The 57,671-nt window shown below is 55.5% G+C and carries 47 protein-coding genes, 2 pseudogenes and 1 riboswitch (1 of these 50 running past the window's edge); of the genes and pseudogenes, 31 read left to right on the forward strand and 18 right to left on the reverse strand.

From position 1 onward, the window contains the following. The 4 genes from J7380_RS12255 to pedF form a co-directional block, all read right to left on the reverse strand. Positions 1–158 (reverse strand): 2Fe-2S iron-sulfur cluster-binding protein (locus J7380_RS12255; protein WP_209196386.1); only part of this gene is annotated, 158 nt, incomplete at its 3' end. A gap of 24 nt (positions 159–182) precedes the next feature. After that, a complete protein-coding gene (locus tag J7380_RS12260) occupies positions 183–761 on the reverse strand; it encodes a carbon monoxide dehydrogenase subunit G (protein WP_209196090.1) in 579 nt (192 codons plus the stop codon). 71 nt (positions 762–832) lie between these two features. Next, positions 833–1,738 (reverse strand): transporter substrate-binding domain-containing protein, encoded by a 906-nt coding sequence (locus J7380_RS12265; protein ID WP_209196091.1) that lies wholly within the window; start codon positions 1,736–1,738, stop codon positions 833–835. Positions 1,739–1,747: 9 nt separating this feature from the next. Beyond that, the gene (gene pedF / locus J7380_RS12270; RefSeq protein WP_209196092.1) at positions 1,748–2,428 is read right to left on the reverse strand and encodes a cytochrome c-550 PedF; all 681 of its coding nucleotides are present in this window, start codon (positions 2,426–2,428) and stop codon (positions 1,748–1,750) included. A 158-nt stretch (positions 2,429–2,586) separates the two neighbouring features. Here pedF and J7380_RS12275 point away from each other — a divergent pair, with 158 nt between their 5' ends. The 11 genes from J7380_RS12275 (at position 2,587) to J7380_RS12325 (ending at position 14,031) form a co-directional block, all read left to right on the forward strand. Further along, positions 2,587–3,753 (forward strand): ABC transporter substrate-binding protein, encoded by a 1,167-nt coding sequence (locus J7380_RS12275; RefSeq protein ID WP_209196093.1) that lies wholly within the window; start codon positions 2,587–2,589, stop codon positions 3,751–3,753. Positions 3,754–3,758: 5 nt separating this feature from the next. Next, positions 3,759–4,721, forward strand: a complete 963-nt coding sequence (locus J7380_RS12280) for a YVTN family beta-propeller repeat protein (protein ID WP_209196094.1) — start codon at positions 3,759–3,761, stop codon at positions 4,719–4,721. Between the two features lie 15 nt (positions 4,722–4,736). Then, positions 4,737–5,180, forward strand: coding sequence for a hypothetical protein (locus tag J7380_RS12285; protein WP_209196095.1), 444 nt, complete (start codon positions 4,737–4,739; stop codon positions 5,178–5,180). Next, positions 5,177–5,896: an ABC transporter ATP-binding protein gene (locus J7380_RS12290; protein WP_209196096.1), complete on the forward strand. Its 720-nt coding sequence runs from the start codon at positions 5,177–5,179 to the stop codon at positions 5,894–5,896. The genes J7380_RS12285 and J7380_RS12290 overlap by 4 nt, the downstream gene beginning before the upstream one ends. Continuing rightward, entirely contained in the window at positions 5,893–6,678 is a 786-nt protein-coding gene (locus tag J7380_RS12295; RefSeq protein ID WP_170356217.1) for an ABC transporter permease, read from the forward strand. Before J7380_RS12290 ends, J7380_RS12295 begins: the two co-directional genes overlap by 4 nt. A gap of 73 nt (positions 6,679–6,751) precedes the next feature. Beyond that, entirely contained in the window at positions 6,752–7,291 is a 540-nt protein-coding gene (locus J7380_RS12300) for a sel1 repeat family protein (RefSeq protein ID WP_247742541.1), read from the forward strand. Between the two features lie 120 nt (positions 7,292–7,411). Beyond that, positions 7,412–7,804 carry a c-type cytochrome gene (locus J7380_RS12305; protein WP_209196097.1) on the forward strand — a complete coding sequence of 131 codons (393 nt, stop codon included), beginning with the start codon at positions 7,412–7,414 and terminating at the stop codon, positions 7,802–7,804. 201 nt (positions 7,805–8,005) lie between these two features. Beyond that, complete coding sequence (locus J7380_RS12310; protein ID WP_170356219.1) at positions 8,006–9,772, forward strand: PQQ-dependent methanol/ethanol family dehydrogenase; 1,767 nt, start codon at positions 8,006–8,008, stop codon at positions 9,770–9,772. A gap of 139 nt (positions 9,773–9,911) precedes the next feature. After that, a complete protein-coding gene (locus tag J7380_RS12315; protein WP_247742542.1) occupies positions 9,912–10,595 on the forward strand; it encodes a response regulator transcription factor in 684 nt (227 codons plus the stop codon). A 45-nt stretch (positions 10,596–10,640) separates the two neighbouring features. Continuing rightward, positions 10,641–11,819: an FIST N-terminal domain-containing protein gene (locus J7380_RS12320; protein WP_209196099.1), complete on the forward strand. Its 1,179-nt coding sequence runs from the start codon at positions 10,641–10,643 to the stop codon at positions 11,817–11,819. Next, the gene (locus J7380_RS12325; protein WP_209196100.1) at positions 11,812–14,031 is read left to right on the forward strand and encodes a PAS-domain containing protein; all 2,220 of its coding nucleotides are present in this window, start codon (positions 11,812–11,814) and stop codon (positions 14,029–14,031) included. Before J7380_RS12320 ends, J7380_RS12325 begins: the two co-directional genes overlap by 8 nt. Before the next feature lie 56 nt (positions 14,032–14,087). Here the strand turns inward: J7380_RS12325 and J7380_RS12330 are convergent, their stop codons facing one another. From J7380_RS12330 to dctP, 3 genes are all read right to left on the reverse strand, one after another. Beyond that, complete coding sequence (locus J7380_RS12330) at positions 14,088–15,431, reverse strand: TRAP transporter large permease subunit (protein ID WP_247742543.1); 1,344 nt, start codon at positions 15,429–15,431, stop codon at positions 14,088–14,090. Positions 15,432–15,446: 15 nt separating this feature from the next. Then, positions 15,447–16,778: a TRAP transporter small permease subunit gene (locus tag J7380_RS12335; protein WP_209196102.1), complete on the reverse strand. Its 1,332-nt coding sequence runs from the start codon at positions 16,776–16,778 to the stop codon at positions 15,447–15,449. 74 nt (positions 16,779–16,852) lie between these two features. Then, positions 16,853–17,953, reverse strand: coding sequence for a TRAP transporter substrate-binding protein DctP (gene dctP / locus J7380_RS12340; RefSeq protein ID WP_209196103.1), 1,101 nt, complete (start codon positions 17,951–17,953; stop codon positions 16,853–16,855). A gap of 320 nt (positions 17,954–18,273) precedes the next feature. On the opposite strand from dctP, the gene queC reads away from it, so the two are divergent. The 4 genes from queC to queF are packed head-to-tail and all read left to right on the forward strand — an operon-like array spanning position 18,274 to position 20,517. Beyond that, on the forward strand, positions 18,274–18,975 hold the full coding sequence (gene queC, locus J7380_RS12345; protein ID WP_209196104.1) for a 7-cyano-7-deazaguanine synthase QueC: 702 nt from the start codon (positions 18,274–18,276) through the stop codon (positions 18,973–18,975). Next, complete coding sequence (queD, locus tag J7380_RS12350; protein WP_209196105.1) at positions 18,975–19,328, forward strand: 6-carboxytetrahydropterin synthase QueD; 354 nt, start codon at positions 18,975–18,977, stop codon at positions 19,326–19,328. The genes queC and queD overlap by 1 nt, the downstream gene beginning before the upstream one ends. Then, entirely contained in the window at positions 19,325–20,035 is a 711-nt protein-coding gene (gene queE, locus J7380_RS12355; protein ID WP_209196106.1) for a 7-carboxy-7-deazaguanine synthase QueE, read from the forward strand. Before queD ends, queE begins: the two co-directional genes overlap by 4 nt. A gap of 20 nt (positions 20,036–20,055) precedes the next feature. Further along, a complete protein-coding gene (gene queF / locus J7380_RS12360; RefSeq protein ID WP_170756028.1) occupies positions 20,056–20,517 on the forward strand; it encodes a preQ(1) synthase in 462 nt (153 codons plus the stop codon). A gap of 59 nt (positions 20,518–20,576) precedes the next feature. Here the strand turns inward: queF and J7380_RS12365 are convergent, their stop codons facing one another. Further along, positions 20,577–21,458, reverse strand: coding sequence for a LysR family transcriptional regulator (locus J7380_RS12365; RefSeq protein ID WP_209196107.1), 882 nt, complete (start codon positions 21,456–21,458; stop codon positions 20,577–20,579). A gap of 486 nt (positions 21,459–21,944) precedes the next feature. Between J7380_RS12365 and J7380_RS12370 the strand changes: the two genes are divergently transcribed. The 5 genes from J7380_RS12370 (at position 21,945) to J7380_RS12390 (ending at position 34,926) form a co-directional block, all read left to right on the forward strand. Continuing rightward, positions 21,945–22,499, forward strand: a complete 555-nt coding sequence (locus tag J7380_RS12370) for a toxin-activating lysine-acyltransferase (protein ID WP_209196108.1) — start codon at positions 21,945–21,947, stop codon at positions 22,497–22,499. 78 nt (positions 22,500–22,577) lie between these two features. Further along, the gene (locus J7380_RS12375; protein ID WP_209196109.1) at positions 22,578–31,460 is read left to right on the forward strand and encodes a hypothetical protein; all 8,883 of its coding nucleotides are present in this window, start codon (positions 22,578–22,580) and stop codon (positions 31,458–31,460) included. A gap of 66 nt (positions 31,461–31,526) precedes the next feature. Beyond that, the gene (locus J7380_RS12380; RefSeq protein ID WP_209196110.1) at positions 31,527–31,775 is read left to right on the forward strand and encodes a hypothetical protein; all 249 of its coding nucleotides are present in this window, start codon (positions 31,527–31,529) and stop codon (positions 31,773–31,775) included. 95 nt (positions 31,776–31,870) lie between these two features. Further along, complete coding sequence (locus J7380_RS12385) at positions 31,871–33,613, forward strand: type I secretion system permease/ATPase (RefSeq protein ID WP_209196111.1); 1,743 nt, start codon at positions 31,871–31,873, stop codon at positions 33,611–33,613. Beyond that, a complete protein-coding gene (locus J7380_RS12390; protein WP_209196112.1) occupies positions 33,610–34,926 on the forward strand; it encodes an HlyD family type I secretion periplasmic adaptor subunit in 1,317 nt (438 codons plus the stop codon). Before J7380_RS12385 ends, J7380_RS12390 begins: the two co-directional genes overlap by 4 nt. Here J7380_RS12390 and J7380_RS12395 read toward each other — a convergent pair. The 5 genes from J7380_RS12395 to J7380_RS12415 all read right to left on the reverse strand — a co-directional run bounded on the left by J7380_RS12395 (position 34,889) and on the right by J7380_RS12415 (position 41,485). After that, a complete protein-coding gene (locus J7380_RS12395) occupies positions 34,889–35,680 on the reverse strand; it encodes an Asp/Glu racemase (RefSeq protein ID WP_209196113.1) in 792 nt (263 codons plus the stop codon). The genes J7380_RS12390 and J7380_RS12395 overlap by 38 nt on opposite strands. After that, on the reverse strand, positions 35,677–36,759 hold the full coding sequence (locus J7380_RS12400; RefSeq protein WP_209196114.1) for a histidinol-phosphate transaminase: 1,083 nt from the start codon (positions 36,757–36,759) through the stop codon (positions 35,677–35,679). The genes J7380_RS12395 and J7380_RS12400 overlap by 4 nt, the downstream gene beginning before the upstream one ends. After that, positions 36,756–38,405 carry a hydantoinase B/oxoprolinase family protein gene (locus J7380_RS12405; RefSeq protein ID WP_209196115.1) on the reverse strand — a complete coding sequence of 550 codons (1,650 nt, stop codon included), beginning with the start codon at positions 38,403–38,405 and terminating at the stop codon, positions 36,756–36,758. The genes J7380_RS12400 and J7380_RS12405 overlap by 4 nt, the downstream gene beginning before the upstream one ends. Next, the gene (locus J7380_RS12410; protein ID WP_209196116.1) at positions 38,405–40,501 is read right to left on the reverse strand and encodes a hydantoinase/oxoprolinase family protein; all 2,097 of its coding nucleotides are present in this window, start codon (positions 40,499–40,501) and stop codon (positions 38,405–38,407) included. Before J7380_RS12410 ends, J7380_RS12405 begins: the two co-directional genes overlap by 1 nt. A 246-nt stretch (positions 40,502–40,747) precedes the next feature. Continuing rightward, entirely contained in the window at positions 40,748–41,485 is a 738-nt protein-coding gene (locus J7380_RS12415; protein WP_247742544.1) for a DUF3299 domain-containing protein, read from the reverse strand. Positions 41,486–41,816: 331 nt separating this feature from the next. After that, positions 41,817–41,923, forward strand: a riboswitch (guanidine-I (ykkC/yxkD leader). A 95-nt stretch (positions 41,924–42,018) separates the two neighbouring features. On the opposite strand from J7380_RS12415, the gene J7380_RS12420 reads away from it, so the two are divergent. The 7 genes from J7380_RS12420 to aspT all read left to right on the forward strand — a co-directional run bounded on the left by J7380_RS12420 (position 42,019) and on the right by aspT (position 48,512). Continuing rightward, positions 42,019–43,077: a putative urea ABC transporter substrate-binding protein gene (locus tag J7380_RS12420; protein ID WP_209196117.1), complete on the forward strand. Its 1,059-nt coding sequence runs from the start codon at positions 42,019–42,021 to the stop codon at positions 43,075–43,077. Between the two features lie 63 nt (positions 43,078–43,140). Beyond that, complete coding sequence (locus tag J7380_RS12425; protein WP_209196118.1) at positions 43,141–43,953, forward strand: ABC transporter permease; 813 nt, start codon at positions 43,141–43,143, stop codon at positions 43,951–43,953. Next, complete coding sequence (locus tag J7380_RS12430; protein ID WP_209196119.1) at positions 43,950–44,717, forward strand: ATP-binding cassette domain-containing protein; 768 nt, start codon at positions 43,950–43,952, stop codon at positions 44,715–44,717. The genes J7380_RS12425 and J7380_RS12430 overlap by 4 nt, the downstream gene beginning before the upstream one ends. A 97-nt stretch (positions 44,718–44,814) precedes the next feature. Continuing rightward, entirely contained in the window at positions 44,815–46,068 is a 1,254-nt protein-coding gene (locus J7380_RS12435; RefSeq protein ID WP_209196120.1) for an agmatinase family protein, read from the forward strand. Then, a complete protein-coding gene (locus J7380_RS12440) occupies positions 46,058–46,513 on the forward strand; it encodes a hypothetical protein (RefSeq protein ID WP_209196121.1) in 456 nt (151 codons plus the stop codon). The genes J7380_RS12435 and J7380_RS12440 overlap by 11 nt, the downstream gene beginning before the upstream one ends. Further along, the gene (locus tag J7380_RS12445) at positions 46,510–46,665 is read left to right on the forward strand and encodes a hypothetical protein (RefSeq protein ID WP_209196122.1); all 156 of its coding nucleotides are present in this window, start codon (positions 46,510–46,512) and stop codon (positions 46,663–46,665) included. The genes J7380_RS12440 and J7380_RS12445 overlap by 4 nt, the downstream gene beginning before the upstream one ends. A 146-nt stretch (positions 46,666–46,811) precedes the next feature. After that, positions 46,812–48,512, forward strand: a complete 1,701-nt coding sequence (gene aspT / locus J7380_RS12450) for an aspartate-alanine antiporter (protein WP_209196123.1) — start codon at positions 46,812–46,814, stop codon at positions 48,510–48,512. Positions 48,513–48,534: 22 nt separating this feature from the next. On the opposite strand, the gene J7380_RS12455 is transcribed toward aspT, so the two are convergent. Continuing rightward, positions 48,535–50,166 (reverse strand): bifunctional aspartate transaminase/aspartate 4-decarboxylase, encoded by a 1,632-nt coding sequence (locus J7380_RS12455; protein ID WP_209196124.1) that lies wholly within the window; start codon positions 50,164–50,166, stop codon positions 48,535–48,537. Between the two features lie 227 nt (positions 50,167–50,393). On the opposite strand from J7380_RS12455, the gene J7380_RS12460 reads away from it, so the two are divergent. After that, positions 50,394–52,649, forward strand: coding sequence for a hypothetical protein (locus J7380_RS12460; protein ID WP_209196125.1), 2,256 nt, complete (start codon positions 50,394–50,396; stop codon positions 52,647–52,649). A 139-nt stretch (positions 52,650–52,788) separates the two neighbouring features. Here the strand turns inward: J7380_RS12460 and J7380_RS12465 are convergent, their stop codons facing one another. Beyond that, positions 52,789–53,424 carry a glutathione S-transferase gene (locus J7380_RS12465; protein ID WP_209196126.1) on the reverse strand — a complete coding sequence of 212 codons (636 nt, stop codon included), beginning with the start codon at positions 53,422–53,424 and terminating at the stop codon, positions 52,789–52,791. A gap of 313 nt (positions 53,425–53,737) precedes the next feature. Between J7380_RS12465 and J7380_RS12470 the strand changes: the two genes are divergently transcribed. Continuing rightward, positions 53,738–55,096 (forward strand): DUF3179 domain-containing (seleno)protein, encoded by a 1,359-nt coding sequence (locus J7380_RS12470; RefSeq protein ID WP_247742545.1) that lies wholly within the window; start codon positions 53,738–53,740, stop codon positions 55,094–55,096. A 210-nt stretch (positions 55,097–55,306) separates the two neighbouring features. Here J7380_RS12470 and J7380_RS12475 read toward each other — a convergent pair whose 3' ends face one another. Further along, positions 55,307–55,573, reverse strand: coding sequence for a hypothetical protein (locus J7380_RS12475; protein ID WP_209196127.1), 267 nt, complete (start codon positions 55,571–55,573; stop codon positions 55,307–55,309). A gap of 23 nt (positions 55,574–55,596) precedes the next feature. Here J7380_RS12475 and J7380_RS12480 point away from each other — a divergent pair. Then, positions 55,597–56,314: pseudogene (locus J7380_RS12480) on the forward strand (IS5 family transposase). 288 nt (positions 56,315–56,602) lie between these two features. Here J7380_RS12480 and J7380_RS20505 read toward each other — a convergent pair. Further along, positions 56,603–56,779, reverse strand: coding sequence for a tyrosine-type recombinase/integrase (locus J7380_RS20505; protein ID WP_348539099.1), 177 nt, complete (start codon positions 56,777–56,779; stop codon positions 56,603–56,605). A gap of 154 nt (positions 56,780–56,933) precedes the next feature. Here J7380_RS20505 and J7380_RS12490 point away from each other — a divergent pair. Then, positions 56,934–57,155: pseudogene (locus J7380_RS12490) on the forward strand (IS5/IS1182 family transposase); the annotation flags it as partial. 471 nt (positions 57,156–57,626) lie between these two features. Here the strand turns inward: J7380_RS12490 and J7380_RS12495 are convergent. Beyond that, on the reverse strand, positions 57,627–57,671 hold the end of the coding sequence (locus J7380_RS12495; protein WP_209196128.1) for an alkaline phosphatase family protein. The gene runs 1,626 nt beyond the window's last position; only the last 45 of its 1,671 coding nucleotides appear in the window; its start codon lies off the right edge, out of view; it ends in the stop codon at positions 57,627–57,629.

Here is a 57,671-nt window from a genome sequence, read left to right on the forward strand (position 1 = left end):
TCCACATGCACAACACACGCACCACATTGCGCCGTGTCACACCCAACATGCGTCCCGGTCATCCCCAAATGTTCACGCAAAAATCCAGACAATAACGTCCGACCCTCAACTTCACCGCTCACAGCTACGCCGTTCACAGTCATCGAAATCTTCATCAGATTTTCCTCCCTGAAATTCTTGGATCAACCGCCGAATACGCGCTTGAACCATCCCTTTTTCTCTTCCGGTTGTGCCGCGTCCGGTGCCGTTCCGGCACTTGTTTCCGCTGCCATCGGTGCGTTTGAATCTTCGGTCGCAGGTTCTGCTGCATCCGAATGGGGTTTCTCCTCAACGGTGTTTTGAAAGTTCTCAAAGAACTGATCGGCCATCTTTTTGGCGACACCATCAATCACCCGACCGCCGAGCTGAGCGAGCTTTCCGCCGACACGCGCATCAACATTATAGGCCAGCAACGTCCCCTCGGGAACATCCGACAATGTGACATCGGCAGCCCCTTTGGCAAAACCTGCAGCGCCGCCTTTGCCTTCGCCTGAAAGTTTGACGCTTTCCTGATCGACCATGTCCGACAAGGTTACTTCACCCTTGAAGGTTGCTTTAACCGGTCCGACTTTTTGTACCACGGTGGCCGCAAAGCCTTCTTCCGAGGTTCCGGACATCTCTTTGCAGCCGGGCACGCATTCTTTTAAAACGTCCGCCGACAACAATGCCTCCCAGACCTTGGAACGTGGGGCCGCGATGACGCGACTGTCATGTAGTTCCATGTCACTCCCTCCAGTATTTTTAGTTAAGCTAAGCGGTGATCTATCCGTTGCCTATAAGACCTTGGGTGTAGTCACCGCAGTTTCGGGGGCGAATGTGTCAGGCCATATTCCGCAAAGATATTAGCAATACGCCCGTCCTGAAGCGCTGCAAAAATGGCGTCATCCACGGCGTAGCTGAGGCCGCGATACGCAAAGTGAACGGCGACACCATTCGTCCAGGTGCTGACAGCAAACCCAGGAAGCGGTGGCGTATGGACGCCTAATTCGGGCGTCAATCCGGCTTCAAGCTGGCCCCGAGGTCCCATAGCAGCCATGGTTTCGCCTGCCGCCAACGCCTCCATCGCTTTTTCGGCTGTATTGTACCTACGGATGTTGCGCGAAAGTTGCCCCCCCGGAAAGGCGGATAGGTAGAAATCCGCGATCGAGTCATTTTCGACCGCTACCGAATCGAAACGGAAATAAGCCGGGACCGGAGGATCCTCGGGGTAGGCATCCCGACGATAGGCAATTGCGATTTCTTCGTCGTGGTACTGCCCAGTAAAAACAACTTGCTCGACCCGGCACGCGAACTCGCTGTCGTAGGGGATATGCAACATCACATTTGCAACTCGGCCGTTAATCAGCGGGCCTTTCCAGATCCAATTGCGCAAGTCGGCTTCTAGGTTCTCTCCGGCAGCGACCAGATTGAACCGGGCTTCGACCCCCAGATCACTGGCGATGAGTTTTCCAATCTCAATATCGACACCTTGGATAGTACCGTCTCTCTCAAACGACCAAGGGGGAAAGTCTTCGTAGGCTGCGAATTCAATATAACCGCGGTCGATTATGGTATCGAGATCGGCACCTACAATATCTCGGCTTGCGTTCTGAGGTTTGGGCTGGGGCACATGATCTTCGCACCTGGCCAAAACCGGTCCTGAAAACAGGGTGGTGGCCAACAGGGAGAAAACGAAAACGTACTTGATCATGCGCCCCATTCTGCCGCGCTACTGCGCGGCGGACAATCCAATGGTCAGTTGTTCAGCGGCTTCGGCGAAATTGGGTGCATTCCCAGATATCAATACCGCCGCACGCAGAGCCACGCTGTCGGCCACGGGCGCACCGGATCCGGTTTCTATAGTTTCGGCGATCTGGGTCAATTCCGATTGAAGCGCTGCCGTGTCCCCCTCTGCGCCGCCGGCCATTGCTGCCAGAAGATCCCTGATTTCCTTCAGGCGGTCCGAGTGATCGTCCAGCGCGCCGTCATCAGGACGCGTTTCGATATAGGTTCGAATGGCCCACGCTGCCTTTTGTCCTAACAATTCGCCAAAGGCGGGCATCTTAGTAATGCCGTTTTGAGTATACCCTTCGCGGAACCGCTCTACATACCATTCGTCGCCATATTCCTCGGCTTCAAGATACCGCAAATCAGGGGCTAACCCGCCCGATACGACACCAAGACCATGGCAGCGGGCACAATTCTGGTTATAGCCGGAATCGCCTATTTCGATTGCAGCCTGCCACACCTCTTCGCCCTGGTCGCGATAGGGGTTTTCAATCAGCCACTCTTCTCCAACATCGGGAAGGATGTCTGTGTTGACTGGTTGTGGGGCGACATCGCCATGGGCCAGCGCCATCCCTCCGGCAACAAGGCCGCCCAGCAATGTGCTGTGAAATCCAAGACGCATCTTCTCCTCCTTTACGATGCTTTCCACGGTCATACCGCAGCAGGACTAGGCGTGAAATTCGACCTTGGTTGCACATCCGTGCAGGTTTGCGACTAAGGTCTTATGGTGGGTTGCATTTTGGTCGTTTTTACTAAGGCGGCGCAGGAGGAGGCGCGAAAATGATCAAGATGTTCTGTGCGGTAGCGGCGCTGATAGTTCTGCCTGCCACTGCGTTGGCAGAGATTGGTATTTCAGTAACTTACCTACAACAGCAGGTCGAGCGTCCACCCGTTTTATCTAACCTTGATCCGATTCCAGATGATCTGGGTTCGGCGGGTGCCAAACTGGCGCTGGAAGACAATCTGACGACCGCTAAGTTTCTGGGACACGTCTACACGCTCACAGTCACCACCGTTTCTGAGGATGAGGATTGGATTACAGCAGCGCGTAAGGCATTGTCGGACAGTCCGTTTCTAATTCTTGATGCGCCTGCCTCTGCTCAGTTGCAGGTCGCGGACTTGGCCGAGGCAGTTGGCGCGGTGCTTTTCAATGCATCTTCCCCTGAACTTTCCATGCGCGAGCAGGACTGTCGGCCGAACCTGCTGCACACTTTGCCGTCGGGGCTAATGCGCACGGATGCATTGGCTCAGTTTCTGGTCAAACGCCGCTGGCAGGATCTGGTTCTGATCTCTGGAAACCACCCAGAAGATCAAGCTTTTGCCGACGCGCTGAAGCGGTCATTGCAGAAATTTCGTCTTGATCTGAGGGCAGAAAAGACCTGGGTTTTTGATGCTGACCTGCGTCGCAACGCAGCGCAAGAAGTTCCGTTGTTCACGCAGGAATTCGGCGACTATGACGTCCTGTTATTGGCCGATGAATTAGACGATTTCGGCCGCTACGTCGAATTCAACACCTGGAAGGCGCGCCCTGTTGCTGGTTCCGATGGTCTTAAGCCCGTCACATGGTCGCGCGTGGTCGAACAATGGGGTGCGGCCCAGATGCAGAATCGGTTCTTTGAGCAGTCGGGCCGAACCATGATGTCCAAAGACTACGCCGCATGGGCGGCGTATCGGACGCTGGGCGAAGCCGTGACACGTACCCAGTCCGACGATCCTGGTGTCTTGCGTGATTATATTTTGTCGGATGAATTCGAACTTGCCGGGTTCAAGGGCAGGGCGATGAACTTCAGGTTATGGAATGGGCAATTGCGGCAACCAATCCCTTTGGTCACAGACCGCGCGGTGGTCGCCATGGCTCCGCTGGAAGGATTTCTACATCAGCGTACAGAACTGGATACGCTTGGAATTGACGAGGCGGAAAGCCAGTGCCAGGCATTCAAGGAGTAATGGGCATGAGACTAGCGACACTATTGGCCTCTGCTGCATTGTGCGTTCCCGCAGCAGCGGATGAGATGTGGATCAGCAACGAAAAAGACGACACGCTCAGCGTGATCGACATCGAGACGCTTGAAGTCATCCGCACAATCGAAACTGGTGAGCGGCCAAGGGGAATTACGTTTTCGAAAGATTTCTCGGTGCTGTACATCTGCGCCTCTGACAGCGACTCGGTTCAGGTCATGGATCCCGAAACCGGAGAGATACTGCACGACTTGCCATCCGGCGAAGACCCTGAGCAGTTCGTTCTACATCCCAATGATCGTCATCTTTACATCGCCAACGAGGATGACGCGATCACCACTGTGGTCGATACTGAAACGCGAACGGTTATCGCGCAGATCGACGTCGGGATCGAACCCGAGGGCATGGCGGTGTCGCCGGATGGAAAGATCGCAATCACGACTTCTGAAACCACCAATATGGCTCATTGGATCGACACGGAAACGCAGGAGCTTTTCGCCAATACTCTGGTCGATTCCCGCCCACGCCACGCCGAATTCCTTAAGGATGGAACTGAGCTTTGGGTGAGTTCCGAGATTGGTGGTACGATCACTGTCTTTGATGTGGAAACCCAGACCGAAAAAGCCAAGATTGAATTCGAAGTCGAAGGTGTGCATCCTGATCGGGTTCAGCCCGTAGGGTTTGAACTGTCCAACGAAGACAAAACTGCCTTTGTTGCGCTTGGACCTTCGAACCACGTCGCAGCGGTCAATCCCGACACCTATGAGGTTGAGGATTACATCCTCGTCGGTCGTCGGGTCTGGCATATGGATTTCAACGCGGACAAATCACTCTTGTTCACCACAAATGGTGTGTCCGGCGATGTGACCGTCATCGATGTCGCAAAACGTGAACCAATCAAAACCATCAAGGTCGGGCGGTTCCCATGGGGCGCAGCGTTTCGTCCAACAAACTGATCAGGGAGAATTCAAATGAAGCGTTTATCCACGCTGGCAATTGCTGCCGCGATGACCTTACCCAGCGTAGTTAATGCCGACGATGACTCGGGGTTCGGCCTGGCCGGGTTGTTGTCCGCCAAAAACAAAGAAGACCTACCGCCCATCATCCTTTCAGCGGGAGAACCCCTGACCGATGCTCCATGGGAACTAAAATCCGGCACTTATTACGAGTTCGAAATTCAAGGTGACGGGAGTCAGGAGCTTGCCATCATTGGCCCTGAGTTCTTTCGTGCCATCTGGGTCGATGAGATTGTGGTAGAAGGTTTAGAGATCCGGCCGCTGGGTGTGGATTCGATCGAATTCGACGAGGCCGGTGAAATGGAAATAGGCTTTGTCGCGATTAAGCCGGGCAGCTACTATCTGAAAGTGCCGGGAAGCACCGGTGAGACACAGCGGCTGGAGATTACCATTAAGTGACAGGGCTAACGGTCCGAAACGTCAGCTATGCCTATGGCGAGAAACGCGCTCTTGATGATGTGAGTTTTCACGTCCCGCAGGGCGCGTTTTGTGCGTTGCTGGGCCCGAACGGGGCAGGTAAGTCGACGCTGTTTTCCCTGCTGACACGATTGTTCACCACAAGGCAGGGTGAGATTGAAATTGCTGGAATTGACATCGCGAAACACCCGCGGAAAGCCTTGGCTAAGATAGGGGTCGTTTTTCAACAGCCTACGCTTGATCTGGACCTGACGGTTCATCGAAACCTCAGTTATTTTGCCGCTTTGCACGGTCTGTCCGGCCGCCAAGCTGAGGGCCGCATCACGGCCGTACTAGAGCGTCTGGATATGGCTGAACGTGCTACTGAACGTGCGCGTGATCTGAATGGAGGTCATCGCAGACGGTTGGAAATAGCACGATGCCTGATACATGTGCCTTCGGTCCTTTTGCTGGACGAGCCAACCGTTGGGCTTGATGCTGCGTCGCGTCATGCCATCACCGAACATGTGCATGACCTGTCTTCGCAAGACGGTTTGACGGTGTTGTGGGCTACCCACTTGACCGACGAGATCGGGCCAGACGACCAAGTGGCGATCCTTCATCGTGGTAAGCTGCTGGATCAGGGTATTTGCCGAGACATCACTGGCGGCGCTCCGATGCAGGATACCTTTTTGTCGATGACCAGAGCGGCTTCATGATCGATGCAATGATCGCTTTGCGCGCAATCCTGATCCGAGAAGCCTTGCGGTTCGTGCGGCAACGCAGCCGGTTTGTTGCGGCGCTTGTACGTCCTCTGGTTTGGCTAGTGGTCTTCGCTGCTGGTTTTCGCGCAGCATTGGGTTTGTCTATTACTCCGCCGTATCAGACTTATATCACCTATGAGATCTACATCGTCCCCGGCCTGTGCGGCATGATCATGTTGTTCAATGGTATGCAAAGCTCTCTCAGCCTGGTTTACGACCGTGAAATGGGGTCGATGCGGCTACTGCTCACCAGCCCTTTGCCGCGGTGGTGGTTGCTGTTTTGTCGCTTGTTGGCAAGCACGACGATATCGATCCTGCAGGTTTATACTTTTCTGGCGGTCGCTGCGGTTTACGGTATCGACATGCCCTGGATCGGATACGCCTACGTGTTTCCAGCGCTAATCGTCGCTGGATTGATGCTGGGCGCGTTGGGCTTGGCTTTGTCCTCGGCGATCAGGCAGCTTGAGAATTTTGCGGGCGTCATGAACTTTGTGATCTTTCCGATGTTTTTTCTGTCTTCAGCACTTTATCCACTTTGGAAGATGGCAGAAAGTTCGGCCTTATTAAGAGATATCTGCGCGCTTAACCCTTTTACGCACGCGGTCGAGCTAATCCGTTTCGCGCTCTATGGGCAGTTTAATGCTGTGGCATTGGGGTGGACAATTTTGGCGGGTATAATTTTTCTTGGGTTTGCTTTTTGGGGCTACGATCCTGCGCGTGGCATGAAGCGCGGCTAAGCATCTACGACCAATACCACGGTGAAATCGTGGGCCGACTACTGTAAACTGTCGAAAACCGGAGGGTACTGCCATGATCCGCATTGCTGCGTTTTTTTTGCTTTTGGCGTCTGCAGTCACGGCGCAGACCGTTGAGGACGAGTACGGAACGCTTAACCCGCAGGACACGGGCTGGGGCAAAGTCCTCAGCAACATCGACAATGGCGTAACCGATATGACCACCTGCGCTTCGGGTTACTACATGACAAAGTCAGGCCGCCACGATCTGGCGCGACGCTTGTTTCGCACCTGTGCCGAAGCAGGGTACACCGGTGCAATGACCTGGATGGGTCAGCTGGATAACAATGGGCTGGCCGGACCCTATGACCCTGATGCAGCGGCGGCATGGGACAAGCGCGCCGCCGATCTGGGCGATCCGGTGGGCAAGTTCAACTATGGTCTCAACCTTTTGCGTGGTCACGGTGTGACAAGGAACGAGGAACTGGGTCGGGCCTATGTTGACGAGGCCGCACAGGACGGCGTCAGGATCGCCAAACGCCTAAGGGATTCAGGCTATGATCCTAGCGAAGTCACGCCCGACGCTGACGAGTGGAAATACGCACCTCTATTCTGAATCCAGCCTTTTCTGACAACTACGACTAAAGGATGATGATCTTCCTCGGTTTTCTTGACCCACGTCAAGCCGGTATCGATGGCCGCGGATTTACAGTTCGGCCAACGTTAGGAGGACCACATGAAACATCTTACCCTGCTACTCGGCCTCGCCTTCAGTTCCGTTACGACAGCGCCAACACTTGCTCAATCCACGTTCGACCGAGTCAAGATTGAGGCGGGCGAGACGCTCTTTTTCTCTGAATGCCGACGCTGTCACGCACCAGATGCAACTGGTCCAAGTTATGGTCCGCAACTTGACGGTGTCGTTGGGCGCAAAGCGGGGACTGTAGAAGGTTATCAGTATTCGGATGCTCTGGCCGGTTCCGGTATCGTTTGGACACCGGCCGCTCTGCGGGCATGGATGGAAGACAACGACGGCTTTATGCCGGGCACCAAGATGCGGCATGTCGGCATCGATGATCGCACGGTTCAAGACTTTATTCTGGCATATCTAAGCAGCATCTCAGACTAGAACCGAGCGTTGGCCGAAGCTGGTCAGGAAAACTGGTTTATCCAGAATAATTGACGATCGCGCTTGAAAGCCATGATTTCCGCCCTACGACCATTGTGCAATTTCACCACGAGTTCTGCCCGCCAATAATACTCTCGCCTGCAATCCCGATGCGTCGGAGATTCGGCGCGGAGGAAAGACATAAGTCTAGGGAGGACACAGATGAGCCGGTTTATCATGGCAACTGTTGCAAGTGTGATTGCAGCAGGCGCGGCCTATGCAGAAGTTACCGAAGACGATCTGGCCAACGACCAAACGATCACCACGCAAGTCGTAACCAACGGCATGGGGCGGCACCTTCAGCGCTATAGCCCACTGGACATGCTTAACAAGGACAACGTCAAAAACCTGCTGCCGGCCTGGGCTTTCAGCCTTGGAGGGGAAAAACAACGCGGACAGGAAACCCAGCCGCTGATCTACGACGGCATGATGTATATCACCGGCTCTTACTCGCGCCTTTATGCGATTGATCTGGAGACCGGTAAAGAGGTCTGGCAATACGATGCCCGTCTGCCCGAAGGTATCCTGCCCTGTTGTGACGTGGTTAATCGCGGGGCCGCAATATACGGCGACAAGATCATCTTCGGAACGTTGGATGCACGGATTGTGGCGCTGAACAAGGACACTGGAGACGTTGTCTGGCGTGATAAGATTGCCGACTACAAGGCAGGATATTCCTATACCGCGGCTCCATTGATCGTCGATGGACTGGTGATCACCGGCAATTCCGGGGGCGAGTTTGGCATCGTCGGGGCGGTTCAAGCGCGCGATGTGAACACTGGTGATCTGGTCTGGGAGCGCCCGGTGATCGAAGGCCACATGGGCACTTTGAATGGTGAAGAAAGCACCATGACCGGAGAGCTGAACGCAACGTGGCCCGGTGACATGTGGAAAACCGGTGGCGGGGCGACCTGGCTGGGTGGGTCTTATGATGCGGACACGGATACGCTGGTCTTTGGCGCGGGCAACCCGGCGCCTTGGAACTCGTGGCTGCGGGACGCTGGAACTCCGACTGAAGGTAACAAAGGCGACAACCTCTATGCCGCCAGCCGTATTGGGATCGACCCAAAGACTGGCGACATCAAGTGGCACTTTCAAACCACCCCGCGCGAGGGTTGGGACTATGACGGTGTCAACGAAGTCGTGGCCTATACGGACCGTGATGGAAACAAGCGTTTTGCCACAGCGGATCGCAACGGTTACTTCTATGTTCTGAACCGCGAAGACGGTGCTTTCGTCTCGGCGACGCCTTTTGTCAAAGACATTACTTGGGCCGATGGCGTGGATGACACGGGTCGCCCGATCTTTGTCGAAAACAATCGTCCCGGTGACCCGGCTGCAGCAGCCGATGGTAAGAAAGGTGAGGTTATCTTTGCCTCGCCGTCCTTCCTGGGCGGCAAGAACTGGATGCCAATGGCCTTCTCTCAAAACACCGGTAATTTCTATGTGCCTTCAAACGAATGGGGTATGGATATCTGGAATGAGCCGATCACCTACAAGAAAGGTGCCGCCTATCTGGGCGCGGGCTTTACCATCAAGCCCAATTACGAAGACCACATAGGTTCTCTTAAAGCCATCGACCCGGATACCGGGGAGTGGAAGTGGGAGTACAAAAACGACGCGCCGCTATGGTCAGGTGTGATGACCACTGCTGGTGGCTTGGTGTTCTTTGGCACGCCCGAAGGCGAGTTCATCGCGCTGGATGATGAGACCGGCGAGAAACTCTGGTCGTTCCAAACAGGGTCCGGGATTGTCGGCCAGCCTGTGACATGGGAACAGGACGGCGAGCAGTATGTCTCGATCATCTCTGGCTGGGGTGGCGCAGTTCCGCTTTGGGGCGGCGAAGTGGCAAAGAAGGTTAACTATCTGAACCAGGGTGGCACGCTTTGGACGTTCCGATTGCCCAAGGAGCTGGCCTCGGCAAATTGATCTTCTTCGTAACTCATGACTTTAACGCGCGCCTCGCTTGGGCGCGCGTTTTTTATACGACTTTCCGCCAGTTGGCGTGACTTTGTTCTCTTGCTACGCTTTGGTAGGTTGGGCAACATGATTGCAAAGGCCAATGCGAATGCTTGCAAGTGCCGTCGGGCAAAACGATTTCGAGAATGTGCTGATCGTCGATGATCATCCTTTGTTTTGTGACGCTTTGTCGATGACATTGCAAAGCGTGGCTCATATCCGTGAAATCCACACCGCCGACCGTCTGGAAGATGCGCTTGAGATGATTGCAGGAGGTTTGAAGCCTGATGCAATCATGCTGGATCTGAACTTGCCTGACGTTGACGGATTGGATGGGCTTGTCCGTCTGAAGGCCGTCGCAAATGCGCCTGTGATCGTAGTGTCTTCAATGACGGACAATCGGGTGATTAGCCAGGTTATTCACGCGGGTGCATCTGGGTACGTTCCAAAACACAGCCAGCGTGACGTCTTTCGAACCGCGTTTGAAACCGTTCACGCGGGCAATGTCTTTTTGCCGGATGGATGCGTTCTGATCGATCTGGACGGCGCAGATGAACAAAGCGATGCAGTCGGGCGGCTTGCAACGTTGACCAATCAGCAGTCCCGTATTCTTCAGCTGATCTGTGAAGGCAAGCTAAACAAGCAAATTGCCTATGACCTTTCGATCGCCGAAACCACGGTCAAAGCGCATGTCACTGCAATCATGCGCAAGCTGGGTGTCCAAAGTCGTACGCAGGCCGTTTTGATAGCAAAGAAAGCGTCCTTTGCCAGCGTCTTGCAAGAGTCGAGTTAAGCTGCATACTCACAGAAAATCGTCGCGCTTTAGGGAGGAGGCTCGATGGACCAAGCTGTCGGGTGGGCAACGGCTCCGACCCGCGCGCCAGGTATCGTAAGAACTGCATGTGTGCCATACGACACCGAAGACGCGGTCACCGAACTATTGAAGACTTTCGGTGCCGGAGAGTTATCTCTGGTCATTCTTTTTGTGACGGACAGAGCTGACGCTGCATCGGTTATTGCACAGGCAGCCGAAACCTTTGCGCCCGCGCCAGTTGTTGGTTGTACAACAGCCGGTGAATTGGCGGGGGCCGGCTATACCGAAAACCAGATCGTGGCCATAGGCTTGCCTGCATCACATTTCGACGCTCGTATCTTGCCAGTACCTGATCTGGACACATTTCTGGCTAAGGATCTGATTCATCAGATGATCCGAAACCGCAATGAAATGACGGAGGCAAACCCTGACTGGCACCACGAGTTCACCTTTTTATTGATTGACGGGCTTTCAACAAAAGAAGACGCGCTGACTTCAGAACTCGCGTTGGGGTTAGGGCCAGTTCCGTTGTTTGGGGGTTCCGCCGGGGATGGAACGGATTTCGAAACAACTTACGTTCTGCATGACGGACGGGCATTGGAAAATGCTGCAATCCTGGCGCAAATACGAACTCGATGTCCGATCAAGGTTTTCAAGACAGATCATCTGGTGCCAACAGCGCAACGGATGGTCGTGACCAAAGCGGATCCCGCCCGGCGGATCGTTCGTGAGATCAACGCAGAACCTGCCGCGCGCGAATACGCCCGAATTCTGGGCAAAGACCCCGAACAGTTGACGACCTTCACCTTTGCTGCGCATCCGGTCGTGGTACAGATTGGCGGGCAGCATCACGTTCGGGCCATTCAGCGCGTGGATGAGAACGGGGATTTGGTGTTTTTCTCTGCCATCGACGAAGGATTGGTTCTGACTTTGGCTGAACCTCGCGACATGGTCGAGCATCTCGAGCAAGAGATCGAGGGCCTAACAGAAGCCGAGGCTCCGGATACGATTCTTGGGTGCGACTGTATTCTCAGGCGTCTGGAAGCGCAGGAAAAACAGATGACAGGTGCTTTGTCTGCAATCCTCGCCGACAATCACGTGGTTGGGTTTTCTACTTATGGCGAACAATTCAATTCGATCCATGTCAACCAAACGTTGACGGGGGTTGCGATTTACCCGCCGGAAGAGGATCGACATGATTGAATCCCTGATCAACCCGGACGACCCGCCAGACCGGCAGAATGAAAAGCTGTTGAAGATCGCCGAGGCACTGATGCGCAGGGTTGAGGAATCGACTGATGCAAGCGGCGCGGCTTACGCACAGTTTCAAAGGGCTGCAGTGCTGGAACAGGAAGTCCGCGCCCGGACATTCGATCTTGAACGTGCGCTGGATTTGCTGAACGACTCCAATGCTCGTCTGGCTCAAGCCAATCAGGCAACAGAGGCGGCGCGGGCGGACCTCGCGAATGCGATAGAAACGGTGCAAGAGGGCTTTGCCCTGTTCAACTTGGAAGAAGAGCTTGTGCTGTGCAACAGCCGCTTTGGTATACACATGCCCGATATCCAGCCTCATCTGGTGCCTGGTTTGCAATTTACCGAGTACGTTGAACTGGTCAGTCGCTCTCGGTTTTTGTCACTCCCCGAGGCAGTATCGCCATGGGACTGGGCAAAACGTCGTATCGCGCGCCATGCGGATGACCACGTTGTTTTTAACGTCAGGTTGAATGGCAATCGCTGGATGCAGGTCTCTGAACATCGGACACCCGACGGTGGTACCGTGATCTTGCAAACTGATGTCACGGATATCATGCGTATCGAACGTCAGGAGAGGGACCGCATTCTCGATGACAAGGCCCGGCTTATCCGCGCCACTCTGGAACATATCGATCAGGGTGTATGTATCTTCGATAGTAAGCTGAGGCTTATTGGCTGGAACAACCGGGCCAGCGAATTGTTGGCAATCCCAAATGCACAGTTTCAGATGGGTGCGCAGTTCAAAACTCTGTTCAATCGACTGAGCACCACAATCCGCTTTGCTCAGGGCGTAAGTGACGCCGACCTGCTTGCGTGGGTTAATCGAACGTCCGAACGGCCACCGTTGAGGTTTGAGATGCATAGCGGTCGGGCAAAGATCTTGTCTGTTTTCGCGCAGGAAATGTCCGACCGGGGTTTTGTGATCTCGTTCACCGATGTGAGCGCTGAGCGTAAATCTGCCCAGGCGTTGTACGACTCGAAAGCCTTGCTGGAACAGCGCGTCGCAGCCCGCACCGAAGAGCTTGCGGATGCGCTTAAGGACGCGGAACGGGCAAATGCTTCGAAATCACGCTTTGTTGCCGCCGCAAGTCACGACCTGCTGCAACCGCTGTCGGCGGCTAAGCTCTACGTTGCCACTCTTGGAAGTGGGTTGAACGAAACGGACGCGAGGGATGTGGCCGCCAAGGCGGAAAGTGCACTTAGCAGCGTTGAACATATTTTGGATGCGTTGCTTGATATTTCGAAACTGGATTCAGGACGGGCAACTGTTCACTTGTCGACGTTGCCAATAGATGACGTGTTTTCGCAGCTCGAAGATTCCTTTCGACCGGTCGCACAGGCCAAGGGATTGGAACTGCGCGTCGTCTCTTGCGGCGCGCTGGTTCAGAGCGATGCAAGTTATTTGAGGCGCATCCTGCAGAACCTTCTGTCAAACGCCATTCGCTACACTGAAGCAGGCAAGGTACTGGTTGGTGCCCGGCGTCGAAAAGACTCTGTCGTGATCGAGGTTTGGGATACCGGTATCGGAATTGCACCGGATCAGAGGGATATCATCTTTCAGGAATTCCAGCGGCTTCATTCGGATGCCAGCGCTGCCGAAGGAATGGGGCTTGGGCTGGCCATCGTTGAGCGCGCGTGTGTCCTGTTGAAACATCCTATGAAGTTAAGTTCCGGATTGGGAAAGGGGTCGGTCTTCTCGGTAGAGGTGCCTTTGGCTAAACCGGCGTCTCATTGCTATGGCCGGTCTGCTGATTTGGCTTCGCCAGACACCAAGGTTCTGACACGCGCGGTTGTTTTGTTGATTGAGAACGACGAAAATCTGCGCACGGCGTTGACCATGACAATGGAATCCTGGGGCGTGCAGGTTTTGGAATGCGAAAGTCAGGCACAAGCGGTTGGCTTGCTGCAGGAAATTGGCATTCTTCCGGATATTGTGGTTGCCGACTACCAGTTGAACAAAGGTATGACCGGAACTGAGGCGATAGACGTGTTATGGAAGGAATTCGGTCCATTACCTGCCTGTGTGATCTCGGCCAATCGTTCGCCAGAATTGACCGAGTATTGTGAGGGTGTGGGTCTGCCTTTGCTGCGAAAGCCGATTGACGCTCGCCACCTGAAATCAATTATCGAAACCGCACTGAAAGGCGCGTCCGCCGCTTGATTGTGCCAAGGTTTAACGACCGCGGGCAGAGATTTTACTCTGCCCGCGTCTGACGTCTATCCGTAAACAATGTTTGGTAACCAGGTCACCACCCAAGGGAACAGCATACAGATCACCAACCCGACAATTTGAAGGAACAAGAACGGCAAGGCGGCTTTGAAAATGTCCGTCATTGGGATCGACGGTGGTGCTACTCCGCGCAAGTAGAACAGCGCATAGCCGAAAGGTGGTGACAAAAAGCTCATCTGCATGTTCACGAGGTACAGAACCCCAAACCACAGCACCAGATCGTTGGGATCGTCAAAGCCGAAGGCTGCCGCCCCCAGCGCCTTGATGATTGGCACAAAGATCGGGACACACAGCAACAGGATGCCGACCCAGTCCAAGAACATGCCCAGAACCACCAGCAGGATCTGCATCACGATCAGGATACCCCAAGGGCCAAGACCCGCGCCTTGCATCGTCTCTTGGACGAATTGTTGACCGCCTTCCAGAACGTAAAGTCCTACAAAGATCGTTGCACCGAACATGATCCAAATCACCATGGCCGAGGCTTTCAGAGTGGTCAGACATGCCTCGCGCACTGTGGGCCAGTCCAGCTTGTTGTGGATAGCGGCCACGATGAAGGCGCCGAAGGTGCCGATACCCGCCGCCTCAACCGGGGTTGCAACGCCCGAGAAGATCACGCCCAAAACAATTACGATCAGCGCAATTGGCGCAGACATCTTGCCCATCAGGCGCATTTTTTCGCGGTTCGAGATACGCTCGTCAACCGGGATTGGCGGGCCAAGAACCGGGTTGATATAGGACCGCACCACCACGTAGATGATGTACATACCCGACAGCATCAGGCCGGGAATAACCGCGCCGATGAACAGCTCCCCAACCGATTGTTCGGCAACAACGGCGTAGATAATGGCCAGAATGGAGGGTGGGATCAGGATGCCCAGCGTCCCCCCGGCCATGATCGAACCCATGGCGATCTTTGTGTCATAGCCGCGTTTCAGCATGGCGGGCAGGGCGATGATGCCCATCGTCACCACAGCTGCGCCGATCACACCCACCATCGCCGCCAGAACGGTCGAGGCGATGATTGTTGCCGCAGCCAGGCCACCTTTCAGCCCACCGAGCACCTTGTAGATCACATCGAACATGTCGTTGATGATCCCGGCCCTTTCCAACATCGAGGCCATAAAGATGAAAAGTGGAATTGCGGATAGCTGATAGTTCGTCATCAGCGGGAAAATCCGGCTGGGCACAATGTTCAGTGCACGCGCATCCCCCAGAACGAACAGGAAGACACAGGCCAGACCTCCGGTCACAAAGGCCAGCGGCAGACCTGCCATCAGCAGGACCAGAAGCGAGCCAAACATTACGAGCGTCAACAGCTCGATGGACATATCAAGACCCATCGGTCAGTACCCCCGTGCAATCGTTCGGATGTCTTTGGACAGTTTCGACACCCCTTGCAAAATCAACAGAACCGCGCCCACGACCATCATCCATTTCATTGGCCACAGCGGGATTTCCCATTCGTTAAAGCTGATCTCACCCCAGCGAACATTTGGATCGGTCCAGTCACCGAAGGTCAGCGCGCCGAACATCTGGAAAAAGCTCATCTCGCCGCGTGCCCAGTCCGAGACAACCGAGTTGCCGGTCGGAACGGCGATCGCGTCCATCGCGAAGATGTAGGATGTCACCAGCAGGGTTCCGGCGAAGATGAAGAAGAAAATCGAGGTGAACAGGTCCGCCCATGCCCGTTTCGGCTTGGTCAGCGGGGCGTAGAAGATGTCCACACGCACATGGCTTTCTGTCAGCATCGCATAGGATCCGGCGATCAGGTACTGCATTCCGAACATCAGATACATGGATTCATGCGCCCAGTTTGTGGGGGCGTTGAACACATAGCGGACGATCACTTCGTAGTAGTAGACGAATACCGCGATTACGGCCCAATAGCTGACGAACTCACCCGCATAGAGAGACAGGCGGTCAATCCAGTTCTCGGCATAATCCTGGTCCGCCTTGCGGGCACCGGGGTCCATTTCCGCAGCCCGTGCAGCGGTTTCTTCGTCAATCTCCATCTCGGGCTCATGCGGGTCCGCAGCCGCCTTGGCGCGCGCACTTGCGACAAGGCGCGGTAACATCAGCGCGTCAATCACCAAGAAGGCGAGGATCGTGAAGAACGCATAACGTGCTACCGAACTCCACAAAGCGCGGTTGGCACCGCTGGCCTCGGCCAGAGGCTGCGCCTCGGCCAGAGCGGTTTCGGATTCGGCCAGGCGTTCGCGCCCGGTTTCAATGGCCTTCTCGGCCCGCTCCAGAGCACGCTCGGCTCGGCGTTTTTGCAGCGCAGTGCCATCCTGAGCAGCCTCGGCGGCAGCGCGCAGATCTTCCAGCCCTTCTTCGGCAGTTGCAACACGTTCGGTTTCGCGCGTGATCGTACGCTCGGCCTGACGGACGATATTGACCGCATTCGAGAATTCGTTGCGGGCCGTTCGCTCTTCGCCATTGGCATAGAGGATCAGCAGGAAAACTGGCAGATAGACCAACCCCAGCAAGCTGCGCAGGTAAAAGCGGTGCAGGCCCAGCATTCCCCCGGTGACAAGGATCAGATAGCCCAACGGTAACCCGTAGGTGAGCTGTTCAGGTTGGGCTTTGCGTGCCAGCACCATGGCCAGAGCCGGAAAGGCGATCAACCCGACCCAATATAGCCAGTGCGGCAGCGTGAAATCGACGCTGGGCATAGTACGTTCCGAATTCCAAGGAAAAGGCATGCCCGCGCGAAATTCGCGCGGACTTTTGGTTAGGCTTCAGCGGATTACAGGTCCAGCGTATAGCCTTCGATCATTTCAGGCGTCACATAGCCCAGCGAACCGGACATCATGTAATCTAGCTGAATCTTGAACACGCGCGCCGCATCTTTATCGCGGTTGGCATATTTGAACCAGATCGGCACGGCGACCTCGGTCATCAGCTCGACGTCGTCCTGCGACAGGCGCGTGATCTCGGTGCCTTCCGCTTCGAACTTTTTCCAGGCTTCCTGGTCTGCGGCCTGAATGGCGGCGTGGTGCAGGTCGGAATAGACATGGGTTTCCATTTCCACGAATTCCTGCATCTGTGGGCTCAGCTTGTCCCATGCGGTCTTGCCAACCGTGATGTCCATGATGTCAACTGGCTGATAGACCGACATAAAGCCCGGAGGGCCCATCACGATGTAATCGGTCACCTGGCTGAAGCCCAGAGCGTGGTTCACAGCGGGGCCCACAAAGTCGGCCACGTCGATAGTGCCTTTTTCCAGCGCGGGAAAGATTTCCGAGCCCGGTAGAACGGTTGTCTCAGCACCCAGTTCCGAGAAGACCTCGGCGACCATACCGCCTGGCAGGCGCATTTTACGGCCCGCGAAGTCGTCAACCGAGCGGATCGGAACCTTCGAGTGGATGATGTTCGGCCCGTGATGCACCGGCCCCACAAAGTGCAGACCCTGACGACCCAGCAGCTCACGCGCGATGTCGATGCCGCCCAGACCGTAATAGAACGTGTCATATTCATGCGGCTGACGCAGCCCCAGCGGGTATGAGCTGAGGAAAACGGCGGCAGGGATGATGCCCTGATAGTAGATGGTGAACGGGTTGATAGCGTCCAGCACACCGTTCTTCACCGCGTCGGCCAGTTGGAAATCCCCGACCACGTCATTGGCGCCAAAGGCCTGGAAGGCCAGCTCACCGCCGGTTTTTTCTTCGATCGTTGCGCACCAGTCCTTGAACGTCTGCAGTCCAATACCGCCAGGCCAGGATGTTTGAATCTTCCAGGTGGTAGTTTCACCCGCTGCGGTTGCGATGTGAGGGGCCGCCAATGTGGCCGCACTTGCACCTGCAATAGTTCTAAACGCGCTGCGGCGCGTGATGAGCTTTTTGGTCATTTCTTCCTCCCATTGATCATCGCCATGCACGTGTCAGGCCATGTCGATGCGAGGATAGCATAACCTGCGACCCGCGAATTGGTAATATTTTTTTTCCAATTAGCGCTTTGCTCACTGTTGTGTGAAGAACTGAGGGCTTCGCTATCGATAAAATTCGGGCATTCCGCTCGGCGTCGACGACGCGATTAATAGTCATGCCGAAAACGTGTGCGACGGTGTGAATTGGGTGTTTCGTTACCGCTTGCCAAGTCTAAGGCCCCTGTATAACAGGGCACATCCCGGTCGCAGCCTACCCGGGTAACAAAACAAGGGTTCAAAATATGAAAACGATCGTAATCTGCTCGGGCGGGCTGGATTCGGTATCTTTGGCGCATATGGTTGCGCAGGATCACGAATTGGTGGGCCTGATCTCATTCGACTACGGCCAACGTCACCGCAAAGAGCTGGACTATGCTGCGTTATGCGCGCTGCGCCTTGGCGTTCCCCATGACATCATCGACCTGCGCCCCGTTGGGGCGGTTCTGACCGGTTCGGCGCTGACCGATGATGTGGATGTGCCCGACGGGCACTATGCCGAAGACAGCATGAAGGTCACTGTGGTGCCCAACCGCAATGCCATCATGCTGACCGTTGCATTCGGTGCCGCCGCCGCCCGTGGGGCGGATGCTGTGGCCACGGCAGTGCACGGTGGGGATCACTTTATCTATCCCGATTGCCGCCCCGCCTTCACCGAGGCCTTTGAGGCGATGCAGAAACTGGCGCTGGACGGATATGCCGACGTCTCGTTGTTCACGCCGTTCGTGCATCGCAGCAAGGCCGATATCGTGACCGAGGGCGCGCGGGTGAATACCCCCTTTGCGCAGACATGGTCCTGTTACAAGGGTGGCGACAACCATTGCGGGCGCTGCGGTACCTGTGTCGAGCGGCGCGAGGCGTTCCATCTGGCCGGTATCCCGGACCCGACCACCTATGACGACCCTGATTTCTGGGTGGCAGCCACAGCTGAAAAGGAAAGCGCCTGATGTACCGGATCACCAAGGAATTTCACTTTTCCGCCTCGCACCAGCTGACCCACTTGCCCGACGATCACCAATGCGCGCGGATGCACGGTCACAATTACATCGTCGAGGTTGAACTGGCTGCCAAGGACCTGAACGCCGACGGGTTTGTCCGAGACTATGGCGAGCTCAAGCCGCTCAAGACCTATATCGACGAGACGTTTGATCACCGTCATCTGAACGATGTGATGAACATCCTGACCACGGCTGAGAATATGGCGCGCCATTTCTATGACTGGTGTGCCGCCCGCTGGCCGGAAACCGCCGCTGTGCGGGTCAGTGAGACGCCGAAAACATGGGCCGAGTATCGCCCATGACCCGCCTGCGCATAGCCGAGATTTTCGGCCCCACGATTCAGGGCGAAGGCGCGCTGATCGGAGAACCGACTGTATTCGTGCGTACCGGCGGATGCGATTACCGATGCAGTTGGTGCGACAGCCTGCACGCGGTTGATACGGCCTATCGTCATGACTGGGCGGCGATGACCACGGATGCAGTCTGGAGCCGGGTGCGCGACCTGTCGGGCGGGCGGCCTTTGACCGTTTCGCTGTCGGGTGGCAACCCGGCCATTCAGGACTTTGCCCCTCTGATCGCGTTGGGACGGACAGAGGGTTATCGGTTCGCCTGCGAGACGCAGGGCTCCATCGCAAAACCGTGGTTCAGCGAACTGGATACGCTGGTTCTTAGTCCCAAACCGCCCTCCAGCGGGGAGACGGTGGATTGGGCTGCGTTTGACGCCTGCCTGTTGGCTGCTGGAAACGGCCCCAAAACAGTGATGAAAATCGTGATCTTTGATGAGCGTGACTACGCTTGGGCCCGCGCTGTGGCGGATCGCTATCCCGCGCTGCCGCTTTACCTGCAACCGGGCAATGAGACGGTCGATCCCACTCAGCCCGTCGATCCGCAAACCCTGTCGGATCGGCTGCTATGGCTGGTCGATAAAGTCACCGCAGATGGCTGGTTCACACCTCGAGTGCTGCCACAACTGCATGTCCTTTTGTGGGGCAACAAACGCGGGGTCTGAAACCCCATCAGGAGAAGACAATGGAAACCATCTACAGCGACCTGACCCAATTGGGCGGGAAAACCGAACTGCCTACTTCACCTGAGGCGGCAGAACTGGAACGGGTACAGAACCCGCAGGCCGATATCGACTATTGCGTGCGGTTCACTGCGCCCGAGTTTACCTCGCTGTGTCCGATGACGGGGCAGCCGGATTTCGCGCACTTGGTGATCGACTATGTGCCCGGTGATTGGCTGGTTGAATCAAAATCGTTGAAGCTGTTTCTGGGCTCGTTCCGCAATCACGGTGCGTTTCACGAAGACTGCACAGTATCCATCGCACGTCGTTTGGTTGATTTTCTGAACCCACGCTGGTTGCGGATTGGTGGGTACTGGTATCCGCGCGGCGGCATCCCCATTGACGTATTTTGGCAGACCGGGGCCACTCCAAACCATGTCTGGATTCCCGATCAAGGCGTGCCTCCTTATCGCGGACGCGGCTAGTTGCCAGACACGCGCCACGGAATATCCATGCGCGCCGTGGCGCTTGTACTCCAGAGAATTCACAACGTGGTTGTGGTGAGACGATCCAGATGGCTGTCAATAATACTTAGAACTCGACGCAGATTTGCCGCAGGCTCAGCCTGGTTTAGGCGATGAATATAGAATTGACCGAAAGGTTTGAGCCTGTCGTCAATGTAGTGCAGGTCACTGGCCACAGGCAGATTGTGAAGAAAGATATCCCCTACATACCCCAAACCAACGCCAGCTTGCACCGCATTCAGATAATTGCTCAGGTTTTGAGTCTGGTAGATCGGCCGAAACCTGTACGATGATTTTTCGAAATACGCCGAGAAAATCTGCGCTGGCTGCCATTGTTCGTGCCAACCAACGATAGGGACAATGGGACGTGCCAGAAGGTCATCTACATCGACAGACTTGGCCGCGACCCAGCGAACGTCAAATGGCCAACTTTTTTGGGTTAGCGGGCTGGGCACCTCCCGATTGCAAATATAGCACGCATCCAAATTGCCCTTTTCCACGGAAGCCAGCAGGTTTTCCGTGTCATCTGTCGAGATTGAAAGTGTCGTGTCAGCCCGGCCCAAACCGAGGCTTGCGATCGCTGAGCCCGAGCACAGGTTTTCCAGGCTGGCGGACACACCGATCCGGATGACTTTCCCGACTTGGGTTTGCGTCAGCACCGAGATCTGATCCAACTCATTCTGGATCGTAAGGCATCGCTGATACAACAGCTCGGCCTGCGCGGTCAGCCCCGAGTGCGGTGTCTTATCCTTGAACAGTGCAAATCCAACTTGATCTTCCAGCAAGCGAATCCGATTGCTGATCGTAGGCTGAGATCGCCGGAGCATCTTTGCGGTTTCTGAATATGACTTCACCTGACACAAGGTCACAAACGCTTTCACGAGGTCAGTCGATATTGGCATCTTTTATTTCCTGATAGGGGCGTGAGATAAAAAAAGACGAATCAAAAAATCATTTGGGTATTGTGAGGAAAATTATGCGGTATTGTGTTCATGTCTTTCTCCATCCCAATTGCGCTATTATAGTTCCAAAATGATCCTTTTTACTTTCAGGGAAGCGGCCAATATAGCCCCGAAACAGATCAAACTACTTTGCGCAATTAAATAAACACGCGAGAGCCAATATATATTCACGCGCAATCGAAAAAAAATTCAAAATCTTTATAAACATATATTTATCATATAGTTACAGTGCAGCTCTTCCGAGCCGGAAAGCAAAGATACACAAAGTTTTCGATGTTAACGGCTAGGTTAAAGTTTTTTCAATACCTCATTTAACTTTCGAATTTGACTGCTGCAGTTGCTTCGTAAAGTCTTGCCTAAAATCTACGCCACTTTTCTTTCACAAAGTTGTGGAGAGCATATGTGGTCACCTGGGTGGAGAAGAAGATGACGGTTATGCAGAATATGAACCAGCATGCAGATGGTGAAATATCTGGTTATTCTTCAAATGAAAAACCGTCTTTAATTGACGGTCCCAATTCGAATGCGGCGGGAAAATACGGCGAGAACGAGAGATTTAAATGCCAGCAAATCGGAGAGGTTTGTTTGGTATTGTCCCGCTCGCCCCACTATGCACCGATGCCCCTTCGGCACTTGGGTGAACGGTTCATCTTTCCGATGAGCATTGGTCAAGGTCGTATTTTCAAGGATCGGAATGGAAAGCCATTTGGCATTCTGAGTTACGCCTGGTTGTCCGACGAGTTGAGCGAAAAAATGAGGCTACAGGGGCCGTTTGAGCTGCGGCCTGAGGATTGGAATTCCGGCAGTAACCTTTGGTTTATGGAATTCGCAGCGCCCTATGGGGGTACTCGAAAAATGACTCGGGTGATGCATGATTTCGTGCGCGACACGTTTCCCGACGTTCAGTTTGTTTTGGCGCACAGAGTTAAAAATCAAGGGCGCGATATCCGCGTCGCCAAGTTCCACATCATTCGAAACTAAACAACACACCACGGACACGGCCTGGCTGCGGTGATGCTGCTCACCCGCCCAGAGCGTTAAGATAAGGGATACGGTATAATGGGTTCTTCCTACGAGTCATTCTACAGCACGACCTACGATAACGGCCGCTACGCGCATATCGACGACGTGGGCGATATTTATGTTGAACACTACGGCAGCAACAGCACCATCAGGATCACCAACACTTTCGACATCGAGAACCTGATCATCCATGGTGACAATAACACCATCTATCTGGATGATGTTGAATACATTTACAATTTTGACGCCCGGGGCAACAACCTGGACATTGATATCAGCCGTATTCGTGAAGATAATATCTCGCAGGCCGACGCCAATATCGAGCTGTGGACGTCGGGGTCTGACGTTAACCTTGTGGACGGCTTCAACCTGGAGCTGTGGTTTCATGACAATGGCGTCAATGGGAACAACAATATCAGTATTGTCGACTTCTGGAATATCGATGTCGACCTTTGGGGCAACTATAACTCTCTATATGCTTACGACGTTGATGATGTATGGCTGGATGCCTATGGGGGCGGTCAGACGATCACCATCATCGACGCCTTCGATATCGAACGCCTCTATATCTCGGGCGGTGACAACTATGTTTACCTCAACGATGTAGAGTTTGTGACCGTCGATATTCGCGGCGGCGACAACACCTTGAATCTATATAACGTCGCAGAGAACGGGATATCGTTCGCAAATTCTGACGTTGATATCTACGGCGGCAGCAACACCCTGAACGTAGACGATATCTTTGACCTGGACTTGGATATTCGCGGCGGGTTCAACACCATCAGTGTCAACAACGCCACCGATATTGACATCAACACCCATGGCTATGGCGAAAACAATATCACATTGACCGATGTGGATGACGTGGCGCTGCATTTGGTCGGACGCAACACCACCCGTATTCACTCGACGGCTGAATTCAGCGCCGATATCACCGTGCATGGCGGTACCGGAACGAACCACATCACCACTGCGGGTGGGTTCGAGGCGACAGTCAACACCTATGGCAATACCGATGATACTGTCATTGCAGGGGCTGGTGGATCTTATATCTACACGCATGGCGGGAACGACTATATCGACTCGACCGGAGCGTTTAAGATCAATGTCTATGCAGGGGCAGGCGACGACACGATCATAGCCCGTGGAGCGGATGCCTATATTGATGCAGGCAGCGGCCACAACACGATTACCGCCAGTGGGGTTGGAGTGGGCGTTGTTGCCGGGTCGGGCAACGACACGCTGACAGTTGATGCAGCCATCGGTTACGCCAGCCTTGGCGATGGTCATAACACAGTGAATTTCAACGTGGGTGTCGGCTCGGTCACGGTTGGCTCCGGCGACGACACAATCAATGTCAACGCGGCAGGGGCTGCGATCAACGCGGGCGAAGGCAACAACACCATTCGTTTCAACGGCTTCGCCGGGGATATCTCGGTTGGCAGCGGCAATGATACGGTTCACGTGAACGCAGCGGGTGTCCGCCTGAATGCTGGCGAAGGGGATAACTCGATCCATTTCAACGGGTTTGCGGGCGATATCACCGTTGGTGGGGGCAACGACAGAATCTATGTGAACGCTGTGGGTGTCGGCATTGACGCCGGTGAGGGCAACAACCATTTCGATGTGCGCGCGTTGGGGGCAAACCTGACCGCAGGCAGCGGGAATGACAGCGCTTATGTTGGTGCCGCCGTTGGTGTTCTGGATTTGGGCGAGGGCAACAATACGATCGAGTTGCACGCCATCGGAGGATCCATCCGCGTAGGGTCGGGCGACGACACGATCCTTGCGCGGGTGGTCGGAGCCTCGATCGACGCCGGTCACGGGAACAACCTCTTTGACGTTCAAGCCGCAGGCGCCAGTCTGACTGCGGGCGATGGCGACGACACCGCGTTTGTAGGGGCTGCTGTTGGCTTGTTGAACCTGGGCGGGGGGAACAACGTTGTCGAACTGAACGCAGTTGGTGGCAACATCACGGTAGGAGATGGCGACGACACATTCGTAGTCAACGCTTTGGGCGCGGATCTGAACGCGGGCAACGGTGACAATATCATTACCGCAAAGGGCTTTGGCTTTTCGGCGGAAACCGGGTCAGGCAATGACCGTATCTGGTCCTTGGGCGTGGGCGGACAAGAGATTGACAGCGGTGATGGCAATGACATTGTCACCGCGTATGGCGGGGTCAACGTGGTCCATGCCGGGCATGGCCACAATCAGGTCGAGGTCGCGGGTGGCCTGAATGTCGTACAAGCAGGCTACGGCAACAACGTGATCGACGCTTACGGCGGCGCAAACGTGGTTCTGTCGGGCCACGGCAACAACGACGTAGACGCCTTTGGCGGCGCCAATGCCGTTTTCCTCGGGGACGGAGACAACGAAGTCGTCGCCGGCGGTGGCCTCAACATCATCGCGGTAGGGGATGGTGAAAACAACATCTTCGCCGCAGGCGGTCTGAACATCATCCTCGCGGGCAACGGAGATTCCAGCCTGAACACTCGCGCGCAGGCGGTCACCAATTCGGATCGCGGCGCAAATCTGGTCGAGAACGGCTCGTTCGAGCTTGGCACCGATATCGGAACCGGTATCTCTTTCCGCGTCCCTGATGGCTGGACGCAATCCTTCGGCCAGTTGGAAATTCACGACACGTCTATCTTTAACGATCAGGTCAGCCCGTATGGGTTCTCGGCTTCGGGCAGCGGGCGGCACATTCTGGAATTGGACGGCACGCGGAACTCGGGTGTGTACCAGGATATCGACACCCGCGACGGAGCGACCTACGAGATCACGCTCAGCTATCGCGGGACGACCACCGTGTCGGTGGAAAGCAACACGATCGAAGTCTGGTGGGATGGCGAAAAGGTTGGCGAGATCGCTGCGACCCATACCGATTGGCGCGACTATTCCTTTGCGGTCACCGGCGGTGACACCTCGCGGCTGGAACTGCGGGCAGCGGGCAACTCGGATCTGCTGGGCGGAGCCGTTGACAACGTGCGCGTGAATGAAATCCTGGGCACCCGAGACATCGGCGACGGCGTTTTGGATGCGGATTTCAACGCAACCGCCGCTGAAAACGTGCAGGACCTGTCGGAAAACATCGTTCAGAACGGGTCGTTCGAGCTGGGCACGCAGGCGGATACCGGCATTTCGTTTTATGTGCCGACAGGCTGGACGCAGTCCTTCGGGCGGCTCGAAGTCCACAACACCAGCTTGTTCAATGACAGCATTAACCAGTTTGGCCACAGCGCATCTGGCCATGGCGACCACATTCTGGAATTGGACGGAACCGAGAATTCAGGAATTTACCAGGACCTCAACACGCGGGCTGGGCTCGAATATGATATCACCATCAGCTATCGCGGAACGACAACGGTATCCGCGGAAAGCAACTCGATCGAGGTTTGGTGGGCCGGGCAACTGGTTGGGACGGTTGCAGATACCCACACTGATTGGCGCGACTATACTTTCCGGGTCACTGGGGCGGATACATCACGTCTTGAATTCCGGGCGGCGGGAACGTCCGACCTGCTGGGCGGAGCCATTGACAACGTGCGGGTTGTCGCGAATTCGCAAGCAACCGACGGTAATCTTCTGACCAATGGTAGCTTTGAACAAGGTAACTATGGCGATGCCAATTTCGGTCTTGGCCTGCCAGACGGCTGGCTATCGTCCTTTGGCACACCCGAATTCCTGAAGCTGGCAAATGCAGGCTACGGAAACGCCGCCGACGGCGATTATGTCATCGAACTGGCAGGCGGCGCGGTTGATGGCGGCTTTGGTTCGGGCATCTATCAGGATGTCGACACCAATTCGGGCAGCACCTATCAGGTCTCACTGAATTTCCGGGGACGAGATGGTGCAAACGGGGCGGATAACGCAATCGAGGTCTGGTGGGACGGTGCTCAGGTCGGAGTGATCTCCGAGGCGCATTCGGACTGGCGGACTTACACATTCGACGTGAACGGCGCGGCCGGGGATACGTCGCGGCTGGAACTGCGTGCAAATGACAGCACCCATCTGGGCGGGCTGATCGACGATGTGCGCGTCGTCGAGACCGGCGAGCTGAACGCCAATCTGACCGCTGGCCTGAACAATCCGGGCGCGGGTGACAATCTGATCACCAATGGCAGTTTCGAATTCGGCAATTACGGCGATGCCAATTTCGGACTGTCTCTGCCCTATGGCTGGTCCTCGTCCTTTGGCACACCTGAGTTCCTGAAAACCAGTACAATTGGTCTGGGTGCTGCTGCCGACGGAGAGTTTGCTCTTGAACTGGCTGGCGGTGCAGTCAACGGCGGATTTGGCTCGGGCGTTTATCAGGATGTCGACACCAACTCGGGCGAGACCTACCAGATTTCGCTGAATTTCCGGGGACGGGATGGCGCAAACGGGGCGGATAACGCGATCGAGGTCTGGTGGGACGGCGTACAGGTCGGAGTGATTTCCGAGGCGCATACGGATTGGCGGACCTATACATTCGAAGTCTCTGGCGCGGCTGGTGACAGTTCGCGGCTGGAGTTGCGCACAACCGACAGCACCCACCTGGGCGGGCTGATCGATGATGTGCGCGTCGAGCGTGTCGTTGACGGTGCGCAGCCTGCAGCCGATGAGCCCGGCAATGACATTCAGGCTTACGGCGTTGGTAACCTTGTGATCAGCGGCAGCGGCAGTGACCGTATCGTTGCGGGTAGCCTGTTGAACCTGGCAGCGCTTGTTGCAGTGGATGCCGCTGCCGCCAGCGATGATAGCGGGCTGGTCGGCAGCCTGTTCGGAACGTCGGATGGCACGGCCTTTGGAGAAGATCAGGCCGGGTCCATTCTGATCAATGCGCTGGCCAGCGTGACCAACCTGGCCAACGTGGTCATCGCGGGCAATGGCAACAACCAGATCAAGACTTATGGCGGCCACAACCTTGTGCAGGCCGGAGAAGGCGATGACGACATCACCGCGATCGGCAATGCCAACCTTGTGGTGGCCGGTAATGGCAACAACGATGCGCAACTTGTCGGCTCGCTCAACGCCTATTGGGGTGGCAGCGGCGATGATGAGATCGACCTGATCGGCGGTAACAACATCCTGCTGCTGGGCACCGGCGACAACACCGTGACTGGTCTGGCGCTGGGTCAGAACCTGATCGTGGGCGGCGGCAATGCCGGGGATACCGATGACATCGTGATCACCGGCAGCTCGAACTTCCTGTTCCTGGGCAGCGGCACGAATAACGTGCTGACCATCGGCCAGAGCAATATCGTTCTGGGCGGCGACGGCGAGGACACGATCTTTGCACTTGGCAACTTCAACTTTGTCAACGCAGCCAGCGGCACAAACAGCATCGCGGTGGCAGGTGTCACCAACTATGTGCTGGGTGGCGACGACAACGATCAGGCGCTGATCTTGGGCGGCAACAACGTGTCGCTGCTGGGTAATGGCAACAACGACGTGATCACGCTGGGCTACAGCAACGTGGTCTTCACCGGATCGCACAGCGACACGGTTTACGCCGGAGGTCGCTACAACGCGATCTCGACTGCGGCAGGCGAAGACACGATCATTGCCGCGGGTCAGGCCAATGTGGTTCTGTCCGGTGCCGACGACGATTTTGTCACCATCGCAGGCCAGCGCAACTTTGCCCTTTCAGGCACTGGAGATGACGTTGTCGTCTCGGTCGGTCAATACAACATCCTGCTGACAGAGGCTGGGGATGATACCGTCCTGACCGCAGGCAAGGACAATTTCGTGCTGACAGCCAGCGGTGACGATACCGTTGCGGCCTTTGGCAAGTTCAACCTTGTGGCTTCAGGCAGCGGCTCTGACGTTGTGATTGCCTTTGGTCAGACCAACTTTGTTGTGACTGACAATGAAATCACGATCGATCCGCAAGAGATCGCTGATTACCAAAAGCGCGTCAAAGACAAGAAAGAGGCCGACAAGACCGCAGCGGATGCGGCTGATCGAAAAGCCAAAGGCCTGCCGGAAAAAACTGCGCAGGAAACACCAACCAGCTCTACCACCAACACGGCCAATGCCACGGGTGTCAGCACCAAATACGAAGACAAGGATATCGGAGCCAGCTTCACAGCCGGTATCGCGGTATCGGGGTCGGCTTCGGTGCTGTTTCCCGATCTCGAATTCTCGACAGAAGGAGTGCCGGACGTCTACATCCCGGGGTTCAGCACGCCGCAGATCAATCTGGATATTCCCGATATTCCGGAACTGCGCAGCCGGCCTGATTACCAATATGGTGAGTTGGGCGCCTATGGCCTGCCAGAAATCAGCCTGCCGGACCTGACGATCCCCGACCTGACTGTCGCCGGGCAGGCTCTGCCCAGCTTGTCGCTGCCCGATGTGTCAGATTTCGGGTTCCGCGATGACGGGTTGGATTTCGATTTCACGCTGGATATTGACTTTAACCCCAGCGCTTACGCCGAAATCAGCAATGTCTACAAAGACCTTGTCGGGGTCGAAAGCGCGGACGGGAAGGCGGGCATCTTCAACTCGTCCAACGGAATTCGCCTCAGCCCCAACAGCGGCAATGCGGAATTCCAGGCCTATACCGAACAGCGCGGCGATGTCGGGCCTGCAAGCGGGGGCAACAACACCTTCTTTACCGGCACCGATCTGGCCAATTCGCCTTCGATTACGGGCAGTGCCAATGGCGGGTATCAGGCACTGCAGACCGAGGATGAGTTTGACGTTCAAGTCAATCCTGCCGAAGCAGCGCCAGAAACCGCCCCACCCACGACCATCAGCCTGCCTACCTTTACGCTGCCTGAAATTTCGGTGCCCTCTTTTGCCATCGGCGGAGCAGATCTGTCGGGCCTGTCGGATATCGACACCATTTTGGGAGGACGCGAGTTCTTTGGCCTGTCGATCCCCGAATTCGACATTCCGGCCGAGTACCTGGAGATTCCCGATTTTGATCTGGACGACTTTGCCAGCCGCGATGCGGTGACGCTGGGCGCGCAGACCTTCACGATCCCGGAACTGGCCTTGCCCACGGTTGCAGGCGTCAACTGGGCGCAACGGTTTGGCAGCTTTAACCAAACCTACAACTTCCTGCAAACCGATGCGGATGGCGGCGAAGGTGACATTGCAGTGGTCGGTGGACGCGAAAACCGTGTCTACACCGGCGGAGGCGACGACGCGGCGCTGGTTCTTGGCAAAGCCAACAGTGTCTATCTGGGCGCGGGCAATGACGCCGCCGCCGTGTTCGGGACCGAGCGCAACTTTGTCAACGCAGGCGCCGGTGCGGATATCTTGCTGGCCGTGGGTAAAACCAACAGTCTGAATGGCGGGGCGGGCAACGACATTGTCTTTGCCATTGGGGAATCCAACACCGTCCGCGGCGGCACTGATCCCACACCCGGCGTGACCGACGACAACATTCTGATTGCCATCGGCAAGAAGAACGACATCGACTCGTCCAACAATGGCAATGATCTGAATGGTGGCGTCGACGTTGCCATCGCGATCGGCTCGGAAAACAAGGTACGCACCGGCGGCGGTGACGATACAGTTCTTAGCGTCGGGGTCAAAAACGACACCGGCACCGGTGGCGGCAACGACATCGTGGTCAGCATTGGTAAAGAGAACAAAGTCGATCTGGGGCGCGGCAGCGACGTTGCCCTGGTGTTGGGGGTCAAAACCGAAATCAACGGTGACAAACAGACCGACTTGAATGGCGACGACATCATCTTTGCCTTGGGTGGCCGCAACAAGATCGAAGGCAACGGAGGCAATGACAGCATCTTTGTTGCCGGTCTCTACAACACGGTACTGGCTGGCGGGGACGATGACCTTGTGGTCAGCACTGGATCGCGCAACCTGACCTCGTTGGGGTCGGGTGATGATATCGGCATCACCATAGGTGTGGCCAGCCTGACGACCGGTGGTCTTGGGGATGACACCATAATTAATGTCGGCGCGCGCTATGCCAGCCTTGGGGGTGCTGGGAACGACGTGTTCCTTGGTATCGGCAACGGATATCTGGATGGTGGCGACGATCAGGACGTCTTCCTGAACTTCGGGACCGGGACGTTGGACTTCCTGTTCAACGCGGGGATTTCGGTTGTGTCGGAAACGCTGGCAAATGTGGTTGGCGCCCTGGATACAGTGCTGGAATCCTTCGAAGTCAGCGGATCAGCCGCGTTGGGCGGGGTCTTCAGCTTTGTCGAAAACTCGGTACTGAACGGTGGCGCGGATGACGATGTGTTCGTGGCGGGCTTTGGCAACTCGGTCGCCTTCGGCGGAAGCGGCGCGGACCAGTATATCTATACGCTGGGCAGCGGGCGCTTTGCGGTCAGCGACCAGATTCAGACCAACCTGCAGGATAGCGCATCTGCTCTGACGGGGACAACAGCCGAAGGTCTGTCGCAATTGTCCAACGGCGATGACGCAGCATTCAGCACCTATTTCGACGACGTCGAAAACGGGGTGCTAGGGGATGCCTCGGGGTCCGCCGCATCGGTTCTCAGCAACGATGCTTTTGTGGATGTGCTGATCTTCCGAACTGCCAACGGGGATACCACCGATATCACTACCGACAACCTTGTCTTCTCGGATGCGGATGACACGATTGACGTTGTGGTGGGCGGGGCCTCGCTGGGTCAGGTGCAGATCAACCAGTTCGGCAGTGAGGACATAATCCGCGTCGTGGATCATGACAGCACCTCAGAGATCACGTTCGGGCAGCTCATTTCAAGCTCGACTGATGCGCAAGACCCGTTCACCGAGTTTGATGTTGTTGCCGCAATCCAGTCCGGAGTTGATGCAACGATCGCGTATCTCAGTGAAGGCGTGGCCGATCTTGCAGCCAGTAACACTTCCGCAACACGCAGTATCGAAAACGGTGCTTTCCAGGAAGTTTCGTCAATATACGACGATCTGTCGATCCTGAGTAGCGACAATCTGGTCTTTGTCTGATCCCCCCCGGCTCGGCGCGTTGTCCTGCGCCGGGCCACTAACATCCCTCTGCGTAAGGAGCGTTAAATGCAACACGTTTATATTGATGGCATCACGGATATCTCGACGATCAACGGAGTGGTACGTGTCACTTGTGGGTGTCTGAAAAAATCCCCGACCGAGGGGGAAGCTCCGGCAAGCGAAAATACCCTGATGATCAACATGTCGCTTCATGCGCTTCTGCAATGCCATGCGCAGATTTCAACCATGATCAAGGTGCTTGAAGAGAAAGAAATCTACAAACACGTGGAAAAAACGTCCGAAACCGATGCCTAGGCTAAGTTGGATTTTCAAAGGTTTGCGGGCAAAGGGCTCTGGTAAAGCCAGGAAGATCTTTCTGGTTTAAGGTACTGAAAAGACAGGGCTAAAAAATGGCAGGTTCAGAGGCCAGGCAGATTCAGGCGGGGCGCGCCGAATTGCGCGGTGCACGGCGTCAAAGCCGTGGCCTGTTTTGGTGTGTCGCCATTTTTAGCTTTTTTGCGAACCTGTTGATGCTCACTGGCCCGCTATACATGCTCCAGGTATATGATCGCGTCTTGGGTAGCCGCTCGGTCGAAACACTGGTCGCCCTCTCTGTGCTGGTGGTCTTCCTCTACGGTATGATGGGATTGCTGGACTACGCGCGAGGTCGACTTTTGGGCCGAATAGGCGCGCGGTTCCAATCCGACCTTGATCCTCGTGTTTTTGATGCGGCGCTGCGTAGGGCGTCAGGTCCGGGGAAATCAGATAACACGGCCGGTCCAGCTGATCTGGTTGCCATTTCGCGGTTGTTCTCGTCTCCAGTTTTCGGAGCGGTTTTTGATCTGCCCTGGACCCCGGTATTTTTCCTTGGAATTTGGGTTTTCCACCCATGGCTGGGCATACTGGCCCTCGTCGGTGGGGCCGTTCTTATTGCAGTAACTGTCATCAACCAGGTCACCACGCGCGCACCTAGTCAAGCGGCCAATCGGGCTTCGGTCGAGGCACAAGTCATCTCGGACCAGATGCAAAATGAGGCCGAAATGGTGCAGGCGCTGGGAATGCGTGGCGCAGCCTTTACTAGGTGGAGCAAAGCACGTGACAACGCATTGTCCGAACATATGCGCTCGGCCGATCTTGGAGGGACGTTCACAACCACGACAAAGACATTCCGACTGTTCTTACAATCTGCAATGCTGGGGCTTGGCGCACTGCTTGTGCTACGGGGCCAGATGACGCCAGGGGCAATGATTGCGGGTTCGATCCTGATGGGCCGTGCCCTTGCACCTATCGAACAGATCGTCGGCCAATGGCCAATGGTTCAGGCTGCTATGCGAGGCTGGGGACAACTGGCCGAGCTTTTGGGCACGGTTCCAATCGAAACAAAGCGAACGCCGCTGCCAACGCCGAAAGCCCGACTTGAAATACGTAACCTCACCATTGTTCCACCCGGTGAAACGCAAGCCGTCTTAAAAGCTGTCAACTTCGCTGTTTCACCAGGGCAAGCCGTGGGGGTGATCGGTCCGTCAGGTGCTGGTAAATCAAGCCTCGCAAGGGCGTTAACAGGCGTATGGCCTTCGGCAGGGGGGTACATCCGGTTGGATGGGGCCAGTCTTGATCAATATACGCCAGATGTTCTGGGGTCGCATATCGGGTATCTGCCGCAGGAGGTGACCTTGTTTGACGGAACCATTGCCGAGAACATAGCTAAACTGGCCCCGGACCCCGAAGCTGAAAAGGTGGTATCAGCTGCGCGCAAGGCGGATGCGCATGAAATGATCCTCAAATTGCCAAAGGGTTATGACACGCCTGTCAGAGCCACTGCCAATCGCCTGTCTGGTGGTCAGATTCAACGCATCGGTCTGGCCCGAGCGATGTATACCGATCCTGTCATTCTTGTTCTGGATGAGCCGAACTCGAACTTGGACAATGAGGGCAGCGAAGCAGTGAACAAGGCGATCCGGGGGCTCAAGGCTGATGGCAAGTCCCTGTTGATTATCGCGCATCGGCCCGCCGTTCTGGCAGAATGCGATCTGTTGTTAATGTTGGATGGCGGAACTGTACGGGCCTTTGGACCCCGAGACGAGGTTTTGCGAAAAGTGGTCAGGAACAGCAATGATGTCGCCCGAACAGATGCGCAGGGAGGTGTCCAGTGACCCGACCGGTTCAGCAAAACAACGGGCAATGGTCCGCGAAGGGGCCGTTGATTCTGGGCGTTTTGACACTGTTTCTGTTGCTTGGAGGTTTTGGCGCCTGGGCGGTACTTGCCCGTATCTCGGGCGCGATCATCGCTAGCGGACAGATTGAGGTCGATCAGAACCGTCAGGTGGTTCAGCACCCCGATGGTGGCGTGGTGGCAGAAATTCTGGTGGATGAAGGAGACGAGGTCAGGGCAGGTGAGACCTTAATTCGTCTGGATTCAAGCGCTTTGGAGTCCGAGTTGGCCATCGTTGAAAACCAGCTCTATGAGTTGATGGCCCGCCGCGGACGGCTAGAAGCTGAAAGGGATGGGCGCGAATCCATCCGGTTTGACGTTATTCTGTCGGAAGCTGCGGCTAAAGATTCAGACGCTGCGGATCTGATTGCGGGTCAAAAGCGGCTGTTTTCCGCGCGTGCGGCATCGACGCGCAACGAGATCGCCCAACTTGAGAAGCGCGCCAATCAGATCAAGAACCAGATAGATGGTCTGGCGGCACAGGAGGCGGCGCTGTCCCGGCAGCTTGAATTAATCACACAAGAGTTGGCCGGGCAGCAACAGTTGCTGGATCGCGGCCTGGCGCAGGCGTCTCGTGTTTTGGCCTTGCAAAGAGAAGATGCCAACCTGTCGGGCCAGATGGGTGACCTCAAGGCGCGTAAGGCAGAAGCCGAGGTGCGGATCACCGAGATTGGAATCGAAATCCTCAAGCTCGCCACTGCTCAGCGCGAAGATGCTATATCCCAGTTGCGCGACCTGACGGTTCGTGAGTTGGGTTTGCGGGAAGAACGCCGGGCTCTTTTGGATCGTCTGGCTCGTCTTAACATCAAGGCTCCGGTCGCAGGCGTAGTGTATAGTCTGCAGGTCTTTGCCCTGCAATCCGTTGTCCAACAGGCGGATCCGGTTCTGTTCATTGTGCCGCAGGACCGACCATTGGTGATCAACACACAAGTTGAGGCTATTCATATTGACAAGCTGAGTATCGGCCAACTGGTCACCCTGCGTTTTCCAGCGCTGGATCAGCGCAAAACACCTGAACTTAGCGGTCGCGTTGTGACAATTTCGGCAGATGCTTTCGAGGATAACACCAGTCAGCTGCGATATTACCGGGCCGAGATCACATTGAACGAAGGCGAAACGCGAAGGCTGCCAGAAGGTTCGATTCTTGTACCTGGCATGCCTGTTGAAGCTTTCATCCGAACCGCGGATCGCAGCCCCTTGGGGTATTTGGTCAAACCTATGGCAGACTATTTTGCGAAGGCATTTCGTGACTAGTGTCTGGGCGATCGGACGCCGTCGTTTGCAGCAACCTTCCGTACCCATGCACAGAATTGGCAAGACCCATGATGCGCCGAGCCTTATACATCATTGCTTGGTTTGACGTGACAATTGGTTTGCCCAATGCCTGTTCTAATTGGTCGATAATTTCGACACTGCGCATATCGGTACAGGAAAGAACAATCGCATCAGCCTTCGGGTGGTCTGCAGCTCGTCCAAGCTCGAACACGGCTTGGGGGCTTATCGTACCCTGTCCAAAATTGTCCAACGTACTTGCGACTTCCGAGCGATTGACCGTGTGGATTCCGGCCTCGGTCAAAAAACTGACAGCAAGGTCTTTGATTGCGGCGACATAGGGCGAAGCGAACCCGATATTTTTCGCGCCCAGTGATCGCAGTGCAAACACGATTGCTCCGGCAGCGGTAATTGTCTCGGCTCCGCATTCGGCTTTAATCCGGGTCGCAAGTGTCCGGTCAAAGGCGAACCCATGGGTCAAGGTTGCAGATGTGCATCCATAAAGTATGACCTCGGGCCGGACCCCTTGGAGCAAACGAAGCGGCTCAACCAGATCTGCGGCTCCAAGGCCGTGCATCTGTTCGGCATCAGGAATCTCATCCTGATCATAACCGCCCATTCGCGCGAAATGCAGCGATACCCCGTCGGGGCGCAACAAATACATATCAGGTTCAAGGTTGGTGTTCGTGAAGGGCACAAGAATGCCGAAACGGGCCACGCCTCGGGAATGCTTCATAGTGTGTCCCCTTCGATCCAAGCTTCCAACAGTTGGGCCGTGCAGTCCATTTCGGCGGGTTGGCCGACTGTAATCCGCAGGCATTGAGGCAAGCCGACCCCGGCCTGTCCACGTGCAATGATGCCGCCAGCCCGAAGCGCAGCATTGGCCGACCGTGCATCTTGGGGGTTTGCAAAGCGGATCAACACGAAATTAGTGAAGCTTTCTGGAACCTCGAAACCCGCACGGCGTAGTCTTGTCGCGAAATCGTCGCGCAGTTGGATCGTTTCTGACCGAGTGGCCTTCATATAGTCCTGATCATTCAACGCGCCTATCGCCGCAGCCTGAGCAGCCACTGATATGTTGTTGGGATTCATGATCTTACGGGTCTGTGTCGCGATATCCAAAGGGAACATGCCCCAGCCGATCCGCATACCTGCCAATCCGTAGGCCTTGGAAAACGTCCGCAAAACAACCGTGTCACCGCGTTCGACCAGATCGAAGACAGGCTCGTTAAGATGGTCCGCATATTCGCCGTAAGCCTCGTCAACAACCAGCAACACTTGATCGGGAAGAGCCTCGCGCAAACGCACAAGATCTGCTTTCGGGATAATGGTACCAGTCGGATTGCCCGGATTAGCAATAAAAACGATACGTGTGTCGGGTTGAACATGGTCGATCAGCGCATCAACGCATACTCCGCGTGACTTTTCTGGGGCGGTATCAAAACGTGCGCGGGCGACTTGTGCGGCGGTTTTGAAAAACGGATAAGCATGTGCCGGTGCAAGTACCGCACAGTTTTCATCTGCGTAGGCTTGGGTCAGGCATGAGATCAACTCCATAGACCCGTTGCCACATAATATCCACTCGGCTGGCAGATCATGCAGTGCGGCCAGCGCCGAGCGCAGATCGCGCCAATCGGGATCAGGATAAAGATGACCTGCTTCCATAGCGCGCGCAGCAGCAGAAACTGCCAGCGGACTGGGAGGTGTCAGACTTTCATTCTGCGCCAGGGATATTAAGCGCTTACCTTCAAGATCGCTCAATTCAGCAAGCGCGTAAGGCGACAGTCTTGAAACATGCGACGCAGGTTGGATCATGTTTCCACCCCATAGACGTCACGCGCGGACTGCTCCGTGATCAGGCCCGCCTCTAAGTCGCGCAGAACCTCGGTTCGGCTACGGTCACGGGGTGATCCAAAACCTCCGCCGCCCGGTGTTTCGAATACAAGAGTCTGACCCGCCTGTATTCGGACCTGACCTTTTCCTGGCAAGACAGAACCATCGTGGCCGACCCGAATGCGCCCATTGGCACCTGCTAATCCACCAGATCGCCCACGTGCGGGGTTTTTAACCCGTTCCACTGAAAGGAACAGCAACAGGTCTTCGTCACAAGCGGATCGAAGCTCGATATGCTGCCCTAGACCGCCCCGCCTTTGACCCGCACCGCCGGAATCTGGTTTTAATTCTCGTCGGGTTATCAATACTGGTGCGACCGCTTCGGTCGTTTCGACCTGCGATCCCCAAACCCCAGATGGGAACGCAGTTGCCGAGAGGCCGTCCAAGCCGGGTCTCGCGCCAGTACCACCACTGAACACCAACTCAAGCGCGAACTGTTCGCCTCCGGTCTGCGGCGCTTCGGGCGCATGTCGCAAAGGCAGGTCGCACATGCACGACGCGCCTTCGGCAGGTACGTGATCGGGCAGGGCCTGCGCGAGGCACCCATACACCAGATCCGGTGTCATCTGGCCCAGCGTGTGACGCATTGCAACAGGCGCACCCGGCTGCGCATTCAGAATGCAGTCTTTCGGCCCCGACACGAGGAAAGCCGCCAATGATCCTGCATTGTTGGGAATATCTGGGCCTATTAAGCACCGCAGGGCAAAGACCGAATAGGCGGTCGCGTAATTCAGGGGTACATTGATACCCTTGCTGGACAGTCCCGAAGTACCCTTGAAATCCAGAACGATCTTGTCCGCCTCAATCGTCAGGGCGGCGTGCAGTTCAATTTCGCGCTCGTACCCGTCTACTTTCAGTACGTTATGCCATGTGCCTTTCGGTAATCCAGCGATGACGTCAAGCGTGCCGCGATACGATGTTTCGATAATATAGTTTGCCAATTCATCCAGCCGATTGATGCCGAACTCTTGCATCATGCCAGACAATCTGACCGCTCCGGCCTCGCAGCATGCGATCAAGGCGTAAATGTCACCTTCATTTGCAACAGGTTCACGTGAGTTTGCCTTCACGATCTCGATCAGCAGAGCGTTGACAGTACCGGCCTCTACCAGTTTGCAGGGCGGAATAAGCAACCCCTCGTCGTAAACATCTGACCCTTCCGGCCCCATTCCCAGACCACCCAAATCGACCAGATGAGACGTGCAGGCCGTAAATCCAATCACCGTGCCGTCCAGAAATACAGGCATCATCAGCAGGAAATCGTTCAGGTGCCCAGATGCGATCCAGGGATCATTGGTCATGTAGATGTCGCCGGGCTGCATGTCTTGCACGGCAAAGCGGCCACTCAAGGTTTTCACCGCCTCGGCCATCGTGTTGATATGCCCCGGGGTTCCTGTAACGGCCTGCGCCAGCATCCGCCCCTGCACATCGAATATACCGGCCGAAATGTCGCCACACTCTCGCACGATCGGAGAAAACGCGGCGCGGATCAGCGCTTGTCCTTGTTCTTCTACAACCGCCAGCAGGCGGTTCCACATGACCTGCAACCGTGTTTCTGACAGATTCATCATGATCCTCCAGCGTTGCGGGCCAGCCAGATGTTCCCGGCCTCGTCCAACCGCGCCGAGAAATCAGCGCTGACCAAGGTTGTTGTTTGCGGTTCCATAATCAAAGCCGGTCCTGACAGATGATCACCAGGTTTCAGAGTGGCGCGGTCATAGAGACCTACCTTTCGCCAATCACCAGTGACGTCGCACAGGATTGACCGAAAGCCGTGAGGCCTGGCTTGACGTTTTTTTGCCGAAGCCACAGCCGGTGTTAAAGCGGGAGGAAGCGATGAGACCTCAAGCCCCCAATTCATGATTTCGATGCGCATACCGGGAACTGCGCGGCTAAACTGTCTGATGTATTCATTCTCGAAACTACGGTGCAGCTCTGGAATGTCTTCTTCTTGCAGTGACCTATTGGGCAGCTGAATTTCTATCTCGTGACCTTGTCCGTGATACCGCATGTAGGCCCGCCTTCGTTGCACGAGCGCGCCAGTTGGGGCGCCGCTGCGAACAACAGACCGGGCCTCTTGCAACATCAGGTCAAAAAAAGCGTTGAGATCCTGCAAATCGAGCTTGTCGAGTGTTGTGTAGCGTGAGCGAATGATCTCGAATGATACCGGTGCGAACAGAAACCCGACCGCTGAGCCCACGCCCGGGTCGCGTGGGATAACGATCCGGTCGACCTGCGCGCGCCGAGCCACTCGGGTGGCATGTAACGGACCGTTGCCGCCAAAGGCGATCATAACGCGCGCAGTTAAATCCTTGCCGGACTCCACAGCGTGCATTCTGCCTGCGCTGGCCATGTTTTCGTCAACGATTTCGCTAATACCGAGCGCCGCCTGATCTGCCGCCAACCCCAACGACTTTCCAATGCTCTGGTCCAAAGCGCAGTGCGCAGCGTGTGTGTCTATTTTTAGACGCCCTTCGGCAAACCGGTCCGGATCTATATACCCTTGCGCCACATCCGCATCGGTGACCGTAGGATGCATGCCGCCATTGGAAAACGCCGCTGGACCGGGTTCAGAACCAGCACTTTGCGGGCCGACATGCAGGCGCCCCAAACGATCTACATGGGCAATCGAACCGCCGCCCGCGCCGATCTCGATCATTTCGATGACCGGAATACGAACGGGCATACCCGATCCTTTGATAAATCGCGCCGCGCGGGCTATCTCGAATTTACGCGCGGTCTGCGGGCGAAAGGCGTCGATCAGGCAGAGTTTGGCCGTCGTACCGCCCATGTCAAAGCTCAGAACTTCCCGCTCGTCCGTCTCGGCGGCAACCCGCGCCGCAAGTATTGCGCCTCCGGCCGGGCCGGACTCGACCAAACGGATAGGCAGGCGCGCCGCTGTTTCCAGCGTCGTCATACCTCCGCCTGCGGTCATCATTAGAATAGGGCAAGCCAAGCCTTCAGCGTTAAACCGCATTTGAAAGTCCGACAAATAGTCTGCCATCTGCGGCTGGACATACGCGTTGGCAATGGTTGTCGACAGTCGATCGAATTCTCGCGCCTCGGGGCTGACCTCATGTGACAAGGAAATGGCCACCTCTGGCAAAGCCTTGGACAAAAGCTTCCGCAACCTGATCTCATGCGCCGGGTTGGCGTAGGCATGCAAAAGGCAAATCGCGAGAGCCTCGGCACCACAGTCGGACAGGTCGCGAACAAGCCTTGCGACATCCTCCTCTGCAAGCCCGGACAGTTCGCGGCCCCGCGCATCCATCCGCCCTCGGATTGTAAAGGCGCGCGTGCGCGGCACGATCAGGTCTGGCTTGACCAGGTTGATATCATACTGGCTGTAACGGCGCTCATAGGCGATTTCCAGAATGTCCCGAAACCCTTCTGTTGTCACGGTCGCGACCCGAGCACCGCGCCGTTCGATCAGTGCATTTGTGGCAAGGGTTGTTCCGTGAATAAATCCGGTGATGTCGCGCCAATTTGCGTTGGCATCTGACATCACACGCCGGACACCTTGCAGCGCGCCCAAAGTTGGGTTGCTGGGTGTCGTAGGCGTTTTGGTCGTTGCCAAAATCTGGTCTTGTTCGTTGACCAAGACCGTGTCGGTAAATGTACCACCAATATCGACTGCAATACGCAGGCCGTTTTCAGGTTTCATTCAAAGCCATAAGGATTGAGTTAAGGGATTTTGAGCCTGTGTCGCGCTGACAGCGGACCCAACGACGTTTCAGCTAGTGACGGTCACACGACCAAGTCACAGCCAGTCGCGCGGCGCCCCAGCTGTGCGCCACCGGCCATAGCAGGCATGTCTGAAACGACCACGATTCCCATGTTTGCAACTCTGCAAGAGGTTCGAACGCGCTGTCAATAAAACGAGCGCGGTAACCTCCCTCGGCTTGCACCGTCAATCCAGCTGGTCGGCACCGCCGGATTTACGGTGGCGGGCCGCCCGCATGCGATCAGCAAGGGTTTCGATCGGGTTTTGAGCGTCCTGTGCGTCTTCCAGAGCCTCGACCTTTTCAGCGTTCATCTGAAAGGTTGCGCGCATGGGCACAAATCCATCGACGACCATTACCATTTGATCTGATGGAGCGATGGCCAAAGTTCCGGTCACCCGGATGGGCTGGTGCATGTAACGCGGCACCCAGTCTGAATCCAATTGCAGACGGATCATCTGATTTGGTGGTGGCGGTGGGAAATGGCTACACATCCCCAGTTGGGGCACAAGATAAGCCAAGGGCTGACCATCAGTGTCAGGCGGAGCGGGGATAGCATACCCTGACACAGTAAAAGACCGACCATCCAGTTTGGGGTTTCCAGCCGTAGCGGCACGCTCGCGCCGTACGGTCACTGCCTCGCGCTGATCCAGAAGCCAATCAATGTCCACGCCTTTCGCCGCCAAGGCGTTTTCGGTTTCTGCCAGAAGCTCCTGCCACTTCATTCTCTCGTCCGGGGTGCCGATTTCTTGCTGTAGTCTACCGCGCAATCGTACTGCAAAAACCAGATCGTCAAATTCTTCAGGGCCCAGTGTCCGAAACGGATCTTCAAACACTTGCGCGGCGGGGTCCGGCATCTCGGCCCAATCCAGCGTTTCGTCAGGCATCGCGTCAGCCATGAACGTCATCATGAGCAGAGCAGCCATCCAGCTGAAACCATGTTTTCGCAAATTAGACACAACTCACCATCGTTGGCATAATCCAACTTGAGTATTATGGACTCTGTGCTGTGAATCCAGCCTTGGCCCAGAACAAATTTGCAGAGAATCAGCCCTGCCGACGCGCGCGATGATTTTGCTGCAGGGTAGTCTTAGTCTGAAACTGAAATGCTCCGGCTCGCGCCAACTCAAAGTACAGTTGAGCCCTGCAATGCAGCAAGCGTTCAGGATTTAGTCTAAAATTTAGGCAAGCACGGTGTCGCCAACAAAACTGGTGGCCCCTTTGTTGTCAGGCCAAAACCGACTGAGCAATCTAAACGGGCAGGGTGCTTAGGGTTCCGCTGGCATTGTCAGGTCAGGTCCAAGAAGCATCACCTTGTCGGCAAACTCCGACAAGGCACACGGCGGGCCAAAATCCCGGGAGGTTACTGCGCTGGTTTCGTCCGCGCCCGATCTCATTGTTCCGCCAGCGGTCCGGAAACCCTCCACGATTTTGGCGGGACGTGACAACGGGGAATGACATGAAAATGACTAAGCTGATGTCCGCGACCGCCCTTGCCTTGGGTGTTCTGGCCGCGCCGCTGGCCGCACAGGAAAAGACCGAGTTCAAGCTGGCATGGTCAATCTATGTGGGCTGGATGCCCTGGGGGTATCTGGAAGACAGCGGGATCATGGACAAATGGGCCGACAAATACGGCATCGATGTCGAGATCGTGCAGTTCAACGATTATGTCGAGTCGATCAACCAATACACCGCCGGTGCGTTTGACGGTGTCTCGGCCACCAATATGGACACTCTGTCGATCCCCGCAGGGGGCGGGGTTGATACGACCGCGCTGATCGTGGGTGACTATTCCAACGGTAATGATGCGGTGATCATGAAGGGCGCAGGCAGTCTGGAAGACCTTAAGGGCAAGCCGGTCAATCTGGTGGAACTGTCGGTGTCGCATTACCTGCTGGCGCGGGGGTTGGATTCCGTGGGGCTTGAGGAGTCCGATCTGGCCTCAGTCATCAATACGTCGGACGCCGACATGATTGCGGCCTTCGCCACGCCTGATGTCGAGGCGGTAGTGACATGGAACCCGCTTGTGTCTGAAATCATGGGCAGCAACCCAGATGCAGTGAACCTGTTCGACAGCTCGAAAATCCCCGGTGAAATCCTGGACCTGATGGTGGTCAACACTGAAACGCTTGAGGCCAATCCATCATTCGGCAAGGCCGTGGCAGGCGCCTGGTATGAGGTCATGGCGCTGATGGCTGCGGGCGACGAAGAGGTTCTGACCGCCATGGCCGAAGCCTCGGGCACCGATCTGGAAGGCTACAAGGCGCAGCTTGCCGCGACCGAGATGTTCTTTGACCCGGCCGCCGCCGTGGCACAGGCCAGCGCCGGGGATCTGCCGGAGACCATGACCAATGTCGCCGAATTCCTGTTCGACAAAGGCATTCTGGGCGAAGGCGCTCCCAGCGCTGATTTCGTGGGCATCGCTTATCCCGATAGCACGACCACGGGCGACGCGGGTAACGTCAAGTTTCGCTTTGACACGACCTACATGCAGATGGCCGCTGACGGCGACCTGTAAGCAAGCTTCGGGGCGGTCCGCGCGGCTGCTCCGATCCCCCGACGTGCCAAGGATCGCCCACTCATGCGCCTGATCAATCACAAACCCGGACGCCCCGCAGCGTTGCTGCTGGCCGCGCTGCCCTTCGTGGTGCTGTTTGTGGCCTATGCGGTTGCCTCGGATATCCGGCTGACAGCGAACCCGCAGGACAAGCTGCTGCCCGCGCCCTCAACCATTCTGGACACGGCGCACCGGCTGTTCACGGAACCTGACCGCCGGTCGAAAGAGATCCTGCTGTGGAATGACACGTTCGCCAGTCTGGCGCGTTTGCTGGGCGGGGTCGGGATTTCGGCGGCGCTGTCTTTGGTACTGGGGCTGGCCATCGGTTTGCTGCCCTATGCGCGGTCGCTGCTGTCCAGCTTTGTTGCGGTGATTTCGATGGTGCCGCCGCTGGCGTTGCTGCCGATCCTGTTCATCGTGTTCGGGCTGGGCGAGCTGTCCAAGGTTGTTCTGATCGTCATCGGCATCACCCCCTTCATGACCCGCGATCTGGCGCAGCGCGTTATGGAGATTCCTAAGGAACAGATCGTCAAGGCGCAAACGCTTGGGGCTTCGACCTCTGTGATTGCTCTGCGCGTAGCCCTGCCGCAGATTCTGCCGCGCCTGATTTCGAATGTACGCCTGTCGCTGGGGTCGGCCTGGCTGTTCCTGATCGCGGCCGAGGCGGTGGCCTCGAATGTGGGTCTTGGCTATCGCATCTTTCTGGTGCGCCGTTATCTGGCGATGGATGTGATCCTAACCTACGTCATCTGGATCACCCTGCTGGCCTTCGTGATCGACTGGGCGCTGAAAACCACCTCGCGCCGTGCATTCCCGTGGATGGAGGCCGGACTATGAGTTTCGTATCCGTTCGCAATGTCTGGCAACGCTACGACGACCGATCCATTCTGGAGCGCGTCAATGTCTCGGTCGATGAAGGCGAGTTCATCTCGATCGTCGGCGCGTCGGGCTGCGGAAAGTCCACCTTCCTGCGAATGCTGCTGGCTGAAGAGCGACCCCATAAGGGCGAGATCAGCATTGATGGTGGTGACACCGCTGTCGAGCCGAACCGCGAACGCGGCGTGGTGTTTCAGAAATACTCGGTCTTTCCGCATATGACCGTGCGCGACAACCTGATTGCAGGCGAAAGCTTTGAACGCCCCTTTGGCCGTTTGCGCGGGGCCGCACGCACCGAGGCCGCAGCGCGGGCAGACGCGATGCTGGAACGGATCGGCTTGAACCATGTGGCCGATCAATTCCCGGCGGCGCTGTCGGGCGGGATGCAGCAGCGGCTGGCCATCGGTCAGGCCATGACAGCGCGGCCGCGCATTCTGCTGCTGGATGAGCCCTTCGGTGCGCTTGATCCGGGTACGCGCCTGCAAATGCATGATTTCCTGATGGAGTTGCGGGACGAAACCAACATGACCGTCTTCATGGTCACGCATGACCTGCAAGAAGGGTTCAAGCTGGGCGACCGGGTTCTGGTCTTCGACAAACCCCGCTGGGACCCGGACGATCCTGGCCTGTTTGGGGCCACGATCACCTATGATTTCGACGCCCGCAATAAGGGCATGCCGTATCAGGACATTCTCGATCAGTACCCCTCATTGGCGGGGGCCTGAACAACCGCAGCATGCGCCGCCGGGCTCCGCATGCTGCGTTCACCAAAGCCCGGGCAATCCCCGCCCGACAGCGGGACACTGATTTGGGAGACATACCGTGTTTTCGGATCCAAAGCGCACGCAGTCCCATCACCCGATGGACCTGCGCACTCATCTTGAACGCCGCGAAAAGCGTCAGCACCACCCCGACCTGACCAAACTGGCCGGATGGAAGGCCATGCAGAAAGAGGCCGACCTGCCAGAAGGCCGCTGGGACGAGGAACGCCGCTGGGCCTTGCGCATGGGCCTGACCGGGGCCGACAGCATCGAGGACAAGTCGATCCCCACCTTCGCAAGGGGTGAGTTACCGCATTTTGCGGGCATCAACACCTTCCTCAAGGCCCCATATGCGGAAGACGTGCTGGAGGTTGCCGATTATGACGCCACCGTGCTGGGCATTCCGTTCGACGGCGGCACCACCTATCGCCCCGGCACCCGGTTCGGGCCGCAGGGGGTGCGCAAGATCTCGGCGCTTTATACGCCTTACAACTACGAGATCGGGGTCGATCTGCGCGAACAGATGACCCTGTGTGATGCGGGCGACGTGTTCACCATCCCGGCGAATATCGAGAAAAGCTTTGATCAGATCAGCCGCGCGGTCAGCCATGTGTTCAGCTCGGGCTCGCTGCCGATCATGATCGGGGGCGACCATTCCATCGGCTTCCCCTGTGTGCGCGGGATCGCCGAATGCACGTCGAAAAAAATCGGTATCGTCCACTTCGACCGCCACGCGGATATTCAGGAAAAAGACCTGGACGAAAGGATGCACACGACCCCGTGGTTCCACTCCACCAACCTGCCCAATGTTCCGGCCAAGAACCTTGTGCAGATCGGCATCGGCGGCTGGCAGGTCCCGCGTGAGGCCGTCAAGGTCGCCCGCGAGCGCGAGACCAACATCATCACCATGGGCGACATGGAGAAGATGGGCGTCGACAAAACCATCGAGATGGCGCTTGAGATGGCGTGGGACGGTGTCGATATGGTTTACATGTCCTTCGATATAGACAGTATCGACTGCGGCTTTGTCCCGGGCACCGGTTGGCCCGAACCCGGCGGTTTCCTGCCGCGAGAAGCGCTGGCGTTGGCCTCGGGCATCGCCGCCGAAGGCATCTGTGGCATGGAACTGGTCGAGGTCTCGCCGCCTTACGACACATCCGATATCACCGCCCTGATGGGCACCCGCGTGATCGTGGATGTGCTGGGCGCGCTGGTGTCGAACGGCAAGATGGGCGCGCATAAGAAGTTCATCGACAAACCCGTCGCCATCCCACACGGCGAATTCGAGGGGCGGAGGTGGTCGAATGCCACATGATCACCCGCACCATCACCACCACGATCATGACCATGTCCATCACGGGCATGGCCACAACCACGCCCATGGCGACCACCTGCACAGCCACATGCACCACGAGGACGAGGCAGCGGACCTGCAGGTTCTGGCCACGCAATTCATCGACGGTTTCCTGCAGGCCGGTGACAAGACCAGCTATCTGAAACTGGCCGGTGTTCCCTTTGAACGCCCATCCAAAGATGGTGCCAAGGCGCTGAAACTGATCGATATCGAACTGAAAACCGAATGGCAGGTGGGCACCGCCTCACCCTCATTCGGATCGCGTGAGCTGAGCTATCTGCCCTTTCCCGGCCAGATGGTGCAGGAGCGCACCAATATGTCGCTGATCTATGTATCCATGGATGAGAAATCCACTTTAGACATCCGCGACTTTCTTCACCAACGCAAACAGGAGATCGAAGCATGAAACCTGTAAGACTCGCATCAGTAGCCGTATTGGCCGCAACGCCCGCGATGGCCCATACCGATCACGCGTTTCACACACACGGCAGCGAGGTTTTCTTAGTCCTTGCTGGCGTTGCAGTGATGGCTTTTGTGGCCTTCCGATCGAAGGGGTAAGTCTGTGGCTCGTGGCGCAGCTATTTAAGCACTGCGCCACGTGTAACCTTGTGCCTATGGTCAAATTCAGAATTTAGTATTTTCTAAATCATCAGTCCCTGTATCGTGAACCAAGTTGACCAGTGTGAAGCTCTGGGGATTTCGATATGGATATTTTAGCAGAACAACTCCGCGCGTTTCCGATTATGGCGCTTTTCCTGTGCCTGGGTCTAGGATACGGCATTGGGAAATTCAGGGTTGGAAAGTTTGAACTGGGAGGAATTGCCGGAACCCTTCTGGTCGCGGTTTTTGTAGGCCAGATCGGCGGCATTACCCTAAGCACTGATGTGCAAAACGTCTTCTTTTCCCTGTTTATTTTTATGGTTGGCTATAACGGCGGGCCGCAATTCTTTGCCGCTCTTAACCGCTCGGCTCTGACAAAACTGTTGGCGGCGTTCATGATGACCGCCTGGGGGCTTTTCTTCGTGATTGTCGTGGCTCGTATGGCGGGGCTGGACAAAGGGCTTGCGGCTGGACTGGCCGCCGGAGGGCTGACGCAGTCGGCGATCATCGGCACAGCGGGCAACGCGATTGATTTGCTAGGGCTCGCGGCAGATGAAGCGGAAAAGCTAAAAACCAATATCGCAGTTGGCTACTCGGTCACCTATATCTTTGGTTCAATTGGGCCGATTCTGGCCGTCAGCGTCATTCCTATCATTCTGCGCTGCGATCTTCGGCAAGAAGCAATCAAACTGGCCAGCAAACTCAGCGGAGGCGGTCGCAAGCTGGAGGAGGGTGAGTTTCTTCCAATGAACCGGTTTGAGGCGCGCGCCTATCGGGTGACTGCTGATGCGCAACTTGCCGGGCAATCTGTCAAGGCCATCGAGGAACGGTATGGCGGCGATCTGATTGTCGAGAAGCTGATGCAGAACGGAATTTCGGTAGAGCCTGAACCTGAAACCGTTGTCGGGGCAGGTGATGTAATCGTTGTCTCGGGTCTTGTCGCCTCACTTACCAGTTTCGAAGACACCGCAAGCGGCGAAATCGGGGAATATCCGCCGGAATTGGTTGTCGTGGAGGAACGCCGCAACGTGATCATCACCAATCGCAAACTGACAGGAAAAACTCTGGCAGAACTGAGGGCTGCATTGACCGCCGATCAGCGTCGTGGAGTTCACATCTCAAAGATCACGCGTATGGGTCATGACGTGCCGGTACTACACAATACGGAACTCCACGCTGGTGACGAGATCAGCATCGTTGGCCACAAAGATGACCTGAACAGGGTGGCCAAATTGGCAGGCTACGTGCCGCCCTCGGCCTCGGCTACGAACTTCATCGCTCTGGGTGTTGGTGTTGCCATCGGTTACCTGATTGGTGAGATCAGCTTTGTCATTGCTGGAACAAAGGTCGCACTTGGGTCGGGGCTTGGCTGTCTTGTGACCGGATTGATCATTGGCTACCTGCGCATTCGTCGACCCAAGATTGGTGGCATCAACCACGGCGCTGCAAACTTCCTTCAGAGCTTTGGACTGGCGGTATTTGTCGGCGTTGTCGGCTTGAATGCTGGAAAGCCGGCGCTGGAAGCCATCCAGCAATACGGCATTACCTTGCTCCTGCTGGGTGTGGTCGTCACCTTGATGCCGATGATTGTGCAATTCACGATCAACTACTTTATTTTGGGCATAAAAAACCCGGTCGAGGCATGCGCGGTCGTAACCGGTTCCCGGTCAGGCAACCCAGGCTTTGCGACGTTGTTGGAAAAGACCGGTAACGCGACGCCAACCCCCGCGTTTACGATGACTTACGCGGTCGCCAATATCTTTTTAACGCTCTGGGGCCCGCTTGTTGTGGCCTTTGTTCCCTGATCAAAGCGTCCGTAATCGCAAACTAACCGTGAAGTGGCAGGCTTTTCGCGGCCCGGTAGGCTTGCACATAGCCAACCGCCACCGCCCGAACTGCCCGGCCGATCTGGCGATAGGCGCTGTCATCTAGATTTGCAAAAGAGACACGTGCCGACCAGTTTGGTGCGTCAAAGCCCGACCCATTGAGCAGAACAATCCCATGGTCTTGTGCTAGTTTGAATGAGATATCCAGTGGGTGAACGTTCTCCTTAATCCACTCCACGACCTCTTCACCTACATATTTCCGTAGCCAGAATTCAAAGTCGATAATGCCGTAATACTTGTCGAAAAGCGGATTGTCAGAAACCTCGATCCCCAAGCCTTCGACCAGCTCATTGAAACGGTGATCGAGAATACCCCAGCAAAACGCCTGATATTTTTTCTCTTCGTCCATCAGTTCAACAAGCGAAAACAGCGTCATCATTACTTGCTGCGGCAGAGACAAACCCGCAGTATGATTCAACGCGACATCTCGGCTGTCCGCTACAATTCGATCAATGAATTTGAACGAGGACGGATCAGGGGTCAGCGTTTCGTATCGCGCTTCAACGACTGCACGCGTATCCGCTGGGGCTTGGGCGATCATTTTGTCGAAGATGTTGTTTTCAGACACTAAGATTGCGCCGAGACGCCAACCGGTACACCCAAAATACTTCGAAAAAGAATAAACGCCGATCGTGTTTTCCGGCAAATGTCCCATCACCGACTGAAAGTCTGGCACGAAGGTGCCATAGACATCATCGGTCAGGATAATCAGATCCGGACGTCGGGTATTGACGAAATGCACCAGCCGGGCCATGACCTCGGGGCTGATCGCAACCGACGAAGGGTTGCCTGGATTGACAAGGAAAAGTGCCTTGACCTTCGGGTCGGCCAAGAGCTCCAGATGATCATCCGTCAACTGAAAATGGTGTTCTTCCTCTGACGATATGTCGACCACGTTCAACCCGTAGTCTTCCAAAAGCGGCATTTCCAAATAAGGCGTAAAGATCGGTGTGCCCAAAGCTATTGTATCGCCTGCGTTAAGCAGTCGCTGGTTTTTAAGCGCCTTGAAAATATAGCACATCGCGGCGGTACCACCTTCGACAGCATATATGTCGAATTTTGCCTCGGGCCGATGCCCGGCGCACATCGCCCACATTATGTATTCGTGCACAATGGCTTCGTTGTGTTTCATGCACCGGTCAGGCATTGGATAGTGGTCGCCCACAATGCCATCGGTTAGTTCAAGGACGAAGTCGTCAGGCGTGAAACCAAATTTTTCAACGGCGCAGTCCACCATGGCCGCCAGCGTGTCGGCACCCGGGGGTCCATTCTGTTCCAAAGAATTGGTGCAATAGTCTTTCAACCTCTCGTAAGAACCGTTGCCTTGAGGCATTCCGGCCAACCCGACCTGTGGTTCATCGCGGTGTCGTTTTGCCTCGGTCATCGCAAACTGGCCCAGCAGGAAGAACGCCTCGCGTGCTTTGGTTGCGATCCAGTTGGGATTTCCACGCCCTGCATTTAGATAGGGCAGGGCCATCTGATGCGACTCTTTCTGAGCCAGCTTGATGAGTTCGTCTTTGATCTGAAAAGGGCTAAGATGTTCAAATTTGTGCAAGTTGAGCGTCTCGGGCATGACAATAAACCTTTAGAAAAAACTTCAGGAAAATTCATTGAAATCGTAGGCAAACCATAGGGCCAAAGTAAACAACGCTCTGATCGAAGGCATGGGCGGTGTCACAGACACTGGTATTCAAGACTTAGCCTTAGAACAGGGTGTTGAATGCCCAACCCATGGTGAGCTAGGCCATTTTCAGTGTGCTTTGGATGCCGTCTTGTCAGAATTAAGCACAGGCGCCATAGTTGCCATTAGAAATTTATGTATTCGATTACTTTTTTTTGAAGCGCTTTTGCAAGGAGCTGAACAAAATCGAAACGCAACAATCTCGGTTTTTTCAAGAACTCCTCTGGTTCCTGCTGTTTATTGGCTGGGTCCCTATGTTGGCGTCCTATGCATTTGTGCTTGACCCGGTGGCCACTGGAAAGACGGGTGTTCTGACGACGATTACCGATCAAATAACGCTTTATCAGCAGCGTGGTTGGGGGCATCCGGCCATCGGAATTTTGGGGTTGGCAGGGCTTGTTTCCGCGGGCCTGGTCATCCGGCTCGGGCGTTTGTCGCTTTGGCCAATTCCGGCCTTTTTGTTGTGGTCGTCGCTGATTTATCAGTTCAATTCGACGGGGGCCGGCGGCGCATTTGAGATGACCACGCACGTGATTTATGCCGCTCTTGCTGCCGCATGCACCTATCTTTTTCTGCGCCACGGTCATTTGCTTTCCACGTCATTCATAGGGTTTACCACTATTCTGTTTCTGGATGTAGCTGGGTCACAGATTGCGCAACTTTTCGGTGCAGCTCCGGGTACCAGCTTGCTGGGGATGATGTTTCTTGGCTATCAACCCAAACTGGTGAACGCACTGTTGTTCCTGACGATATCGGTGCTGGTTCGAATGCTGTGGATGATGGTCCGTGACAACTGGCAGTTTGTCACAACACTTTCTAAATCGGATCTACACTCCGCCACTCGCAAGACATTGCGCCTCTGGAGCCCCGCATTGGCTGTATTTGTTTTTTTCGGTGGGTTTTGGTGGGCGCTCGTAAATTTGTGGATCGAACCACAGATGGTTGCCGATGTTGAACGCCGAACGGCCGAGTTGGAAAACCGGGCAATCATCTGGGTGATCGAAAACGAGCCGATGGCGCAAGACAGCCATGTTCCGTACGTCAAATCCTGGTCCCGTAGCTATCCAAGCGCGGACCCGCTGGAACGCGCTATCAATCAGTGGTCGGATCTGTATCTGATTTCGGTGCATAAACGTGTGAGCCTCAACCTGAAGACGATTGAACGGGACGCAAAGAACGACCTTGCTCGTGTACCCCTAGCTGTAAAAGACCAGATGAATACAGCCTTTCCCAAAGAGGTCTTGCCCTTGTTGGAAAAGCCGGGCTGGTGCTTTCCACTTGATCCTGTCTGCAAGACAAAGGAATGGATCGTCGAAGGGGCCAACCAGATGATGGTGGACGCGCGGACCGGAATGATAGACGGCACCACCGATTTTGCGGGATGCATTACTCTGGCGTCGTCCGACCCGAACAGGCCCCGAAACTGCCCCAGCGATGTCGCTCTGGCTGACGACGTGTCAGATGCTTCAACCCGGGTTCAAAGCTACTACCAACAGGTTTATCTAACCACACACACGACAACCACATCGACCGTAACAGGCAGTTTTAGAACCTGGCGCAACGTATCGCTGCTTTTGACGTTGTACAGTGTCATTATTCTGCTCAAGACGTTCCTTATTGTTTTCTCGCGCGTGATATTTGCGCCAAACGGGGCCGCCAGTCTGCATGCACAGTTTCTGCCAGATGACCCCCCATCTTCAGCGTCTGTTTTGGCTAACCATGGGCAGCACTACCGCATTCCAGTTGCCGAAAAAGATGCTTATTTTGTAGCGCGTTGGGGCGTGACGTTGGAAGGGCCTCCACCCGCCCGACGCCGTCCGCTTGGGTTTCGAATGCCTGTCGCGCGCATTGCCAGCGGTACATGGGCTATGAATCGGATTGAGGGCAACCGCGCAGAGAAACCCGATGAATTTGACGCGGAACTGAAAGTCGACGAGCCTGCAGAACTTGTTTCTTGGTCCCTTCAACCTGGTGAGCGTGTGATTTTCAGGTTTTCAGATTTCGTCGGGATGAGCGAAACATTGAAAATGGGACGGATTGCCAGTCTGGGTCTTTCGACGCTGATACTGGGGCGTATGATCTACTATTATGCAGAAGGTCCAGGAACCCTGATCCTTCGAACGACCGCGGCTGCGCGTCTTACGCCTTCATCTGAGGCGGAAAAACCTGCTCCAATGCCCAAGCTGGTCGCCTGGGGTAGCAGTACAAGGTTCAGCATTTTTGCCGCTCTTACAACGATGGACACGTTCTTAAGTGGATATAATCTCAAAACAGCACCAAAAGATGCAGTTGTCTGGGATAGTTCAACCCGCCGTGGAGATGGTCCGGGGACAGGGATCATGCGATTTATGAAAAGCTTCTTGCTACCGTTATAAATGGCGCAAGCATAGTGGTGGACCAGTTCAGTTGGGGAAGCTCAATACCTGCAGCGAATGTCAGCTTCAGTGAATACCGCATCGCGGCGACCTAGACCCCACTCAAAGTCCGGTTTGGGACGAATATGATTTGCTGCATTCAGCCGTTAAACCAAATCGGTGCATCGTCTTCTGACCAAGTTGCATACTTTCTCATCACCAGCAAAAAAGCTTCACTGTTTAGGAACTGATCCAACCAAGCGATTAAACTTGGCCACTTCTGTGCATCAAACCAAGCCCTGTCTATATGTGCAAACTGGCGAACAAATGGCAGAAGCGCTAGATCGGCTAGGGTGGGTCTATCCCCAAAAAGCCAAGCCCGCCCAACTAACTGTTCGTTTAGGTCAAGCAAGTAGCCCATCGCTTTCTTGCGTTCCTCATTGAAGTCCAGATCTGGATAGCGCGTAGCGTATTTTGTGTGATCCAATGCAGTTTTGAACGGGCCATCATTTGCCGAAATTAGGTCCCAGCCTTCGGGGGGCATGTCCAAAAGCCGCTGCGGGTCATTTTGTTGGAGCGCCCAAACCATGATTTCCAAGCTTTCATCTATGACTTTGTCTGGAAGTCGAAGCGCGGGCACTGTGCCGGATGGAGATGTTTGCAAGAAAGCTTTTGGTTTGTCCCGCAAGAGAACTTCGCGCAGCTCGACTTTTACTCTTGAACTCGCAAGTGCGAGCCGGGCTCTTATCGCGTAAGGGCATCGGCGAAACGTCCAAAAGATTGGGTAGTTGTCCATACTAGATTTTATCTCCAGATTTATCTGGCTGGTCAAACCTCCAATTGATGGTCAATTGGTACTCCTGCTTACTCTTTATGGGCAGGCGGCTGTGGCGATCCTGCGGTCCCAAAAAATAAACGCTGCAATGGCGTCAGTGTCAGCTTTGCGGCTGCGGTCGCAGTATCAATAACGACTGTTGGACGCTGGCTTAGGGCCGCTGAGCGCGGTCCCTAAAACGTCAGGTTTGTTGCGGCCTAATGCAAACGTGAAGCCACGATCCTTTATTCCCGGCTTAGTATCTCCGAAGGGATTTCCCTTCGAAGGAACTAATATGTTTCGCCACTTGTTCGCTATTGCCGTCGTACTTTGTTTCGCTTCCGACATGCTTTGGGCGCAGACCATCGCGCCGTCGCGGGACTATGTGGCGGCTGAGTTTGGGGCACCACCGACGATCCAGGAAGGACCTCTGGACGCTTCTGTAAAAGAGGCGTTGGAAGAGGTTTTATCGATTGCAGTGGCGCAGGCCGCATGGGACCCTGCAAATGCTGCGGCCTTTGATAAAATCGCGCGAACGTATGATCCTCGACTGGTTTGGATCATCACCGACATGCAGCGTTTTGCTTGGAAGCCAGAATTCCACGCTGCGCTGACACGGGCCGCGGCGACGATCCTCGACATTCCTTTGAATACCGGACTTCGGCGCCCGGCGATTATCAACAAAATGATCGCGTGGGACATTCCCGCCTATCCAGGCTACCTCGCCCATAAGCGTCGTGTCTTCACCAACTATGTTCCCGGTTGGGACGAGATCTTTGTGCAAGGAGATATCGCATGGCAACTCGTGGATTGGGGCGGGGTTAACATAGATGCGCGTCCCTATGACTCGACTGATGAAGTCTGCCATTGCATCCCTGCCGTCGATAATCCCGAGATCAGTACCGCAGCCGAGGCGACTTGGTTGGAAGATGATGATGTCATCTTCGGCATCGTGGTAAACGGTCAGGCGCGTGCCTATCCTCGCAGGATAATGGAAGTACGTGAAATGGTGAATGACACACTCGGCGGGCGTGATCTTGGCATTCCCTACTGCACGCTTTGCGGAGCCGCGCAAGCCTACTTTACTGATCGACTACCGGCAGGCGTGAAGCGGCCCATTTTACGAACGTCTGGCCTGCTTATCCGTTCGAACAAAGTCATGTATGACATCGAAACACATTCTGTTTTTGACACATTCCTTGGCAAGGCGGTGACCGGCCCATTGGCTGATATCGGGCTCCAATTGGAACAAGCTGCGGTTATCACGACTGATTGGGGTGCTTGGCGCGAGGCGTATCCGAACACAACGGTCCTGGTTGAAGCTTTGGCCCTAGGTCGCGACTTCAACCTGCGCGAAACTCGCGACGCGAATGGCCCAATATTCCCGATAGGGGACGTCGATCCGCGGCTGCCTGTGCACGAAGACATCATCGGTACAATCACGGCCAACGGAACTCCAGTCGCCTTTCCCCGTGCAACAGCCATGGTTGCATTGGTTGCAGGGCAAGACGTCGCGTTTGAAGATGTGAGATTGGAACTATCCGCAGGGGGCGTAAGGGCCATCGGATTAAACGGCGAAGAACGTTTGAGCCATCAGGCCTTTTGGTTTGCTTGGTCGCAGTTCTACTCGGAGACCGTGTTATGGACCGAATAGAGTGAACGTCTGCTTCGTGAGAGCTACACCGCAGCGGCAAGCGCCTCGGTCAAGGTCCGGAACGGGCCGCACATGGCGATTTGCTGATTATCTGAGCGATAGGACCAAATTCGAGATCCAGAGAACTGTTTGGGGCGTAATGTGCGTATAACGTCTGTAGACAGTCCATTCCGATTGCCTTTGCAATGGGTTTAAAAGCAGCCCTTTGCGTTATAATGGCGTTTCTGAGTCGCCGTATACCTGAACACGCGGATTGTCTTCGGGCGTCAGACCGACCTCTGCCAGCAGTTCACGCGGAATCGGACGCTCCTCATCCATGCGAAAAGCTATCGTTTCATGCACAACCTTGCGCTTCTTTTCTCGGGTTTTCACGGGATTGGTTAAAACGAAGGTACTGCCAAAAAGAGAGTCGTGTCCTCTGTCAATCATTTGTGTAGAGTCAGGATGCATTGATTTACGTTGCGCTGCGTGATTCACAGCTCCGAAAACGGGGCGTTGAAATGAGCGACCTTTATTGGCTTACAGATGAGCAGATGGCCAAGCTTTCCCCTTTCTTCCCGAAGTCGCATGGCAAGCCACGAGTCGATGATAAACGGGTGTTGAGTGGGATTATCTTCATCAATCGCAATGGGTTGCGCTGGCGGGACGCCCCAAAGGAATACGGACCTCACAAAACGCTCTACAGCCGGTGGAAGCGTTGGAGCGAGAAAGGCATCTTTGCGCGGATGATGGCCGGTCTGGCTGTTGAGCACGGTGAAAAGAAAACGGCTATGATCGACGCCACACATCTAAAGGCCCATCGTACAGCGTCCAGTTTGGGCGTCAAAAAGGGGGGGCGTGGCCGCCTGATTGGCAGAACCAAAGGCGGCATGAATACAAAATTGCACGCCATATGTGACAGCAAAGGGCGGCCATTGAACCTCTTTGTCACCGCTGGCCAGGTTAGTGATTACATCGGTGCTCGGGGATCGCGGCTATGATGCCAACTGGTTCCGAGACGCGTTGAAAGACAAGGGGGTACGCGCTTGCATCCCCGGTCGAAAGCAACGCAAGACGCCGGTCAAATACGACAAACGCCGATACAAACGGCGTAACTGGATTGAGATCATGTTCGGCAGGCTCAAGGATTGGAGGCGCGTGGCGACACGCTACGACCGTTGCCCAAAGGTCTTCCTATCAGCCATCACACTCGCGGAAACCGTCATATACTGGTTATGAATCCTGACCCTAGAGCGGCGTGATTGCTAAATATCATTCAAGATCCTTCAGCCGTTAAACGCCGAAGCAAAGGCAAGTTTCTATCTGGTTGGAACCTGAATTTAGCCACAAAAAGCAACTTTTCTTGGCGGCGAAGGCAGGATAACAAATGCGACCAAAATAATTAATTTTAACTGCAGCGAGTTAGTCAATCCAGAAAGGTTAAAAATCTCTGCGTCTGACACAAGGCGCCCAAGGGCGCCTTTGTTGTTTTTGAGCCAGTTATCTGAAGTTCATTTAACCAAAGCGTTAGTCGAACTCCAAAGCACTGGCAGCTTTACGTAGATGCTCCGGGCTTAAGTGCGCGTAGACGGACGCGGTGATCCGTGAGTCTGAATGGCCGAGAAACTGTGTAATCTCCTCAATCGAGATACCTGCTTCAGCCATATGAACGGCTGCTGTGTGCCGCAGACCGTCCGGTGACACGTCAGGTAAGCTAGCAAAAGTCCTGAACGGTCCTTTGGAGACATTCCTGCGCAGCGCAGCATCTGTCGATTTGGACTGATTTGGTTGAAAAACTCATCCTTGATCCGCGGCCAAGCGACTGATTCAATTCTCTCGACAAATGGGAGGATTGGCGATGATGGGACCGAGGCAAGAGACTCAAACGGCACTGTGCCAAGAGTTCTCGCTTGAAGATCACGTTCCCCATTATCGCTTGCTTCGATCGATTGATCGATTTTGTTGATCTGACCAACGTCCGCACTCGCCTGGCGAATTTCTACAGCTGCACTGGTCGCCCGTCGATTGATCCTGAGTTACTGATCGGCAGCTAATTGTGAGACACTGCTTTGGTAGGCGATTTAGGTTGGATGGCAATGTTTCGCTTTGTTCCACCTTCGAGACATTTAGGTTGGTCGACGGTTGCCATTCCGCCTGCCGCATCAACTTAAGTCCGGTTTGAGTAAGCAGCTCGTCTGAACGCTCAGCAAGCGCCGCCTCAAATACAGCTTAGCTGCCATTGAGACAAAATGCAGAGAATGGCGGCTTCGAGCCCCGACCTGTACCTTTGATTTTTGTGCTGCGCGCGCACGCAGCGGGAATTCCGCCGCGCTGGCATCATCTTGAATACGGCAACGCGGCGCAAAGAGCAGCCATTTGTGTCGAGCGCAGCGAAACTTCATCAGGCAATGAGCGAGGCGCGGTCAAACCTGCCTTTCGTTGAGGTTGTTCTCCAAATACAGCCATACTCAGGAGATCGGGCCAAAGATCACCGTTCACTCCGGCACGGCCTTCAACAATTAATCACCCGAAGAAACGACAGGAGCGCTTATCAGTCAATAACGCCGATCTCGATTATCGTTTCACCCGCAGCACT

The organism is Ruegeria sp. R8_1 (assembly GCF_017743815.1).
GTDB classification, from domain to species: Bacteria; Pseudomonadota; Alphaproteobacteria; order Rhodobacterales; family Rhodobacteraceae; genus Ruegeria; species Ruegeria lacuscaerulensis_A.

What these genes read in the sequence shown, in the direction of transcription:
- J7380_RS12330 (WP_247742543.1), bottom strand. Translation starts at nt 15,431, where the DNA reads ATGTCCATCGAGCTGTTGACGCTCGTAATGTTTGGCTCGCTTCTGGTC.
- J7380_RS12445 (WP_209196122.1), top strand. Translation starts at nt 46,510, where the DNA reads ATGAAACCTGTAAGACTCGCATCAGTAGCCGTATTGGCCGCAACGCCC.
- J7380_RS12280 (WP_209196094.1), top strand. Translation starts at nt 3,759, where the DNA reads ATGAGACTAGCGACACTATTGGCCTCTGCTGCATTGTGCGTTCCCGCA.
- J7380_RS12310 (WP_170356219.1), top strand. Translation starts at nt 8,006, where the DNA reads ATGAGCCGGTTTATCATGGCAACTGTTGCAAGTGTGATTGCAGCAGGC.
- J7380_RS12455 (WP_209196124.1), bottom strand. Translation starts at nt 50,166, where the DNA reads ATGCCCGAGACGCTCAACTTGCACAAATTTGAACATCTTAGCCCTTTT.
- J7380_RS12375 (WP_209196109.1), top strand. Translation starts at nt 22,578, where the DNA reads ATGGGTTCTTCCTACGAGTCATTCTACAGCACGACCTACGATAACGGC.
- queE (WP_209196106.1), top strand. Translation starts at nt 19,325, where the DNA reads ATGACCCGCCTGCGCATAGCCGAGATTTTCGGCCCCACGATTCAGGGC.
- J7380_RS12405 (WP_209196115.1), bottom strand. Translation starts at nt 38,405, where the DNA reads ATGAATCTGTCAGAAACACGGTTGCAGGTCATGTGGAACCGCCTGCTG.
- J7380_RS12275 (WP_209196093.1), top strand. Translation starts at nt 2,587, where the DNA reads ATGATCAAGATGTTCTGTGCGGTAGCGGCGCTGATAGTTCTGCCTGCC.
- J7380_RS12470 (WP_247742545.1), top strand. Translation starts at nt 53,738, where the DNA reads ATGTTTCGCCACTTGTTCGCTATTGCCGTCGTACTTTGTTTCGCTTCC.
- J7380_RS12285 (WP_209196095.1), top strand. Translation starts at nt 4,737, where the DNA reads ATGAAGCGTTTATCCACGCTGGCAATTGCTGCCGCGATGACCTTACCC.
- J7380_RS12295 (WP_170356217.1), top strand. Translation starts at nt 5,893, where the DNA reads ATGATCGATGCAATGATCGCTTTGCGCGCAATCCTGATCCGAGAAGCC.
- J7380_RS12335 (WP_209196102.1), bottom strand. Translation starts at nt 16,778, where the DNA reads ATGCCCAGCGTCGATTTCACGCTGCCGCACTGGCTATATTGGGTCGGG.
- J7380_RS12315 (WP_247742542.1), top strand. Translation starts at nt 9,912, where the DNA reads ATGCTTGCAAGTGCCGTCGGGCAAAACGATTTCGAGAATGTGCTGATC.
- J7380_RS12265 (WP_209196091.1), bottom strand. Translation starts at nt 1,738, where the DNA reads ATGGGGCGCATGATCAAGTACGTTTTCGTTTTCTCCCTGTTGGCCACC.
- aspT (WP_209196123.1), top strand. Translation starts at nt 46,812, where the DNA reads ATGGATATTTTAGCAGAACAACTCCGCGCGTTTCCGATTATGGCGCTT.
- J7380_RS12320 (WP_209196099.1), top strand. Translation starts at nt 10,641, where the DNA reads ATGGACCAAGCTGTCGGGTGGGCAACGGCTCCGACCCGCGCGCCAGGT.
- dctP (WP_209196103.1), bottom strand. Translation starts at nt 17,953, where the DNA reads ATGACCAAAAAGCTCATCACGCGCCGCAGCGCGTTTAGAACTATTGCA.
- J7380_RS12410 (WP_209196116.1), bottom strand. Translation starts at nt 40,501, where the DNA reads ATGAAACCTGAAAACGGCCTGCGTATTGCAGTCGATATTGGTGGTACA.
- J7380_RS12440 (WP_209196121.1), top strand. Translation starts at nt 46,058, where the DNA reads ATGCCACATGATCACCCGCACCATCACCACCACGATCATGACCATGTC.
- J7380_RS12415 (WP_247742544.1), bottom strand. Translation starts at nt 41,485, where the DNA reads ATGGCTGCTCTGCTCATGATGACGTTCATGGCTGACGCGATGCCTGAC.
- J7380_RS12365 (WP_209196107.1), bottom strand. Translation starts at nt 21,458, where the DNA reads ATGCCAATATCGACTGACCTCGTGAAAGCGTTTGTGACCTTGTGTCAG.
- pedF (WP_209196092.1), bottom strand. Translation starts at nt 2,428, where the DNA reads ATGCGTCTTGGATTTCACAGCACATTGCTGGGCGGCCTTGTTGCCGGA.
- queF (WP_170756028.1), top strand. Translation starts at nt 20,056, where the DNA reads ATGGAAACCATCTACAGCGACCTGACCCAATTGGGCGGGAAAACCGAA.
- J7380_RS12370 (WP_209196108.1), top strand. Translation starts at nt 21,945, where the DNA reads ATGACGGTTATGCAGAATATGAACCAGCATGCAGATGGTGAAATATCT.
- J7380_RS12300 (WP_247742541.1), top strand. Translation starts at nt 6,752, where the DNA reads ATGATCCGCATTGCTGCGTTTTTTTTGCTTTTGGCGTCTGCAGTCACG.
- J7380_RS12430 (WP_209196119.1), top strand. Translation starts at nt 43,950, where the DNA reads ATGAGTTTCGTATCCGTTCGCAATGTCTGGCAACGCTACGACGACCGA.
- queC (WP_209196104.1), top strand. Translation starts at nt 18,274, where the DNA reads ATGAAAACGATCGTAATCTGCTCGGGCGGGCTGGATTCGGTATCTTTG.
- J7380_RS12425 (WP_209196118.1), top strand. Translation starts at nt 43,141, where the DNA reads ATGCGCCTGATCAATCACAAACCCGGACGCCCCGCAGCGTTGCTGCTG.
- queD (WP_209196105.1), top strand. Translation starts at nt 18,975, where the DNA reads ATGTACCGGATCACCAAGGAATTTCACTTTTCCGCCTCGCACCAGCTG.
- J7380_RS12260 (WP_209196090.1), bottom strand. Translation starts at nt 761, where the DNA reads ATGGAACTACATGACAGTCGCGTCATCGCGGCCCCACGTTCCAAGGTC.
- J7380_RS12305 (WP_209196097.1), top strand. Translation starts at nt 7,412, where the DNA reads ATGAAACATCTTACCCTGCTACTCGGCCTCGCCTTCAGTTCCGTTACG.
- J7380_RS12420 (WP_209196117.1), top strand. Translation starts at nt 42,019, where the DNA reads ATGAAAATGACTAAGCTGATGTCCGCGACCGCCCTTGCCTTGGGTGTT.
- J7380_RS12400 (WP_209196114.1), bottom strand. Translation starts at nt 36,759, where the DNA reads ATGATCCAACCTGCGTCGCATGTTTCAAGACTGTCGCCTTACGCGCTT.
- J7380_RS12395 (WP_209196113.1), bottom strand. Translation starts at nt 35,680, where the DNA reads ATGAAGCATTCCCGAGGCGTGGCCCGTTTCGGCATTCTTGTGCCCTTC.
- J7380_RS12380 (WP_209196110.1), top strand. Translation starts at nt 31,527, where the DNA reads ATGCAACACGTTTATATTGATGGCATCACGGATATCTCGACGATCAAC.
- J7380_RS12325 (WP_209196100.1), top strand. Translation starts at nt 11,812, where the DNA reads ATGATTGAATCCCTGATCAACCCGGACGACCCGCCAGACCGGCAGAAT.
- J7380_RS12465 (WP_209196126.1), bottom strand. Translation starts at nt 53,424, where the DNA reads ATGGACAACTACCCAATCTTTTGGACGTTTCGCCGATGCCCTTACGCG.
- J7380_RS12385 (WP_209196111.1), top strand. Translation starts at nt 31,871, where the DNA reads ATGGCAGGTTCAGAGGCCAGGCAGATTCAGGCGGGGCGCGCCGAATTG.